The following is a 57,671-nucleotide window of genomic DNA, read 5'->3' on the forward strand; positions in this document are numbered from 1 at the left end:
GGGATGGGTGATGAGATTCAATGCATAAAGCAGAGAAGAGGAAGGAGTAGAGGTCTATGGCGTGGACGTTGTTGGTGGTAGCAGGAATTTTTGAGATTATCTGGGCCACGGGATTGAAATATACGGATGGGTTTACCCGGTTATGGCCGAGTATTGGCACCGTGGTGGCCATGGCCGTGAGTATGATGTGCCTGTCGTTGGCTTTCCGGGTAATTCCGATGGGAACCGCTTACACGGTGTGGACGGGTATTGGTGCCGTGGGCACGGTTCTCCTGGGTATTCTCCTATTTGATGAGCCGAAAAATGCGGTCAGATTATTCTGTATTACTCTCATTATTGTGGGCATTGCGGGATTAAAGTTGTCTGATCCTTCCTGATGGAAACGGGTTTGTTTTGAAATTTGAGGTTCTCTAGAAGGATCGCTGTTTAAAAGGAGACTTGTAGATGTTCATCGACAAACTCACAAAGTGAGCTATCACCAATACGAGAGAGTATGGAATGACATCAAATACGGCACCATCTGCTGAAACTTGATGAACCTCGAAAGGATTGACGCTGACCGTACCACCATCAAGTTTGCGCCCTCACGCCTACCGTCCTTTTTCAAGCTCCTTGCAGGCATCTATTCGTGACGAATAATGTCCAAAATTGATTGATTCTGTTTGTTTTTTTCGTTATTTTTTGCCGGGGTACGTGTTCGATCAAGTGTTCGAAAATTGCGTCAATCAGTTTTTGATGCCCACGTGCGCGAAAAAAATATACCGATTCACGAGTTCTGTTAGGTAGCGGAGGATAATGTGAAAAATCGTCGGGTGTCCCTTTACGTCATGTGTTTCTGCCTTCTGCTGCAGGCATGTACCAGAAGCTCAATTTCGCTGGCGGAATCCAGTACCGATACATCGCAGAGAAATTTTATCATGATCATGTCCCCAATGAATGCCTCGGCGCATACCACGACACCCATTACCATCCAGGTACGCGTGGCACCTCATGCGGTAAAGGCCATGCAGGTATTGCTGGATGGCGTTGACATTACTTCGCGGTTTGGTGAGACCGACCGCGAAGGTGTTCGCCGGGCCGAGGTCGACCGGCCCTTGGTCAATTGGGGCAAAAATCAGATTGTCGTAAAATCAGGAGCGCACCGGGAAAGCAGTCATTTTTTTCTTGATGAGCATCAGAGTGACAGTTCCGCTGCGGCCAATCTGCCGCTGCTGGTCCCCATTAAGACCCGTGTGGTCACCGGCTCAGGCGACAAGGGTACGGATTACCGTATCGCGCTCTACAAGGATCCGGACGATCCCACTGCAGCTACGCTGATACCGGCGTCCGTCCCTAGCGACGGTTCGAATGCCGGTTTCCAGGTCGTCTTTATGAGGCGCTGGGATTTGTCGGTAATATCCAATGTTTCGGTAGTTAATCAGCGGCCTTCCAGTGATGGCCGGTGGCACGATTCACCGCTGTATAAATCAGTAGTCTATACGCCTGAACACTGTCTTTCTGCCGGGTGCATTCTCCTTATCCAAAGTCTTGGAACCATTGGCTTTACTCCGTGCTCTAAGGCTTATCGTCATGATTTTCCAAAGGATTGCGAATCCTTTAAAAATATGCTGAATGGGCTAGGTCTTTCCGCGAGACTTGCCTACGCCAACGGGAGTTCAGCGCAAATCGCGTTCTCTTCCGTATCAAATAAAGTACCCTTCGGACCCACGTCCTCGCCACCGTCACCACCCCCAGGTACTTTTTTTGAAAGCTTAACGTGCAGTGGCACCAACTATGGCGGCGGTAGTCCGGCATGTGACAGTCTCGGCTTTCCCAATACGTCCTTCACCGCACCGAAGGGAGCGAGGCCGTCACAACTCGGCAACATCGCCGGCGCTCTGATTGCTGACAACCACCATAATTATACCTTCACACGAAATGACCGACTGATCAGCTTTTCTACCGCAACGGACGCCGATGGGCCCAATGGGCAGACTCATACCATCATCGTGGACGGTATTCCGTATGCCTCGCGTTCATTATACGGGGCCAAGGGCGGTTTCCATCTCCTGATTTTGAATAGCAAGGATTTAAGCGAGGTCCAAAACCAGACCTATCCCAGCACGAGTGACGCGAGTGAAGTCAATATGCTGTATGACACGATCACCGGTTACAAATCCTATGGCTATCTCTTCTTCGTCGCCGCGTTTGGCGATACGAGTTATTTTTGCCAGCCCGTTACCCACGAGCCCTGTGCGGCGCGTGCCAATTGGTACAAAGCTTCGCAGTTGATCAGAAATCTGGGGGGAACACAGCAGGTCTTCTATCTCGCCAACAACCCCCAGGTCCAGCCATTCCAGTATGACGACTACACCCTGGTCGGGTCGTTTGTTGACGGTGTCGGAGGAGAAAGCACGGACACGGGTCTAGCTCAGGTGGGCGCCGAGATGAGCTCCATCATCGCGCGTGAAACGGAGGCATTTCCGCCTCCAACCGGTGCGGGCCATGGCGCAGATATGGAAGGGTTCCTGCGTATGAACAATCAGGGGTTCTACAGTCCGGCATCGTTCGGACACCGCCTCAACCTGAGCAAGACGACGATCTCGGATATCTTGTCGGCGTCGTTGCTGAATCCTACGCCCTGGCCGTTCCCCGGACCCGATCCGGCGGGATCGAAGGCCGCCTACGATTGGATCAGCCGTCAGCTGTGTTGCGCCGATATTCGCGCAGTCTATGTCAACCTTAACATCTCGCCCGATATCTGGCTGGCGAAACTGCCACAACTGACCTACGACCCCTCGAAAATCCCCAATTCCAGTCCCGCAGATTTCGGGGCTATGGTGCAGCAGCTCACAACCGAGTTTCAATACGTCACGCTGGCGCGCCTCTTCCAAAGCAATATTGTTGGCCTGTACCAAGATCAGCAGGCCAACGTGTCGCTGCTATTGCAAGACGATGGCGACAAGGTTTTAGAGAATCTGCAAGTCGGTCTCACCACCCCGGCGCATGCCGCCTCATGGACAGGCATATTGAGTGATGTCTTCGGTATTGGGTCCAGCTTGCTCAATGCGATTCCCGGAGGCGGGATTGTGGCGGCCGGCACCGAGGTCGCGCTGACCGTCGGCACCGCAATTGCCAATCAAGCCGCGTCTCATACCAATTCGCCGGCCGGCACGCCCCTGCAGGCACAGGAGAACCAGGAAATAGCGGCTGGGGATTTGGCGAATCAATTGGCGGATCAATTCTCGGCCACCCTGGTCTCTCTTGGAGGTGAATTCGATCGCCTCGTGACCGACTGGGGACGGCTCAAGACCCTGGCCGCGCCACTGCTTGCCGGCCAGATTCCATGGGACGACAATGTCACCGGGTTGCTTTTGGAAGGCTATGATCGGGCGGTCCAGCGCGAACTGTACGCGAAGCTCCTCCCCACCAACTTCGTCGTTCAACACCTTCCGTACACGGGCCATGACAGGGTGGTGAAAAATACGGCCTATGATCATGGTGACGAGATCTGCGAGTGGGAAACTTACGCCAAAAATAACGCGGTGCTCTACTACCCGAACGGCCGCATCAACGATGACCGCCATGATAGTGATGCCGGTAAATACCCCTGGAACTACCAATGGGGCATCTGGGCGTTAACGCTTGCCAAGTATCAAAGTGATCCATGTCCCGGCCACGATCAGAATTATAAAACCACCTATCACTATCCTGGCACGTTTGGCATCTTCCATCCGCTGGATCCCAGCAATCCTGATGCCTTGGGTGCCTATCGCTACTGGTTCTACACGCGCGGCAGCTTCCAAATTATTGAACAGAATGATAATAGGCCGTGCTATGATACAGGTTGCTGATTCGCACTTGTCATCATGACTTGAAGCCTTCACAATCCGTTGCACACTTGCATGTGCTCATTGGGCCGAAATAATAATGGCAATTCCTCGTCTTTCACACTCGTGATATCTGAGTTTTCAGTCAGACGGTGCCTACAAAGGAAGAAAACGGATGGATTCTTGTCTTACCAAAAGGATACGTCTGGATACACGGGCGAGTTTCGCCCCTGAGCAACCGTGGGTCCCACAAGTGGAAATGATTTTTTCAGTCAGATCCTTATGCGAACTGACTGATTGACTTAAATGGAGTACTGGAAGTCGGCACGGCCCCTGGGAGGTTCAGTGAGGATCTCCCTGGATTTGAGCAAGTCAATGATTTGGTGGGTGCAGTCGTCGAAATTTTCCGGCCCAGCGAAAATCAGATCGGTATCTGGTTGAGGCCCTTGTAAATCTTTGGCCATGTGGATGGTGATGACCGGGATCGGGTTCACCAACGTTTGCACGGTTTGCACGATGTGTTTCATCGGTTCTTTGAGGGCATTGGTTGTGGAAATCACCAGTGAGCCTGTATCGGTCAGCAAACGCACAACCTCGCCAAACCGTCGGATGATTTCATCTGGTTTTGTGTCAACGAGATCAGCATCAAGTCCGCGTTGCAGATTCTCCGGCGCGAGAAGGTAGGCATGCCGGCCTTCCGCGACGAGCACGGTTTCAAGTTTCCGAGCCAGAAATCCTTTCGCGGTCACATCGGGCCCGGTAAGTAAGACTACAGCCGCTCGATGTCCATAGTATTGGGCCCGGTCTTCGGCTCCCACATCTCCCTTGACCCATGCGGAATCCCGTTCGCGTGCCTCCGTTCGAAAATCTTCCTGGTCATCCTGGACCAGTTCGGTGATGATTCCCCCTCCTGCCACATCGTACTCATCCACCAACACAAAGCGGCCGGTCGTCTCGAACTGCGCATAGAGATCAAAAGCGATGGGAGATTTGGTCCGAAGCGTGATATCGGCCACTTCATTCCGTTTCACGGTGGTTTGCGTCTGTCGGTCGTCTAAATTGGTGGCGTCCACAATGCGATGAATGGTGGCCACTTCGCAGGGGACTTCTCTGGTGGCCAGTCGTAAGACATAGGGACGGCGGGTTTCTAAAGGTCGCCCTCCTAACCAGAACAAGTTTGCACGAATGCGGGTGGAGACAAGCGGCCTGGCATTATCGTGTGTCGCAATTTCCCCCCGTTCTACAAAAATTTGTTCATCCAGGGTAATGCCGACGGATTGGCCGGCTTCGGCTTGAGTTGGCGGTGGATCAATATTAAACGCTTCAATCGTTTCGATATTGGCTGACTTGTTGGAGGGGGAAAAGACCAGCCGGTCCCCAATCTTAAGTTTTCCTGCCGTGATCCGGCCGACTAAAATCCGGCGGGCGTCGAACTTATACACGTCCTGGATGGGAAGGCGAAGCGTTTGTTCGGCACGTTTGGATTCCAGATGGAAATGCGCCAGAGAATCCAATACGGATGGTCCGGTATACCACGGGGTTTCCGGGCTTGATTTGATGATGTTGATACCCTGTTTGGCGCTCGCGGGGATGACGTATTGGGGAATGACGTTCAATTGGGTGAGAAATTCCCGGTATTCTTTTTCGATGGCGTGGAAGGTGTCTTCCCGATAATTGACCAGGTCCATTTTATTAACCACCACGGTCACCTGTTTAACCCCTAACATGGAGAGCAGCAGCCCATGGCGTTTTGATTGGTCGCGTACGCCTTCCAGGGCATCAATGACCAAAAGAGCCGCTTCGGCACGAGCGGCACCTGACACCATGTTTTTCAAGAATTCCTTATGTCCTGGTGCGTCAATAATGATGTATTGTCGCCCGCCCCAGGAGAAAAAGGTACGGGCTGTGTCGATGGTAATGCCCTGTTGTTGCTCTTCTAAAAACGCATCAAAAAGAAAGGCGTATTCAAATTCTTTGCCCTGTTGCTTACAAATGGCCTGAATTTTTTCGATCTTGCCGGTTGGTAAGGTTCCGGTGTCGGCATACAGACGACCCAATAATGTGGATTTGCCATGGTCGACGTGACCCACGATCACGATATTCATTCTCTCCCGGATGGAATTGTCCTGGGGTGTGTCGTGAGATTGGCCTTTGGCTGGTGTGACCGTCATATTCACATGTACCCATCTTTACGTAATTGTTCCATCCCTCGTCCTTCGTCTTGTGCGCGTCCTGCCCGTTCCGCCACCTTGGTGTTGCGTAATTCAATGATAACTTCATCCACATTTTTCGAGGTGGAATCAATTGGTGTAGTACAGGGGGCGCATCCCAGACTGCGATAGCGTTTGCCGGTGCCTTGATCCAGGTAGAGATTATCCAGAAAGGGAATATTTTCTAATTTGATGTACTCCCAAATATTGATCTCTGTCCAATCCAAAAGTGGATGGATCCGGATATGGGTGCCCGGAGGAAACGAAAGTTTATATTGATCCCAAAGTTCGGGGGGCTGATCGCGGAAATCCCATTCATTGTTTTTGTCCCGCGGGGAGAAATACCGTTCCTTCGCCCTGGTACTATCCTCGTCCGATCGCACACCCAAAATGACCCCTGTGTAGCCCTTTTCTTCCAGCAGTTGTTTTAACCCTAGGGTTTTTAAGGCGGTGCAACATTCCACTCGTCCCTTTGTGTGGTTCATCCCTTCGGCCAGGGCTTTTTTGTTTTGGCCCACGATCAGATTTAATCGCCATTCGCGTGCGAGGCGATCCCGATATTCAATCATTTCAGGAATTTTATAGCTGGTGTCGACATGGAGTAACGGAAAGGGAACATGGCCAAAAAAGGCTTTTCTGGCCAGCCACAACAACACCGTAGAATCTTTGCCCATGGACCACAGCATGGCCAGGTTGTCAAAGTTTTTGTAGGCCTCACGCAGGATATAGACGCTTTGATCTTCTAACTGGCGGATATGCTTCATGCGGGCACCACCGCCGGTGAAGGGGGGACAACGAATTTGGACTGTGGAGGGCGCCCTTGGGCCAAGGCGGAAAGAAACGCTCCGGCCTTTCCGGAATCCAGTGTATCCTGGGCAAGCGGTGTGGCTTGTGCGAGAGAGGAGGCCAACCCTGCGGCATACATCAGTAAGGCTGCATTCATGATCACCCAGTTCCGTCGGTCGCCTTTCTGGCGATCGACGAGTAATTGCGTGATCAATTGGGCTTCATGTTGGGGGTTCCCGGATCCCGGCCCATTGATGGTGGAACTCATGGCTTGAAATGGTCCGGATCGGAACCCGGCATCATCGGGACGAAAGACCAACGATGAAATATGCCCGCTTCGTAATTCGCGCGCTAAGGAGGGAGCGGAAAGGGACAGTTCGGGAAATCCTTCGACTCCTTGAATTATCAATGCCCGTTTTGCGCCCAGCATGTCCAAAGCTTCCACCATTTTATCGAGATATGGAGGATGGGAAATTCCGATGATTTGTGAGCCGACCCTGGCAGGGTTCAGGAGTCTGGACACCTGATGGGACAGGTTTTGCAATCCGAAGGACTGACGCAGGTCCAGTAATTTGGTTAATGGTGCATGATATCCGGCTAAATCCATGTACACCCAGGGCGATTGAGCGCCATGTTCAATTGCTTCAGTCGCAGTCCGGGCGATAGGAAGCTGTAAGTGACGAAGGACCTGAGGGAAATCGTAGGGGAGGTCGGGGTTTTCTACGCCATGCATGAAGAGCCCTGCGCCGGCTGAAGCCGCGACAAGACTTGCGGCGAGGACCACATGGATGGTGTTGTGTTTTTCTCCATAGAGTGGAAGGTCCACCATGTTTTCGGCATGCGGGAGTGGAATCGGTGGCGCCCACCTGCGGACCGTGGTGGTGAAGGCGGCGAGTTCGCTGATGGATTCGGTTTTGATACGCATGGCCATCAAAAACGCTCCCACCTGAACGTCAGTGGCTTGCCCTTCAATAATGGCGTTCAGAGCAAGCTTGGCCTCATCCCAGGTCAAATCCTTGGCTCCCTTTAGCCCTTTTCCAATTTTTGCAATCAGATGATCCACGCCATGATTCCGGGTTAAAAGGTCAAAACCTGGTCAGCGGGAAGAACAGCTTCTTTCCAGAAGGCCTCGGCAGTTTGCACTTCATCTAATTCCGGAATGAGCTCTTCGACTTTCACCCCAAAATATTTCAGAGAATCCGTACACACCGAAAATTTGACATTTCCTTTTTCTTTAGAGGTTTGCATGAGTTTCGAGAGGTCCGCTTTATCTTCTTTTTTCAAGAGTTCACGAACAAAGCCTTCTCGCCCTTTAAACTCCGGAGACATGGTCAGTTCTTTGATCTTGGTTTTGGTCATTCGACCTGCGGCTTCGTCACGGAAATAGCCACTCACCTCGATGCCACTGGCCGCTGCCAAGGCGATCCACTCACAGGCTTGGAACAGGTTGTTCCATCCCCCTCTGCTAATAATGACGGCAATTTTTTTCACTGGCGGTCTCCAATAGCTACTTGATTGAGAAACAAGAATCTCAAATCATGAATGACGGTATGTGTCTGTGGTTCGTTTATCATCGATGAAGCCCACATTCGGTTTTCCCCGAAGCTTTCCATCGTCCCGAGCGTGGGTCTTCTCCTGGCATAACCGGTGCGGTGCAATGGGTACATCCAATGCTGGGATAGTGTTGATCATGCAATGCGTTATAGGGAACGGCATTCGTGCGAATGTATTCCCAGACCTGTTCCCATGACCAGGCGGCTAAGGGGTTAAATTTCACAAGGCCAAACTTTGTGTCCCAATCCACAATACCGGCATTGGCACGCGTGGGTGATTGATCACGCCGAATACCCGTCATCCACGCTGCATACTTTGCCAGGATCCGCGTGAGAGGCTCAACCTTTCGCAGTGAGCAACATTGATCGGGATCCCGCAGCCATAAGGCTTCCCCAAACTCCGCGGCTTGTTCGGAAGGACTGAGCGTAGATTTGACCTGAATGATCTGATCATCCTTTAACTGATAGTGTTGAATCATCCGATCCCGAACGGCATGGGTTTCAGGAAATAAAAAATCGGTATCTAAATAAAAGAGTGTGCTGCCTGGATTTGAGCGGAACATCATATCAGCTAGAACAACATCCTCGGCCCCAAAACTACAGGCCAGAATAATCCTTTCCCCATATTCCGCAATCGCGGTCTCGACAATCTTCGGAGGAGTTTGGCCCTCCATGAATTGATTGACCGCAATGAGTTCTTCCGGAGTTGGTTTGGTATTGAGAAAAAGAGCCATGGTGTTTTTACGATTCCACTTTCTCCACTAACACTCGGAAATGCTGCTCTTCGGGATCTATGGGCTCCTGTTTAAGCACATTGTGTCCATCGTTTCGAAGACTCACTGGGACATTGCGAATCGGATCGCCGCCGTCCAACCATACTTCCAACTGTTCACCGTGGTCCATCATTTCTAATTTTAACTTGGTTTTCACGTAATTCATGGGACAGGCCACGCCCCGCAGGTCGTAGACGGGCACGCCTGATGGGGAGGATTCCTTGTCAGGTGACGTCGGTACCGTCCTGGTTGATTCAGTAGATTTTTGTCCCAGTTCAGCAGGAGCCAACTTGAGGTCCTGGCCGATTTGGTCCGAAACGGTCCGGCAGAGATCCACGAAACCTTTTGTGAATGCGATTTTTCCTTGCGTCAGATCAATCGAGGCGTCTTTGTTCCCCAGATCTCCCACTGTCAGGGCCAGATTGTGGTATTCCGCCGGCATGAGCCCTTTGGCCACAATCAACTTGTCAAATTCCGCTAAGGTATCGGCATCCGTATTTGGATCAATCCCTTCTGTAACCAGGATGGCTTTTGCTCCTGCTACCACGGCTCGATAGGCTTTATTTATGGCAAAGGCGTATTGGTGCTTATCAGCCAACAGGCGTGCTTGATACAGTTCCTGTTCGGCTTCAAGGATCCGATTATCGATCATCTCCAATGCGCCCCCGGCGCATTCGCCGGGTCCGAGGTCCTCAACCGAAAATTCCTCATCGCCTTCCCAGTCCACATAGAATTGTGGATCCTCCTGATATGTGGGGAGAATGGTGTAGGGGATCAGTTCATCTTTTAGTTGGAGTTTCCCAGTGCGATCAATGAACGACAGGAGGGACTCCCCATTTTTTCTATCCCGGCGATAGAGATCGAGCAGATGCTGGACGGCAGCGGGGACATTTTTCGCAGGGACCTTCACAATGAGTTGGGCAATTTTGGCCGTGCCGTTGACCCGTCCCCCAAGGTGCAATTCATACACCGGCGCCACATGGTCTCCAATGCGTTTGCCGACTCCATGCAATCCGATTGTGGCGATATGATGTTGAGCGCAGGAATTGTGGCAGCCACTGATTTTCACGTTCACCCCTTCCAGGTCCTCTGCGATTTTTCCGGCAGGGAACACTTCTGCCAGCGCTCGGGCCAGTCCCTTAGAAGAGGTGATTCCCAGTCCGCAAGTGTCGGTCCCTGGGCAGGAGACGATATCTGCTACGCCTTCAGCTCCAGGGTCGCCCAACCCATGAGCGACTAATTCGTCATAGAAGTGCCGGAGACGCAGTTCTGGAAGCCATCGCACCATGATGTTCTGATTGATGGTGGTACGAAGGTTTCCGTTGGCATACCGTTCGGCGAGATCGGCCAGTCCAAACATTTGCTCAGACGTGATATCACCGGAGGGGAGTCTCACCACCGCTGTTCTATAGCCGGATTGGCGTTGCGTAATCACATTGGTTGCACACCAATGATCGAACGCCTCTTGAGATGAGGGCTCTTCATGTTGTGATGAGCCATGAGGGTGGCTGTTCCCATTGCCTGGGGTGGAAGTGCCGTTCCCGGATTTTGTCGGCATCACCAAGGGAGGATCATCAGGGTACTGGGTCGTTTTCAATCCAAGTTTGGTAGCGCCGGATTGCAACATGGCATCGTAGGTCTCTTTCCATCGTTGAGAAAATTCATCAAACCCTAATTTGTCAATGACAAATTTCATCCGGGCTTTGCTTCGATTTTTTCGGTTGCCCAAATTATCAAACACCTTGAGCATGGCTTCGATGGCGGGAATCAATTCTTCCATGGGAACGAATTCATGAAGCACTTTGGCGAGACGTGGAGTGGACCCCAATCCGCCTCCAACGACCATTTTGAACCCCGGAACCCCTTCAGTATTACGGGCAGCCAGAAGTCCGACATCGTGGATGGGGGTGAGGGCGCAGTCCTGCTTACAGCCCGAAAACGCAATCTTAAATTTGCGAGGGAGACTTTGGTTGAGAGGATTCCGTAATAAATGATATGCCACGGTTTTCGCGTAGGGTGTCACGTCAAACACTTCTCCGGGGCAAACCCCAGCCAACGCACAGGCTGTGACATTCCGGACGGTATTGGCGCAGGCTTCCCGCGTGGTGAGTTCAACTTCCGCCAGTTTTCGCATGATGGTGCCAACGTGGCGGAGGGGAACAAAGTGCAATTGAATATCCTGCCGCGTCGTGACATGTCCCACGCCGGTCGCAAAGGTATCCGCAATGTCTGCTACTTGGCGTAGTTGATTGGCGTTCAGACCACCAAAGGGAATCTTGATCCGGACCATTTGGACATCGGCCTGGCGTTGACCATAAATACCGTATTGGAGTCGAAACGGTTTGAACACGTCGGCTGGAGTGTCCCCGGATTGCAGGCGATTGACCTCATCTTCGAAAGTTTCTATTTCTTCAAGAATCTCCTGGGGTATCGGAACCGTGTGAATAGGAGGGTGGCTGGTGACTGGTGGGGTGCTCATGATAATCCTCCAAATCCTGTATACGAATTGAAATTTTCTGTCATTGGCTTAAGAGTCACGGATTTCTTTACCACCTCGAAATGGCCAATCCTTCGCGAAAGCTAAATATGATACATTACGCAGCGCTGGGTTTCGAGCGTTTGATATTGTTCGACTAATTTTTCTAAGGAAATGGCCCGAAGGACTGTCTGCTCCGCCTCTTGAACTTGTTGCCAAATACTTGAAAGTAAGGCGTTGGGAATCTCTCGTTTATCCGTATGACCATTCGAGTACCCATTTTGACTTAATGTTTCTGTTGCCCATCCATTCATCGAATTTACCAAATCTGCCAGGGAAATCTGACTGGGGTGTTGTGCCAGAGTGTACCCTCCTTGTGCTCCTCGAAGACTCCTTATGATCCCGGCCTGTTTCAAGTGCTGAAGAATTTGCTCAATAAAGCGAGAGGGTATGCCCTGTCGCTGAGCGATGATTTTGGCTTGAAGCGGAATGGACCTGTCCTGCTTTGCTAGCTCGATTGTGGCCATGATCCCATAGGTGACTTTAATCGGAAACTTGTTCATATTTTAATTCATACTAAAACGATAGGAATGATGTGTAATATAAATTTTACAGGAAACACTTGTCAAGAAATGATGAGTCGTACTTCAAAAAAAAGACATGCCGGGGCGAAAATGGGTGACTGAACCATGCCTCCTGAGAAGATCTATCAGTAGGGAGCGATCGATTCAAACAAAAAAATTGAACAACAATCGTAGGGCTACTAAATATTGGGGAAAAATAGGCCGATACCATGACTGGAGAAAGCCCCAGATAAAGTCACCGGTTGCAATGTTTGTGAGCTGTGAGGATCAATGAAATGAAAGACCTTGCTGATCTGCTTGAAGATGTCCATACCCTCGTTCAGTCTATCCGGGAAGAGAAGATGATGCTTGAAGATCGGCTGAAAATGTTGGAGAACGACTTATCGACCATGGAGAGAACGAAAAAGTCCATTGCTTGTGATCTACAGGAAACGAAGGAAAGACTCGGACGGGAATTACAAGCTACCAAGGAAAAATTGGATCAGGTGCATCCGGCAATACAAAGTTTGCAAAATGAGCTGCAGAATGTCGAAGTACAGAATAATCTTCTGGTTATGGATCTCAAACAGAAAGACGAAGAAATACAAGCATTAGAATTGCGACTTCGTGAATACACTTCCTTGACTTCTTCATCCTTCCGAGCTGACAAGCCTATCGGCTAAGCTCCGGGAATGCCTTTCAACTCAAATCCTCCGACTCTGGAGAAATGTCTTATAACCCCGATCTAGCGTTGGTTCCTTCCTGAGTCGAATTGATAACCCCAGTCAGCATTTTCCTTCCTGGTATGATGGCGCCTTTAAAGGACCAAGAAGGGGGGATCCCTCCACTTTGCCAATGCCAGATATGGGCAGGTGAACGATAAATAGGAACATACGTAGGGTTGAAATCCCAAGTCTGAGCATTCGTTTGGGCATTTAAGGTGGGAGCCGGATAAGGAATGCATGTGCTGGTTAGGCCACTCAGAATGTGTTCTGGCGTTGCTCATCAGAATTAATCGTCTGGAGAGATCAAATGAGGTGGCGGTACAAAGGATAGTCTGCCCAGAGGATTCGAGGGCATCAACGCTATACGCGATCCGTTTCTTCCCGAGGATGGAGGCCATGTGGCTCGCTTCCTTGAAAAAAGGGAGGAATGAAGCCTCTTCTTCGTTGTACAATGGTCCGTCTTTACCAGGGAGATGAGGAGATTTTCCTATATTGAGTCAGGGTACTTTCATTCACAAAACGAGTTATCACGGCATGTTTTACCCACTTGTCATGAGAGGAGGATTCTATGGCATCCAAAGTAAAAAAGGCCCAGCCTAAGAAGAAGGGACCCTTACAATCAAAACCAAAGGAAGCTGCAAAAAAGAAGGCAGCTCCCAAGCGTTCCTCATCAAAGAGTCAGGGTCTGGCTTCAGGGTCTCGAAATCCCTCAACAAAAATCAAAACGGCATCTACCACTAAAACGAAAAAATCTCCTCAACAGAGTCCACGCACAGCGGCGACGTCTGAGTTGCAGGTTGGGGATCCTGCTCCTGCTTTTTCCCTTCCCGATGATACTGGACGCATTGTGAATTCATCTGAGCTTCGAGGGAAAAAAGTGGTTGTGTACTTTTACCCGAAAGATGACACGCCAGGCTGCACGACAGAAGCCTGTTCGTTTCGGGATGGTATTCAGGAATTGAGAAAGAGCGGTGCCATCGTGTTCGGAGTGAGTGCGGATCCAGTCTCATCTCACCGGAAGTTTTCCGATAAATTTCAACTCAATTTTCCCTTGTTAAGTGATGAGTCTAAGGCCATGATTCAGGCCTATGGGGTCTGGAAAGAAAAGTCCATGTATGGCCGAAAATATATGGGGATTGAACGAACAACAGTGGTGATTAATGAGGACGGGACCATAAGAAACATATTTCCCAAGGTCAAAGTGAACGGGCATTTTACTGAAGTGCTTCAAGCCCTCAGATAGTGTGGCCCTGAAAAACAATCATAGGTGAGGAAAAAACTCTTACCCATGCTGTTCATGGGCGTCCCCGATTTGGGAAAAAGTCTCCTCCCCGAAGATGGCATTGGCATTGAAGTAATATTTGAATTCAAGCAGATTATGCGACGGATCCTCCAGGAAAAACGTTAAGTGTTCGAGAGGAGTCCCAGGAAAACGTCGACTGGGCTCACGAAAAAATATGAAGCTATTCGTTTGGGCCCGATGCCGAAGTTCATTCCATTCCTCTTCTGTCCGGCAGATTAACCCGAAATGTCGCGGGTAAATGCTTGTTTGTTGGGGGCCAAGGTCCTTGGTCACATGGGCCACAATTTGGTGGCCATGGAAATTTAATGTGATGGCGACGGAAGACTGGCGGCCCGAGCCGCATCCCAGTCCTTGAACATAAAATTCTTTCGTGGATTCGATATCCTTAACCGGAATGGAGAGATGAAAGGTGGAAGAGGACATATAAAGACTCCTTCAGGAATTATCGCATGTTTCGGATGATCAATGAAAATATGGTGCGATTCGTCAATGAACAGGATGAACGGCTAAGATTGAGCGTTTCAATAAAAAATGCGCATTAATCTCCCTTTCAGGGAAAGCGGTTTTTGACGACAGGCTTACCACGGCCGTTCCAATAGCCGGCGCTCATCCATGGGGTGGTATGCCGAATCGCAAACTTGCCAGTGCGATCAAGGATGAGGCATCCGGCCTCCCCCTGTATTCGGCTGACGAGTGCCTTGAGTGCATAGTTGGCAGCTCTTGCGGGTGTCCAGCCTAGCTCCAGCAGGATAGCCAGATGTTTGGCCATGCCGGTTCGTATGATGGATTCTCCTAAGCCCGTCATGGAAATGGCACCGGCGGTATCATCGGCATACACTCCCGCGCCGATTAAGGGGGTATCTCCGACACGGCCAGGTAACATGACCGCAACTCCCCCTGTTGAGGCCCCTGCGGCAAGATGGCCGGCACAGTCCAAGGCGACGGCACCGACGGTGTCATACAATCCTAACTGACGGTAAAGAGCTTGGGATTTAGGATTAATCGTGTTTCGTGAACTTCCTTTGTTCCTCAATGGAGTCGAACCCTTCAAATGGACCAATCGGGCTAAACCAAAATGTCCGGCCAATCGATTGGCATGTGAGCCGACTATCAATACATGGTCGGTGTCGGTCATGATCCGTCGCGCGGCGCAGATTGGATGAAGATATCCTTCCAGCCCTGCTACACCGCCAGCCGATATGGTCTGGCCCTCCATGATTGATGCGTCCATCCGTTGAATCCCGTCGAGTTGTCGAAGCGATCCTCGCCCGGCATTAAACAGTCCCGATTCCTCCAGGTAACGGATCATGGTTTCTACCGCATCTAATGATGAATGCCCTGTCTTGAGGCATTCATATCCCTTCATGAGTGCCTCTGTCAGACAAACTGACTGATTGTGGGTTGGTTGTCGGGAGCCTGCGCCCCCATGAATCAGGACTCTGGGTGTGGGGATAGGTGTTGACTTAGACAAAGGGCGAAGGGATTTACACAATCTCGGTGGCGAATCGTGCTTTCTTCTCGATTCATTCAAATTGATTGTTCAGTTTGTATTTTGTCATAGGAGGTGTGTCTGTTGCCACCATGTATTTTAGAATAATAGACGGCTTCATCTGCATCATGGAGTAAATCGGTGACAGTCGGATAGGGTTGATCCGGCGTGTGGGTTGCGATTCCAAGAGAAATGGTGACGTTGATGCGTCTGTCTTCGGCTATTTCATGAGTGGTGTCCCGAAACGCTGAGAGGATTCTCTCGCACACCATGATGGCGGTGGTTGATGAGGCTTTTGGAAGAATGAGCACGAACTCTTCTCCTCCGTAGCGTCCGACCGAATCGGTCGTGCGAAGGTTCGATCGTAAGAGATGGGCGGTAGATTGAAGAACCATATCCCCTGCCTGGTGACCATAGGAATCATTGACGGATTTAAATTTATCCAAGTCCCCAAATACCAGCGTCAAACATTCTTTTTTGGCGAGAGCTTGTTCAAAAGAGCCTTCTAAGTATTTATCCAGGGAGGCTCTTGCCAATGCCCCGGTGAGGGGGTCGTGACGGTGGATTTCTTCCAAATTGTGGAACTTGGCTTCCATGGCGGCGTTATTCTGTTGAAGCTCCTGAACTTCCTTGAGAGTTTGAAGGCTTCTGAGAAGAAGTGTCTCTCTGGCTTTCTCCAAAATGGCTTGAGGTTCGGTCCATGTTTCCAAGTCAGTCCGGAATATTTTCTCTGTTTCCGGAAGAAGCCCTTGCGTTGTTTCCAAAACTTCCATGAGCCCTGCTGAAGTGAGATTCAGCCACGTATGGGCATCCTCTCTGACCGCTTGGAGGTAGGTGCCGTGAGAGTCGCGTAAAAAGATTTCCGCAATTTTCCCTGCCAGCGACACACAGTAAACAAATTTTGCGCGTTCATCTCCTTGTGGAATGCGAGAGGGGTCATCGCTTCCAGCCACGGCTAATCGGAGGCGATCCGGAAAATTCCATTGCGTCAAGAGCCAACCCCCCACGGCAGCATGATTGACTCCTAGGAGCTGGGATTCATGAGAGATGATACTGGCATGGGATGTTTGATCCAGGTCAGGGGGATTGTAGAGGTCAGGGAACACCTGATCGAGGGCGAGCATTCCCAAATCTTGCATCAGACTCGAAAGATATAACTCTTCAATTTCAGCCAACCCACAGGCCGTTCCAAGGGCACGGCTAGCCGTTCCCGCCAAAAGTGCACGTTTCCAATACAACCCATAGTCCAAGCCGGTTCCCCGACTGGTTTGTAGGGATTCCATTAATGAAAAGGACAGGGCCAGAGAAATAGTCGCGTTGAGACCAAGGACCAACACTGCTTGTTGAAGACTTTCAACCTTTTTGCAATATGGGTATAAAGGAGAATTGGCGATTCGTAGGATTTTACTAGCCAGTGCCGGGTCACAATTGAGAATTCTGGTGAAACTGTAGAGGTCGATTTCCGGTTCATTGGCTAAGTTGATGATTTGTATGGCGACGTTAGTCGGGCTTGGAAGACTTGGGCAGGCTTGTAATTTCTTTTCAAGTTCTGGTGTCATAACGCACTCTTGGTCAGAAGACCTTCGCGAGTGTCTCGAAAGACTCTGCATCCGAAGATCGGCAAATCTTCATACTAACGGGATCTATGCACACGAGGATATATCCGGGATGTTTTCTGATTATAGGCATTTCGGCATATTTGTATGTCATCTGAATAGGCGTGAGAGGAAAATTGGGTTTTCTTCTTTTGATTCGAAAGCGGTCCTCCTGATTGACCGGCTCGAAGCGAGAAAGCGGAATAAGGGAAAATGCCAGTGGAAAACATAGGGCCTCAAGATAATAGTGATGTTCTGTCACATTGCTGTTGACTTGGCTGGTTTTGTCGGGTTTGCAAATTCTGTGGATGATGGGACGAGCCATACCGGAAATCCAGCGAGCCAGCGAATAGGGTTCGCCAGGTGGGGCATCATATTGAGGGACGAGCTGAGGAGACGGCCGGGAAGAATAGCGCTTAGTGGAAAAGGTGGCTTTGCGCTTGGTTCAGGTTAGGATCCTGAAAACGATCCAGGTCTAATCGGACAAAACCAAGGCCCGCGACACAGAGTTCAAAATTCGTTGAAAGCGTTTGAAAGAGTGCGGGTGGGTTTTTGCCCTGAGGATCTTGATGGGTAGCGACAATACTGTAGGAGCGTTTGCCGGCTTTAACGTAATCCACCAAAAAATCCTTGTGGTGAATAAGTCCGGAGCATTTTATCCGTTTGCAATATTCGGGGAAGAGTCCGGCGAGAAACAAGGTCAGGTCCCCAATATGACGATGAATATCCCGTTCTTTTTCAGCAGAAGACTGTTGGCTATGGGATTCGGCCGCGTACAGGAGTTCCACCACTGTTTCGACAGGTTCTCCCTCATGGTCTTTAATACGGGAGAGTTGATCGATATGGATAAATTCGAGAAGCAGATTTGAAACATATTCCGTCACTTGAAAATCTGGCCATCCCAATGCTTCGGAAAAGTTTCGTTCTGTCAACCGGCCAAATAACTGCCTTAGAGGATGTTGTTCAGGGATTTGTGTCATCAATGCCCTTCCCTCTCTTTCCACCGAATGTCCCTTCGCCAGGGTATGTCGGTTTCTATGTATGTCTATCGGTCTGATGTAAGAGGTTCTTAACCTTATTTACTCCTTTGCCTGCCCTGCTGTCCAGGATAAGGGTCATTGGACCGTCATTGTCCAATGACACGACCATTGTTTTGCCAAATATTCCTGCTTGGACAGATAGATCGAGGGCTCGGAATTGTTCCAGTAATTCCTGGTATCGCACACGTGCTTCTTCCGGAGGCGCTGCCAATTCAAAGCTTGGGCGTCGTCCTTTTTCGGTATTAGCCAGTAAGGTAAATTGAGAGATCAGGAGGAGTTCGCCATTGATGTTTTTGAGGGCATCGGTCATTTTTCCTTGTAGGTCCGGGAAAATTCGTAGGCGAGGAATTTTTTGGACCATGAAGGACACGTCTTGTTCGGTATCGCCTTGGGCCACACCTAGCAGAATGACGAGCCCCCGGTTGATGTGGGCGATGACTTGGCTTTCCACCGTGACTGAAGCCTGTGTGACGCGTTGAATAACGGCAATCATAAGACCTTTCGTGATATCGCCTATCTCAAAAACAGCCGGGCATGATGACGGTAAGCCTGTCCGTCCGCATGCTTACGTTGTAGAAGATGGTTTGCGGATCTTTCGTCGCAACATGAGCGTCAGGTGTGTGAGCTCCTCTGATTTGAATACATGGTGAACGGAAAAATATCCAATCGTGCTTGCAACAAGCGCCACAATCAACCAGGCAACTTTTTCGAGGCTCTGTCCTGTTGTCTGCCATAGCGGGAATCCTGCAATCCAGAGAGAAACGGCAATGAGAGGGAGAAGGGCAATTCCTGTGCGGACCAGAGATAGGCCGAGTGTCTTCCACAGTAACCCCTGAAGGCGGTTCCCCAAAATGGTCAGTAAGATAAGGGTGTTCCCCATTGCGGCACATGCGGTCGCCAGAGCTAACCCGGTGTATTGAAGCCATTGCATAAGCCATAATGACAGCCCAATGTTGAGGCCAACCGAGGCCACAGCCACGATGGCGGGGGTTCTCGTATCTTGAAGGGAATAAAACGCGGTTGCCAGAATTCGATAACTGGCGAATGCCCACAATCCGATTGAAAATCCGAGAAGGGCCGAAGCGGTTCCAACTGTGTCCATGGACGAAAAGGCGCCATGCTCGAAAAACACATGAATAATGGGTATGCGTAATAGGATCAGCCCAACCATTGATGGAAGGATGATAAAGAGCACCATGCGTAACCCGAAATTTACCGTTTCCCGTAGTTCATGAATGGCTCCACGGGCTGCTTGGCCGGATAAGGTTGGCAAAATGGCTGTGGCCATTGCCACACCAAATATCCCTAACGGGAATTGAATGAGGCGCATTCCATAAAACAGATACGTGGGGCCCCCTTGAAAATACGAAGCTAAAATCGTGCTGATGGTGAGATTGATTTGGGTCACAGCTAAGCCTAACAAGGAAGGAATGAGCAGAAAACCCATTCGTTTCACTCCGGGATGGCGCGGATGAAAATTCCAGGACAATGGGAAATCATGCTTGTGTAAACTGGGTAATTGCATTAGGAATTGAGCGAGCCCTCCCACCACAATGCCAATGGCTACAGCCAGAATCGCCTGATCAAATAAGGGGGAAACGGCTACTGCAAAGAAAATGACACACAGATTAAAAAAGACAGGAGCCAAGGCAGGAACGGCAAATGAATGGAGGGAATTAAGTATTCCCATGGCCAGGGCCGCAAGGCTCACGAAGAGTAAGTAGGGAAACATGATTTGCGTGAGGAGCGTGGTCGTGGCGAGTTGATTCGCTTGACCATGGAGGCCTGGCGCAAGAAGCCAGACGAGACTCGGAGCGGCAACGATGCCCATTAAGGTGACAAGGGTCACGAGCGTCAGGAGCGTGGTGAATGCTGCGCTGGCTAATTCCCAGGTTTCCTGCTTGGAGCGGGTCGAATGATATTCGGTGAACACCGGGATAAAGGCGGAAGACATGGATCCTTCCGCAAAAAGTTCTCGCAACAGATTAGGAATTCGATAGGCGATGTAAAAGGCGTCTGCTGAAGCGTTGGCGCCAAACAAATTGGCGAGAGTGACATCTCGAATAAATCCAAGAATCCGACTGCAGAAAGTGGCTCCGCCGATCAGTCCGGCAGCCCGGCTAATACGATGGGCCTCTCCTTGTGGAGATGGCGGGGCTGGTGGAGGTTGAGCTGATTGGGACATCCGAATCGGAATGTTACCGGAAAGGGTTGAGTTGTTTCACCTGTCAGTTGTCAGAGGGCGATTGTCTTGCTCAAGGGTTATAAAAAGCCCGGGTCCGCACGCAGAGCCTGGATACGGATTTTTTCGCTTGTTTCTGAATTGACACCCTCTAAATCATGCTTTAGCATCAATTCCCTTTTGTCCATCCAATTCTCCATCTTATGACAAGATCCTCGTTGACTCAATCCAGTCTGCCACGATGGTGGTGCTTTGCGACCGCGTTCTCGACGGGTGCGGTGGTGATGGCGCTGGAAATTTTAGGAAGCCGACTTCTCGCGCCGGTTTTTGGCAGTTCGCTATTTGTCTGGGGCGCGCTGATCGGGGTGGTCCTGGCTGCCATGAGCAGTGGATATGCCGCTGGAGGCTGGCTGGCTGATCGATATGCTCCCCATAGAGTGTTGGCCGGGCTGTTGTTGCTATCGGGCTCTTGGACCCTGTTATTGGCATGGGTAGGGCAGCCCGTAGTTTTTGGAGTGGCTCAATGGATTCAGGATCCTCGCTGGGGGCCATGTTTTGCAGCCAGTGTGCTATTGGCGGTTCCGGCATTTGGATTAAGTGGCGTTCTCCCGGCCCTCTTGCGTTTGGCTATCGGGGATATGGGGCATCTGGGACGTCATACCGGTGGCATGATTGCGGTTTCAACCATCGGAAGCCTCATCGGAACGTGGGGGACGTCCTTTTATCTTTTAACCTGGCTGGGTAGTGCTACATTAGTCGCTATCCTTGGCGTGGTTCAGATATGCCTTGGTCTTTGGTGGACATTCAGAGTTGGAATACTCCAGCCGGGTCTACAGGCCCTGCTTCTTGCGGGAGTAGCCGGAATGACCTGGATGGGTTTTCATCCGGTCAGCATTTTGCCACCGGCCATCTATCAGGAGGACAGCCCGTATCAACAGGTTAGAGTGAGTGAAAATGATTTATTCCGTTATCTCATTCTGGACAATACCTTCCATGCGGTGATGTGGAAAGCGACGCCGGAATCTCTTGCCTTGCCCTATAGCCAAGTCATGATGGGTGTGTTGCCAGTTGTCGAAAATCCTAAGCGAGGGTTGATTTTAGGCCATGGCGGAGGATCATTGGCAAAGTGGCTAGGGAAGAACTGGCCGGATTTGGAATTAGATGTGGTCGAAATGGATCCGTCTGTTGTTCGGGCCGCTGAACGGTATTTTGGTTATACGCCACCCCTCAACCATCATGTTTATGTGGAAGATGCCCGCACGTTTTTACGAAACAATCCTTTCCAGTATGATGTGGTGTGGGTCGATGTGTTTGCCAGGCATCTCATTCCGTTCCATGTGACGACTCAGGAATTCTTTGAGGAATTACGAAAGCATGTGCACCCAGAAGGCGCGGTTGCTGTTAATCTGGCCTCTTCCGATTCGCCCGCGAATGTTCGTCGTGCACAAGCGGTGTTGACCACGATGCAACTGGCATTTCCTGATGTGGTGTCCTACGGTGTCGCGGGTCCTGAATGGTTAGATACAAAAAAAGGTTCCGTGAACCTGATTTTTTTTGGTGGGAAACCTGTCTCCGTCATGCGTGATTCGCAGTTTTTGGATGTTCTGGCTCGTCAGATGAATCGTGATCGATTTCCGCCAGAAGGGTTTGCATTTTTCATGTCACAGGAGCCGGTCCTTCTGGCTCCTGGTCAGATTCTGACCGATGATTTCTCTCCGCTAGATTTACTTCAAGGAGAAGGGTAAGCACCCCTTTTGCTTTGAGTCAGCAGGGTTTTTTCCCTCATTCCTCAAAACGACGTAGGATACCTCACAACTTGCTGAGTGGAGTTTACTGGAAAGATGGCATGTTCCTGGTTGGTATGGTGGAATAATCCGCGAGTTGAAACTGTAAAAGGCCACTCTAACCAAATGAGGAATCCACACATGTGGGGTCTGAAGAGGACTGCTTTGGCGGTTTTCACTCCCCACGTTTCCCAGGTGTCTCTAATCCCAATGTACAGGTGTATACCAGAATTGCTGGTTTGAGCCGTCCATCCCTAGCTTGATTTTGGCCGCCGGGAAGCGTTATTGCGCCCATTCTAGGCCTGAAGACAAGGATTGTCTGGAGGAGACAGGCGATCGAAGGAGATAACAATATGTTCAGGAGGTATGGGGCCTGATGTCATCCTATTGTGAACAGACAGCCTCTGGCCAAAACTTGTATCGAATTTGTGGTAGCTGAGCGCCGTCAAAATTCGGGAGATCATAAAGACATCGATCAACCACGGCTACCTCATCTCTGGTAAATTCAAAGACTTTCCGTGTTTTCCAAAATTGATCCAGCGTAAAATAATCGCCTGTGGTTGGCTTCTCCGCCAGTGCAGCCTGAAGTGCTTTGAAGGCGGCGGTATCAGTTCCTGGAATACGTCCGTTGTTGCGGGTAATGCACCATTTTATGATCTCGGCTACCCCATACATGCTTAGATCAATTTTCTGCTTTTCTTCGGCCATGATTTCCTCCTTACAAACAGACAAAACGACAAGGAACCTCTATACCATAAAGAGAGGCGAGTCATCCAGTGTGCGAAGGTCATACCTCTACAAAATTGCCTCTGGCAGGGTCTGTAGCCCGGTAGAAAAAGAGGATTTCTCTGGCTAATAGCGGGTTTTACATCATTTGGAAAAATCCGTATACTCGAGGCACTGGGCATGGTTTATCCTGCATTTATAATTGCACTCTCTCAACCCACACATTCTGGAGAAAGGCAAGAAGAATTGAATTCCAGTCAATCTTTGTGGGCTCGACTTGTCATTCCTCTGGGCCTTTTGGGCCTGCTGTCTTTGGTCGGTTGTCCTACCCGTGAAGAGTACAATCCTCCTGATCTGATTTATCATTATTTAGATATTCCGGTCGGTAAAAACCCTACGTCAATCCGGGCCAGTGATTTTAACGGTGATGGGTTTACGGATTTGATTACCAGCAATATTCAGGGAAATTCCCTGTCACTGCTCTTGGGAAAGGGGGACGGGAGTTTTCAGGACCAAAAAACGATTTCTGCCTGCCAGGAGCCGAGGAATGTGGCTGTGGATGATTTTAATCTGGACCACGTGCCGGATTTCGTTGTGGCGTGCTCCGGGGATAATCATGCTCTTGTGTTTTTGGGACAAGGCGATGGCACTTTTTTGCGTGGGTCCCAATACCTGGTTCATCGTACGCCAGTGAGTATTGCCACAGGAGATTTTAATGAAGATTTTCTTCCTGATTTAGCGGTGGCCCTCCGCAACGACAAAATCCAAATCCTGTTGGGGATGGGGAACGGCAAATTTCGATTGGGACCGTTATATGAATATGGAGATACACCTACCTCTGTGGCTACCGAAGATTTGAATGGGGATAAACATTTGGATTTGGCCGTGACCAATGGAGGGCCGATGAGTCATGCGGTGTCGATCTGGCTGGGTTTGGGGGATGGCACCTTCCAAGCTCCAACCGACTATCGAACTGGCAAGCGGCCATTGGCGGTCTCCTTTGGAGACTTCAATACTGATCGAGCCATCGATCTTCTCGTGATTAACGGTGAAATGAACACGATTACCGTGTTTTTAGGAAACGGGGATGGGACTTTTCAGGAGGGAAGAGAGTCGGGCGGTGATGCCGGTCCAAATTTTGGAGTGGCTCAGGATTTTGACGGCGACAAAGTTCCGGATGTGGCCGTTGCCAATATTCAATCCGGAAGTATTTCATTGCTATTTGGGAAGGGCGATGGGACCTTTCATTATCCTCCAAGAGATTATCCCACTCCGCATGCCCCCTTTGCATTAACCACCCTCTCGATTGCCACAGATCGGGGGGAAGAACCGGGATTGGCGGTCGTGAATAATGCCTCAAGTAATGTCTCTATTTTTTTACATCACGGGTTGAATATCCGGAAGGGCCAATTGCCGGCCACTCCATCTTGAATCCTTCTTCAAATGTGATGTTCTTGACACTCGATTTCTGCAATGTTTACAGTACCTTTGCCTTTCATGAAGAGGCGTAACGCCGGTCCAAAGCGTGATTCAGCCTTGTGAGGAGAATGTGCGAACTTTTGGCTGGTGGTTTGGAATGGGGTCTCTTTTGACCTTAGCTGTTTTGCTTGTTCAGGGAGGCATGAGAGATCTGATTTATGGTTCGTCGTATTCCGGGACCTGGGAAGGAATACTTTCCATGGGACTGACGGTTTTTGGAGGTGGCGTTCTTGCGGGCTGTGTCGCAGTCATTTTAAATCGACTTCGCTAGGCAACTTGTAACCTCCATTCGCCCACGGAGGGCTCTTAATCAAGAGTAGGTCTGTATCGTTATGACGTGCCTCAGATGCCAAGGAACCATGTTAGTTGAACGTCAGTACACCCGAGTGTCACGCCGGTTCAATGCGAAATGTATCAATTGCGGTTTTTGGTTTGACTTAGCTGATGTATTGCGCTTTTTTAAGCGCGTCCTCGAAAGCGGCTACAACGGTCAAAAAATCCGTGAAACCCTCTAGCCTGTCCTGAAATCAACCAACTGCGTTCCTCACCCAAAAGCCTGGTATATTTCATTCGGCGTACATTCAGAAATCCCCCAGACGTCATTAAACTTTACTCCCTTTGATTCGTACCCTACACCAGAAACACCTTGCCGAGTCTGCTCTGCTATACCTAGGAAAAAATTTATTCCATGTCCTTTTGCCATGCTCCCATTCGGCTCTTGGCCGCTGCTCATGGGCTCTGCTCTGTCTCTACCTTAAGGAGCGAGTTCAACTGAGGAAGCGAACTTTCCATTACGTGGGTGTGGGCATAGAGAAAAAATCTGACACCACAACATATATTCTTTAAGTGTTGTCTGAAAATATCTATGTCGTGCCATCACAAAACATAGGTTGACATAAATTTTTTATAAGGGTAAGTTCGCAAAAGAGTCTTTCGTGAATTAATTCCCGAAAGGCTCTTTTTTTTGGGGCAGACTGAGATAAATCTTCAATAACGCAAGTCGGGAGATACGATAGACACGCATTTGGAAACCTAATACGACAGATCAAGGAAAGGTGAAATGGACCAGGGGCGGGCCGGACCCCAAATCATCGTATCTCTATCAGTGCTCGGCACAAGTTCGTCATGCCTTCTTGGACCACTATGGTCTGGGAAGGCATTTTTTTATTCATCACAGGCTCGGGCAAACAAAACCTCAGATTGTTTTGTTATCTACCCATTAATCCTAAACCTTATACAAAAGGGGGGATTTTATGACTGTTTCCCAGTTCTGTTCAAGAACCACAATTAATTTTATCAGCCTGCTCGCATTGGCCATGCTGATCGACTGGACTTCATTAGCCTTAGCTGTCAAACCTGACCCTAGCGCCCCAGGGAATCACCTGCTTATCAAGGAAGTGGTCGTGGTTGTGGATGAAGGCCCTCCCGGATTAACCACGTTTACCATTACCGGCCAAGACTTTGATTTTGTGAACCTTTCGGACTTATTGGTCACACTCGGTGAATTTGGCGTGTTGACCATTCAAGGGGCGCCATCAAATGTAAACATCGTTGCTTCATATCCTGAGGCAATTGCTCCTGGGGACTACCTCCTCACCGTCACGACCGGAAGCGGTCAGAGCAAGCATGATGAATATGATTTGACGATTGGCGCAGGGGATCAAGTCGGGGGCGGGGGCGTGGAAAGTGTCACAGCGGGGGATACCTCTATTACCGTGGATGACACCGATCCCGCCAATCCGACCGTCGCGGTCAGATCTGGCGGTATCAGCACCGCAAAATTGGCCAACGCGTCGGTCGATGCCACGAAACTGGCATTAAATTCTGTTGATTCAAATACGATTGTTGATGATTCCATCACTTCGACGGATATCGGCGTCAGTGCCGTGAATACCGGGGAATTGGCCAATGATTCGGTCATTGGGGCGAAGGTCTTGGATGAAAGTCTGACCGATGAAGATGTTGCACATCTCATCACGGATGATAACGCAGGGGGCAACAACACCGGCTTAGGAGTGAATGCCTTGCTCAATAACATCGGGTTGTCGAACACCGCCGTGGGCGCGGGGGCCCTTCGTGACAATACCTCCGGTAATCTCAACACAGCTACGGGAATTAGTGCACTTCAAAACAATACGGCTGATAGAAATACTGCCAACGGTGCGGTGGCGCTTCAAAACACTACTACTGGAACATTCAACACCGCCATGGGAGCCGAGGCGATGCGCCAGAACACGACAGGAAGCTTTAACACGGCCATTGGAACCTTGGCCTTAGACGGAAATTCTACGGGCGCAGGTAACACCGCTGTTGGTGAGGGTGCCCTCGGTGGCAATACAACTGCAAGTAACAATACGGCCATAGGGCGGCGGTCTCTTTGGTTAACCACTACGGGGCAATTCAATACAGCCATTGGGTCATTCGCACTCACGGACAACCTCACTGGCAGCGCAAATACTGCTATTGGTTCAGACGCACTTAGTGACAACACGGCTAGTTTCAACACGGCTGTTGGGCAGGGTGCTCTAAAAACTAACACTACTGGCAATATCAATACTGCTGTTGGGACTGGTGCTCTTGACGGTAATTCCACAGGGTCGGCAAACACGGCTCTCGGAGCTGGCGCACTTGGAGTGAATTCGAGCGGTGCGGAATTGACAGCTGTCGGAGCAGAAGCGCTTGCTGCCAGCACTGGGAACTTCAATACTGGCTTAGGAAGAAGTGCTCTCCAATTTAACACCAGCGGGGCTTCGAACACTGCGGTGGGGCTGAAGGCGCTCCGCAATAATACAACAAGTAGCACTAACACTGCTGTTGGGGCATTTGCGCTTGAGAACTCTACAGGAACTGGTAACACTGCCTTAGGGTATAGTGCGGGATTTAACGCAACTGGTAGTAACAATATTTATGTGAACAATCTCGGAGTTGCGGGCGAATCCGGTACCACTCGCATTGGTGCTAACTCACAAACGAGCGCATTTATTGCGGGCATCAGTGGGGTGACGACAGGAGGGGCAGCCGTTACCGTAGTGATCGACTCTAATGGACAACTGGGGACGGTGTCCTCTTCTCGTCGGTTTAAGGAGGACATTCAGGATATGGATGCGGCAAGCCTTGGTTTGTTGCAGTTACGGGCCGTCACCTTCCGCTACAAAAAGGAATACGCTAATGGGGCGAAGCCGCTGCAGTATGGGTTGATTGCCGAGGAAGTGGCGGAGATCTATCCGGATTTGGTGGTCTATGGCAAAGATGGCCAAGTCCAAACGGTACAGTACCAGAAATTGACCACAATGCTGCTCAATGAACTGCAAAAGCAGCATCAGAAGGCGCTCATTCAAACACAGCAGATCGCCGAGCTTCGGGAGCAGGTGACGCTGGTGCAAACCCAGTCTCAACAACTTCAAGCGCTTCAGGCTCGTCTGGCAAAGTTGGAAGCCCAATCCAGCGCTTTGCCAGTCAGCTTGCATTGAGAATGTAAGTTGTGAATCGGCGAGAGTCCCATGCCGCTGGGTGTGGGGCTCTCGCCGAAGGTCTCAGGATAAGCGGTAACTTCTGCCCGACACGAACCCTCAAGGCATGTAATTTCGCTATTCCTTCTTTAAGAACCCGCCCACGAAACTGGCGCAAGTCCATAATTTATAGTTATTCCAAATAATTACCAAAGGCTTTTCGTTTTTGATCATGATAGTAGACGCTGCCATTCCCATAGAATACCCTTGGGCCCCTCTCTCTCCCTTTGTCCGACGGCCTGCCGTCCGTTTCCCTGGTCGGACGCTCACATCACTCGGCGGGGCCTGTTTGAGTGCAGCGAGTTGGTCCGCCCTCCTGTGGCTTGCGTCCGTCCACTCTGATGTGACTGGGCGGGGCGCCAATGGTTTTGGGTCCTTTTGCCGAACCAAAAGGACCTCGGCTGCCGGGCCGAAACCCGGCATCTCGAATACAGGTTAAGAATTCTCCGTTTCTGTCATTGAGCCATACACAGGTAATTTCCCCCGAACAATATGGAAGTTTATAGGAATGACTATATTTCAAATCTATTAAGGACTCCGTATCTAGGAACTTGGCCTTTGGATCAATGCTGGTGGGTAATCAACAATTTTTTAAGTGTGAGAAGAAACGCCTGCTCTTAGCCTTTGGCTAATTCTTTGAGGGTTGTGCGGATGAGGTCTTCGAGTTCGTAGGCTTCGTCCAATTTAGCCGTCGCGAGACTCATGGCTTTGTTGACTTCTGTGGCGCGATATCCCAAATTGATGAGGGCGGAGGCGGCTTCCTCCTGGAGAATGTTGGTCGGTTCGGTCGGAGTTGGCGAGGGTTTGTGGGAATCCGGAAGCATGATGCGATTGGTTTTGTCTTTTAACTCCAGCACGATTCGACTCGCCGATTTTTTCCCAACTCCGGGAATGGAAGCTAAGGTTTCAAGATCACCGGTTTCAATTGCTGTACACAAATCTGGGATGGAAAGGGTCGATAACGCACTCAGGGCGAGTTTGGGTCCGACACCGCTAATGGTGGTAAGCAGTGAAAAAGCTTGTTTCTCTTCAGTGGTGGAAAATCCAAAAAGCTGAATGGTGTCATTCCGCAAGTGGGTGGAGACAAAAACTTGCACGGTGGAATTGATTTCAGGAAGGCTGAAATAGGTGGAAAGGGCAATAAACACGTGATAGCCCACGCCCTGCACAGAAATTACGGCGTCTTGTGGCGTTTTGGAAATGAGAGTTCCTGACAGTGAGGCGATCATGATTGTGCGAAACTCACACTTTCTGCAATTGGTGAAGCGATTGTGAAGGAGCAGAGTAGGAATTATGAAGGATAATGCCAAGCAAGAGCAGAGTGGAACCCAGAAGGCAGAGAGCCTGTCCGAGATTAGCGATCATAACGAGGCTCTGCTTGTTTGAGTCAGGCGTTTGGAACGTTTGAAGCGAATCGCTGGATAATTGGACGAAACGGATCTGAAAATCTGGAGTAGTCCACTGCTTCCGCGGTAGATCAGTCTAATATCGGGCAGCCTCCTAGGCACTTTCTGCAGCCATTTTCTCCATCAATTCGTCAGATATTTCAAAGTTGGCATGGACCTTGGACACGTCTTCGTTCTCCTCCAGAAGATCCATGAGTTTTAGGGCTTGCTCTGCATCTCTGCCTTCCAGTTGAATGTGGTTTTGTGCGATGAAGGTCAGCTCGGACAGACTGGTTTCAATCTGAGCCTTCTGTATTGCTTCTTTGACGGCTTCAAAATTTGCTGGTTCAGAAATGATCTCAAAACCGGTGGGAGTTTGTTTTACGTCTTCAGCTCCGGCTTCCAGTGCCAGCTCGAATAGTTGTTCTTCAGTCACCGCCTGGTTTTCGATAACCAGTAACCCTTTTTTTTGGAATTGCCAGGCGACTGCGCCGGCTTCGGCCATTGTCCCGTTATTTTTGGTGAGAATATTTCGAACTTCGGCTACCGTCCGATTACGTTTGTCGGTCGAAATTTCTAGAAGAAGTGCCGTGCCTCCTGGTCCATAGCCCTCCAACATAAACTCTTCGAATTGCATTCCCGGAAGTTCTCCGGTCCCTCGCTGAATAGCCCGTTTGACCGTATCGGCAGGCATATTCACTTCTTTGGATTTTGCAATAGCTTGGCGTAAGGCAGGATTGCCGTCCGGGTCGCCGCCACTACGAGCGGCAATGGAAATCTCACGGATCACGCGGGTAAAAATTTTCCCCCGCTTGGCATCTTGTGCGCCTTTGTGGCGCTTAATTGTTGACCAATGACTATGTCCACCCATGCTCGCGATCCATTCCTATATATTTAAAGGCATCGAAAATACCAGAATGTGCCCCCGCGTGGGCTTCTATCACAGTAATTGAAAGGGAGTCAATGCACGTGGTCATGGCAGTATGAGAGGCTTTGAATCGCAAGCGGGGTGGGTAGTTGTTGTCCTGAAGAGTCAGCAAGCTATATCCTGTTCAATTGATTTACTTCGTTATCCGGTGTTAAGGAAATTAGTCATGCGCATCGTGTTTATGGGCACACCAGACTTTGCGGTTCCCACCCTTCAGCAGTTATTGAAGTCAGAATTTTCTGTCGTCGGGGTCGTGTGTCAGCCTGACCGACCGAGTGGGCGTGGGAAGAAAGTTCAAGTGGGGCCGGTAAAGGCGCTTGCATTGTCACAAAATATCCCGGTGGTGCAGCCTGAAAGAATGAAGGATCCCAAATTACTGGAAACTCTTCGAGCATGGGAGCCTGAAGTAGTGGTGGTTGCTGCGTTTGGCCGAATTTTACCCAAACCCATTCTTGATCTTCCCCCGAAAGGATGTCTGAATGTGCATGGGTCCCTTCTCCCGAAGTATCGGGGTGCTGCACCCATTCAATGGGCTGTGATCCAGGGAGAGGTGAAGACCGGAGTTACCATTATGCTTATGGATGAAGGGATGGACACGGGAGCTATTCTTCAACAGGAAGAAATTTCTATTGGGCAGGACGAAACCTCAGGAGAGTTAGCTCCACGAATGGCTCAGGTTGGCGGAGCCCTTCTGGTCGGGACTCTACGTGGATGGATCGCGGGCACAATGCCCCCTCTCTCCCAAGATGATTCGGCGGCGACTATGGCGCCTATCTTAACCAAAGAAGATGGATTGATGAATTGGGAGCTCCCGGCGCGAACCCTCGCCAACCGCATTCGCGGACTGTCGCCCTGGCCTGGTGTGTATACGTTCCTGGAGGGTGAACGGTGGGGGATTTGGAAAGTCCAAGTTGAAGAACAAGAACCAGGTATCCGGCACACTGCCCATGACATTTCTCAGGCTCCAGGTACAATTACTGCCGTCACGAAACAGACGATCCGTGTTCAAACTGGTCAGGGAAGTTTGAACCTTTTGGAGATTCAACCGGAAAATAAAAAACTCATGCACGTTTCTGACTATCTAGCCGGGCATCGAGTTACCATCGGCATGACCTTTTCAATGGGGAAGCATGACGATTTGGCGGTGTAATCATGTGGTAAATATTTGTGGCACCGGCAGGGTTCTAGTGCCAGGCGTTTTCGTATGACCCGTTTTGGTGGAAAAGGATCCAATGATGACCGATCAAACCTCAGAGTTATTGGCCTATATTCAGAGTCAAATAGAGGAAATCACCACTATTCACGCACAGGCGGAAAAGGCCCTCAATGCGGTGCAGGGAAAAGACCATGTCACCAAGTGGAAGAGAAAAGTGGTTAATGGTTTGGAACCTTATGTGAGTCAGGCATATCTTCAGCACATTACCAAGGAATGGCTGGAAACCACCTATTTTGTGGGCGATGTGTTTGATGAATTAGCCGATGAAGTGGACATGTGCCGTCGGCACCTTAAGAAGTTGGTTAAGGACATTCAGACCACCGGTATCCCCTGATGCCTCCTTCCCATATGAAGCCCCAGGTTGAACCTTCTCATTTTTCTCACCGTCTATAATGGCACCCCTTCCTCCTTATCCGCGCAAACGGCTCGGTCAGCATTTCCTTATTGACCCAAATTTACTTCGAAAAATTATCAATCTGGCGGACCTCCAGCCCGATGAATATGTCTGTGAAATTGGACCGGGTGGCGGCGCATTGACCAGATTGTTATGCCAATCGGCGAAGCGGGTGTTAGCCTTGGAAGTTGATCCCCGTATGGTGGATTTCTTGAAAGAGGAATTTGCGGAATGTTCGAACCTTGATATTCAAGAACACGATGCACTCCGCTTTCCCTTCAATCAACTACCAGAGCCTGCTGTGGTAGTGGCTAATTTGCCCTATAACATTTCAACGCCCATTATGTTCCGGTTGTTAGAAGCCCGGCCAAAGATCCGTCGAATGGTCTTAACTGTTCAACTGGAAGTCGCCAAGCGGTTAACTGCCAAACCCAATACTAAAGACTATGGTGTGCTATCCGTTATGGCCCAACGTTTGGCCGATGTCCGTTTCGGTTTCCCCGTGTCTCGAAAATGCTTCCGCCCCGTTCCTGATGTAGATTCGGGAGTGGTGCGGTTGGATATTCGTGTTCATCAGCCTTATTCTGCTCAGGAAGCTGACGTGTTTGCTTTGGTGGTGCGGGCGGCATTTGGTCAACGCCGAAAAACCCTCCTCAATGCATTACGCGGAGCGGGTTTTTCTTTGACCTGTTTAGAAAGTGCTCAAGTTCGTACAGGTATCACCTTAACCAGGCGAGCGGAAACGCTGTCGGTGGAGGAGTTTCAGCATTTAAGTGAAGCGCTCAATGGCCCAATGCTGCCCTTCGTTTCTTAATATCTCCAGAATTTTGTAACCTTGTCATATGCGTAAGGGTTGTTTGCTCGATAGAAACACTTATGGTAGGATTTTTTGATGAGTATCTTCCCTAGTTCAAAGACCAAGCCAACAAAAGACCAAACCAAGGGATTTTCTGTCTTAACCACACAAGTTGTGGGAATTTTAGTCGCGACTTTGGGCATTCTTGGGCTGCTCAGCCTGGCAACTTTTTCTCCTTCAGACCCGATTCTTTTTTCCGAGGAACCTTCCTCAAATTCCATTCCCGAAAACGCTGTAGGTCTGATTGGGGCTACCCTCTCGTTTTCCCTCCTCACTGTGGCGGGAGGGGGGGCTTATGTAGTGCCATGCTTGCTCATCGTGTTGGGTTTAAGCGTCCTATGGGGCGAAAAACTTCGTATTACGTCTGGCAGTTTTCTGGGATCGCTGCTTGGTGTTCTCTCTTTCAGCGCACTGCTACATCTTCGATTTTCAGACCAGCCTCAAGTATCCGACATGGATGTCTTAGGGGTAAGCCAGGGTGGAGTCGTGGGACAATGGGTAGCGGCTGGGCTCGGATCGTACTTGGCGGTCACGGGTGCCACGATCATGCTAGGGGCACTGTTACTCATTGCCTTCCTTTTGCTTGTGCCGGTATCGATTGGGCAAATTGCTCGAACTCTCCTGAATTTTTTGGGACGCCTCAAAAATACTGTGGTGGAATCGGTGAGAGAACGAGACTGGTGGGTAGCAGAGTCCCAACCAAAAATGAATAAATCGATTCGAATAAATCGTCAATTGGCTGCTCGTGGTGGTATCGGCGCGATGGTTTTAGAAACTTTGGAACCCAAGTCCAAATTATCCAAGATAAAAAGAGATGATCTGCCAGCTACCATCGAGATAACGCCTACTCTTCCACACATTGAGGAAGTCGACGACACCTTTATTTCTCGCAAGAAAATTTCAAAGTCATATCAAATGCCTTCCCCAACCGATCTGCTGGATACTCATGCTGCGCGGGCGGCTCATCAGACCGATGCGGTGTTAAAATCTCAGTCCGAAGTTCTTGTGAACACGTTGGCAAGTTTTGGGATCGAGGGAGGCGTCACGGATGTGCACCCTGGACCAGTGATTACCATGTATGAGTTTGCTCCCGGTCCCGGCATCAAAGTCGCCCGAATTGTGAATTTGGCTGATGACCTGGCCATGGCCTTAAAAGCCTTAAAAGTTCGAGTAGTGGCTCCTCTCCCAGGAAAATCCACCGTAGGTATTGAAGTGCCGAATCCCCAGCGGGAAACGGTTGGATTGAAAGAGATGTTGACATCAGAGGCTTTCACCCGGGCCCGCTCCAAGCTGGCCTTGGCCTTGGGGAAAGATATTTTTGGGCGACCGGTGGTGACGGATCTCCGTACCATGCCCCATTTATTGGTGGCGGGTGCGACAGGGTCAGGAAAAAGTGTGGGGCTGAACTGCCTGTTATTGAATATCCTATTTACCGCCCATCCCGACGAAGTGAAACTCCTGTTAATTGATCCCAAAGTGTTGGAATTGCAGGTGTACGATGGGATTCCCCATCTCATTCGCCCGGTTATCACAAATCCCAAAGAAGCGGCTCGTGGGTTAGGGTGGGTCGTACAAGAAATGGAGCGTCGTTACCAGGTGTTAGCGGAATTGGGGGTTCGAAATATTGATGCCTATAATAAAAAAGTTACCGATTCTCAGGAGTCGGGTTCACCACTTCAGACCGTGAAGAAGCTGAGCAAAGGCCAATCGATGGATGTGGAGGAAGGGGCCCCCCTGCTGGAATCTTCGCAAGAAGAGCGGGTTTTGTTGCCCTACATTGTAGTGGTCATTGATGAATTTGCCGATCTGATTATGGTGGCGCCTAAGGATATTGAAGATCGCATAGCGCGACTCGCTCAGATGGCCCGTGCGTCAGGCATTCATCTTGTCTTGGCCACTCAAAGACCATCAGTTGATGTCGTGACTGGATTGATCAAGGCTAATTTTCCTGCACGTATCGCTTATCAGGTTTCTTCCAAAATTGATTCCCGGACCATTTTAGATGCGAATGGAGCAGAAAGTCTTTTGGGAAAAGGTGATATGCTGTTTTTATCCTCTGGGACCGGTGGAATTAACAGACTGCACGGTCCTTATGTCTCGGATGAGGAAGTGCGTGGGGTAGTGGAATGGGTTAAATCCCAAGCCACTCCCGTCTATGACCCGGTGGCCCTAGAGTCCGTTCAGGAACCCTCGGTGGATGAACAGGATCGCGATGAGACCTATGAGCGGGCAAGAGAATTGGTGATGACCACAGGACAGGCCTCAGCCTCGTTTATTCAGCGTCGCTTGCGTGTGGGGTACCCCCGAGCAGCCCGGATGATTGAGCAAATGGAGGAGGAAGGTCTGGTGAGTGCTCCAGGGCGTGATGGGAGACGAGAGGTCCTCGCTCGAAGTACGGTTATTGCGGAGATAGGATGATGTCACTGCCGTTCCTGCGATGGGCCATCTATCTAGGCATTATTTGCTTTATGATGCCTGTATCCGATACCTCGGCTGCATCTGTTTCCGTCATGGAAGATATTGTTGCGAAGGTTGATGCTCGTTATGCTCAGACCAAAGATTTGCAAGCTGACTTCGTCCAGGAAACCATTCTTGAGGGATTTACGACGGGGTTTACCTCTTCAGGGCGGCTCTATTTAAAAAAGCCTGGATTGCTTCGATGGGATTATCTTCATCCATCGGAAGAGCAGATTTATGTGAATGGTGATCAGGTCATGATGTATGTCCCTGAGCATCAGCAGGTGGTCAAAGGGGCGCTTACGCAAATGGCCGCGTCTAAGGGTCCCCTAGCTCTTCTGCAGGGGGCAGGAAATCTATCTCAGCAATTTACGATTCTGGAATCCGCAGATGGCTCGAAAGATAATGAAAAGTTCCCGAGTCTCACCTTAGTCCCCAAGCCTGTTGACCAAACCCCTCCAACTATCAAGAAAATTGTGCTCAAACTCTTTCCTGATACGTATTTTATTCAGGGTATTACCTTGTTTGAGGTGAGCGGGAATATCTCTCATGTAATGTTTGACCACATTCAGGCGAATACGGGTCTTTCGTCCAGTCAGCTCACTTTCGATGTTCCGCCGGATGTTGTGGTGGTCGAATTACCCTGATTTCGACATTCAGGTCTGTCGTTTTAGATGGAATTCTCTGATAAGGAAAAGGTGGAAAGAAATGGCTGAACGCATCTTGGTTGTGGATGACGACAAGGGGGTTCGGGAAGCCCTGTCAGAGTTCTTGCTATCATTGGGTTATACCGTCGTCATGGCCGAAAATGGTGAAGAGGCCCTGAAACAATATCGTAAGGGTGACTTTGACGTGATAATGGCGGACTTGATTATGCCCAATATGGATGGCATGGAATTGTTGAGGCGTATCCGGGAGGTCAAAAATGATGAGGTGATTTTTCTGATGATTACTGGACATCCCTCCATTGGCACAGCGGTGGAGGCTATTAATCGTGGGGCCGATGATTATATTACCAAACCCTTCCATCTCGAGGACGTCAGGTTGCGGGTAACGAAAGCGTTGGAAAAACAAACCCTTAAAGGCCGCTTAAAAACAGCTCAAGGCTTGGCATGGGGTTTAATGTTGTCCATTCCTCTTTGGCTCTTATTGGGGATAATTCTGGTTATCCTGTTTAAAGGATAAGTCGCTGTTTCCTCCAGTGGTTTTTGTGTGGTCATGGCTCAATCGCCAATCCCAAATTCATTGTGAGCCTGTTGTCGTGGTTCATGCGGGTCTTACTGTGTGTTTTGGGTATTGTGGTGTTCAGTGCAAGCTCTCTTCAGGCCATTGGCGGCCACATCACTGAAGATCCCACTAAAATTTTACAGAAATATCTTTCCCTGGATAAAAAAGGCGTTCGGTTGGAGGCGCATTCCTGGGAAGTGGTGAGACCCTTTGTGGCCTGGCTGGAAGAACCGGTCTGGGGACATGTAGTCGTGATTTCTCAATATGAGGTGGTGGACGATGTGTCTCAATGGGAAGTTATTAATGGGCTAGAGGCCAAAATTCCGGTAATTTTCGAGGTGTTAGGAACGATGCACTGGGAACGCGCAACGTTTGTGACCAATCCACATCGTGAAATACAATATTTTCATCTGAAGGCGGTTGGGGACCGGTGGCAAATTGTAGGGCCTCAATTGCCTCCACATGTGGGACGTCAACGTCTGGTCGATTTTGTTCGTTGGGCGGAGTTAAATGAATCTGGGCCGGAAAGAAAAAATCTGCTCAATTCTTTGAAACAACAATTAGAGCTTACAAATGAGAAAGATGTTCAACAATGACTACATGGCGTGCGGAAGTGTTGTTCTTTGACTTTGACGGAACTTTGATCGATTCGAAAATAGATATTGCCACCTCGGTAAACCTGACGCTGAGGGATTTGGGATTGGCCTTACGATCACGGGAAGAAATATTTAGTTTTGTGGGTGACGGGGTAAAGCGGCTATTGCGGTTATCGGTGGGGGAAGAAAATTTTGATCAATATGAAAAAGCCTTGGAGATTTTTCGAAAACATTATCTAGAGCATTGCGTGGAAACCACACGGTTTTACCCTGGCATTTGGGAGGTGCTTCATCATTATCAGGACCGAAGAAAAGCTATAGTGACCAACAAGTCCTTAGAGTATACCCTTTCAATTGTGGATGGGTTACATGCCCAGGATCTCTTTCATCATGTCGAAGCTCCTCGGGATACGATGGAATTGAAGCCAGAACCTGTAATGTTGTTGCGGGCACTTGAGGGATTGGGCGTCGATCCTTCTGATACGGTGATGATTGGGGATAGTACGAATGATGTTCGAGCAGCTCAGGCGGCGGGAATTCGAGCTTGTGCCGTAGGGTATGGGTATGGGAATCGAGAAAAAGTTGCAGCATTACGTCCTGACTTTTATTGTGAAAATCCGAAAGATCTTCTTGGGTTGTTTTAATTCCTCCCACCTCCTAACCATTTCTGCGAGTGACCGCATACAGTAAAAGTGGCTTGGTCCCCCTTTGATTTTTCTAGTTGTGGCTAACCCAGGAATTCTTTTATGATCCACTGAGATTTTTGATGGCTAGGATCATTTTTGATTATTAATCAAGAAAAGAGGTCTTGATGGCGCAGCCGGTTATTACCTGTTTGGACATGGAAGGAGTGTTATTTCCTGAGATCTGGCTAGCCTTGGCGGATAAAGTTGGTATACAGGAGCTACGTCTGACCACCAGGGATGTTGCGGATTATGATGTCTTAATGAAAAAACGACTGGAAGTCCTGAAAGCGCATCGCATTACTCTTCGGGATATTCAGGAAGTTGCCAATACGATTTCTCCCCTCCCGGGCGTTCCTGATTTTATTGCTTGGCTGCGGGAACGATGTCAAATTATTATATTGTCGGACACGTATTATGAGTTTGTCGGATCACTTATGAAGAAGCTCGAATTCCCTACTATTTTTTGCCATACATTGGGAGTTGATTCCCATGGGTTTATCACGGATTATTTCTTACGCCAACATGATCAAAAGCGACATGCTGTCAGTGCGATGAAAGGTATCGGGTTCAGAGTCTTGGCGGGAGGAGACTCCTATAATGATGTTTCAATGTTAAAGGAAGCCGACGCCGGATTTTTTTTCTGTCCTCCTGATTCAATTATCCAGGAATTTCCCCAATTCCCAGTAGCTCGTTCGTATGCAGAATTTCAGGAGCACCTGGGTCGGGCAGGCGGCTTCCCTTCCTGACCTGGTCATGCTGAGGTAGGTTTGAATTCCCTTCCCCCATGTTTTCGTTCAAGAGGCCTTTGGCCAATGCCAAGATATATGGAGGGTCTTCTGAGGGGAAGCATTGTTGCGTTTCCAAATTGTACTTGCTAGATGTATGGCGCTTTATAAGTGGTTGAAGAAGAGTACTGATGATAAAGGAGAAAGAGGTTCAAAGAATCATTTCTTGAAGAAAAAAGAGATGTCATCCTCAAAAAATTGCCAGAAATTTTTTCTGGATCCTCTAGGGCTGTTGGCTGCAAAGTTTTTATGCCAAGAGCACTGACAAACTTGAAAGGAGCATTTACATGAGGGTCTCTCGCATTCGTCTGTCTCTATTGGTAATGGTATTTCTCTGTCTCTCTACTGTACCTGGCTGTCTTGGGAAGCGGGAATGGCAATACCCCCCGGCCTCGACGGGCTCATTCCTGAACGAAAAAGCCGCCGCGCCAATCCCCGCTAAAGCCATTGTTCTTCCCTTAGAAGATTTGAGGGGAAATGAGGTTAAAGAGGAATATTGGAAGGCCGCCATCCCTCTGGTTCCCTATGGAGACACACGATATCAACGTCCTGAGGCCGCACCCAACCCTGAAGAGGTGGATGTCGTCAAATTTGATCCGGCTAATGATCTTGCTCAATCCATCGTTGCGGAATTAAAGCACGCAGAAATTTTTTCCTCGGTTGATTTTGCCAAAGATGAAGGACAACAACAGGCGGATGTGGCCTTTCGAGGTCGTCTCCGTTCTACTGACTGGAACCGTCGATTGTACTCGTATCTATTAGCTCCCGTGGGAGTGGTTTTTTGGATGTTAGGCCTTCCCATGAGTGAAACCACTACCGCTCTGGAGCTTGATCTTCGATTAACCCCCCTGAATGATCCGTCGAAAGTGTTATGGAATATGACAATGGAATTCGAAGGGACGCAGCTTGATGGACCGTATTATGGTCTTGAAAATGCTGTCGAAAGTTATCCTGAGGCTATGCAAGAGGCCTTAAAACCCGCCATTGCAGATTTGATTGGCTTGGCCAACGAAGACCCAACCCGGCTAATGCCACGCTAAGTGATTGAATTTATTGCCATGTGAAGTATCCAGAAAAAATATGAAATATCTGGTTGATATTTGGTAAGCAGAAGATTATTTTAAGCTTCAGGAATTGAAAAAACGGCCGATAATGATTAGGAAACACTGACATCTTACAAGGACGTTCGTTGTCGTCTCTCATGAATTCATGAGATCTTATTCTTTCATTCAAGATTTCAGGCACTTGGTAGCATTTTTATATGGAAGAAATGGTCGTAATGGTGACGGTAGGTTCTGAGGGAGAGGCTATAAGCCTGTCAAGGATTTTGGTGAAGAACGGATTAGCCGCTTGCGTCAATATTATTCCAGGCGTGCGATCAATTTTTCATTGGGATGGGAAAATTGCTGAGGAACAGGAATTTTTGCTATTGGCAAAAACTGTGAGACGGTCATTTGACCAATTCGTTTCCATGGTGAAAGCCAATCACAGTTATAAGGTTCCTGAAATCATTGCTCTCCCTATTCAGCTTGGGAGTGAAGAATATTTAGCCTGGATTCGAGACACAACCAAGGGTCGGGTCGGCATGACTGAGGAGTAAGGGAAAGTGTTTCTGGGCTCAATGTCTGCATGCATGAATGAAAACCTTAATGCTCTTAATTTTATAATTTGGGTGAATTATGAAAGAGTCTGAAGATACGTTGACGGTTATAATCTTTCGTGGGGCCCGCTCAAATCCCTGGCGCCTAAAACTCCGAAAATCTCTTGTGAAGTATGGAATGATTGTGGGGTTAGTGTTGCTGCTCGTTCAGGGTGGGGTTATTACGCATTATGTTTACCAGTGGAGCCAACTGAGTGAATTAGGAGAAATAAAACAAGAATTAACGACCTCGCGTGCTCGAACCAGTAATTTTTCAACCGAAGTAGATGGAATGAAAAAGCGGATGTTAGCGCTTGAGACCCTTAATCGGAAGCTCCAAACCATGTTTGGTCTTGAGGCGGATGAGATTCAGGGGCTTCCTTCGGGTCTCCCTGGCCAGGGGGGAGAGGAATTGCCATATGAGGAGATGCCATACGATGGGGTCCAGGAAGAGGCGTCCTGGGAGTTAAAGACTTCAATTGAAAAAACAGGTACGTCCTCTGAGGTCTCTGGTTTAAATTCGACCATGGACCGAAAAATAACCGAGATTAAGGCTGGACTAGAGTGGCTAAATCAACAAACTGAATTGGAAAGTCAAATTTTGGAAGAGCTATCTGCCGCAGCCCAGCAAAAAGCTGATCAATGGGCCTCCATCCCTTCCATCTGGCCAGTTAAAGGAGCCTTAACCTCAAAGTTTGGTCCACGGGTCTCCCCCTTTACGGGTAAAAAAGCCTTGCATGCAGGTATTGATATCGGTGCTCCTACTGGTACCGAAGTTCGTTCTCCTGCAGCGGGGAAAGTCGTCGTGGCCGCCTATGATGGGCGTATGGGGAAATTTGTTCGTATTGACCATGGTTACGGCATAGAAACGACCTATGGTCATATGTCCAAAATTAATGTGAAATATGGTGATAAAGTTCAAAGAGGCGATCTTGTCGGTCTAGTCGGGAGCACGGGAAAGTTTTCTACGGGACCCCATCTTCACTATCAAGTGGCTGTAAATGATAGAGTCGTAGATCCCATTCATTACATTTTGGATTAGCCTAGCCTGCCCATTCAGGCCTTGGAGATTTCTTAATTATCTACCAGGTCTGCTTGTGATTTTTTCTTGCTACACTTCCACTTACACCTTCTTTTGAAAAGTTCGGGACAAAAGACCTAAGCCGTTTCGTTCGAGACTGGGTCTTCTTTTATAGAGGGTGGGCCTTCTTTTGTGTTGAATTATCTATAGCAATTGCATAGATTAACCTTAGAAGATGTTGATGCATTTTTGGTTTGTGAAGGAAATTTAGAAAATGCTCAGGACATTCAAGGAAATATTATTTGAAATTTAAGTCTACCCGTTAAATTGACAATAATTTGTTTTCTTTGTTAATTTCTTGTCTTATTGGGGTATTTTACCTATCCCAGAGTTGTTTCTAAAAATTGATGGTGATGGTTACTTTTGCTTTTAACCAAGGAGGAGGCCCGATATGAGTCTCGATTACGTAAAATTCACGCCCGGTTTCGGAAAATTCATGCCAAAAGAATATAGGGATATGGTCGAACATGGTCCTTTTGGGAAAAAAACCTCTGTTTCGCAAGTGGGAACGTTTAAGGAAATCTTAGAGGAACATCCTATGTGTGCGGGATGCGCGATGACCTTGTTTATCCGATTGGCTATTATTGCATTCCCAAATCCAGAAGATACGATTACAGTTGGTACTGCAGGATGCGGGCGATTAGCCATCTCTCAGGCAGCTATTCCTTTTGTCTATGGAAATTACGGCGATCAAAATGGGGTGGCCAGTGGATTGTCACGCGGACTTCGCTTGAGATTTGGAGATCGCCCTAAAGATGTTGTCGTGATGGCGGGGGATGGGGGAATGGCAGACATTGGCTTTGCTCAAACTTTGCATTCCTGGTTTCGAAAGGAAAAATTTACGACCATCATGTTGGATAACGAAGTATATGGGAATACCGGTGGTCAAGAAAGTGGCATGACCAACAAGGGCCAAGTTTTGAAGATGGCACCTTTAGGGAAAAAATTTGAAAAGATGGATATGTTAGGAATGGCCAAGGTTGCGGGGTGTGCCTATGTGGCGACAGTGGTTCCCAATAATCCAAGAAGAGTGGAAAGTGTCATTAAAAAAGCGGTCCTGATTGCGCGAGAAGTTGGCCCAACGTATATCCAAGCCTATACCTCATGTAATATTGAATACGCGATTCCAACAGATAAAGTGATGGAAGATGCCAAAGATGTCGAGAATGATCGTTATGCATTTTCTGAATATCTTACAGACGAAGCCAAGCAGTATTTAGGGGAATTATATGGGTACAAAGAATATCTACCCAAGCCTGCAGCTGCAGTAACAAAAGCGTAGTCGTCTCCCCGATAGTTTGCGTGCTTGGTTGAGATGCTCTTATGAAAATTGAGGAGGTTGAAAATGGCTATTCGTTATAACATTCGTATGGCAGGCGTTGGTGGTCAGGGTGTGGTGACTGCATCCCACATTTTTAGCACAGCGGTCATTAATGCTGGGGGAGAGAGCACCATCGTTCCGTTTTATGGGTCTGAAAAGCGAATGGCTCCCGTAGAAAGTTATGTTCGTGTTTCAAATGAACCGATTTATGAAATTGGAGAAATTACCTTTCCCCATATCCTCATGGTCTTTCATCCACAGTGCATTACCCATGGTAAGAGCTACACGAATCCATTTTATTATGGGTTAAAAAAAGAGGGAGTCGTTCTTATTAATAGCAATACACCCATGAATCTTGAGCCGGATCAAGCTGCCGAATTGAAAGAACTGGGTGCAAAAATTTATTACCTTCCAGCCACCCAAATGTCTTTAGATGTGGCGGGAATTGATTTGGCCACCAATATGGCGATGGTAGGAGCCATCGGCGCAATTACGGGACTTTCGACTATAGAGGCCACCGGAGAGGCTGTGAAAGATAGATTTCTCGGAAAAGGTTTTGTGGTGTCAGGTGGAACTGCTGCATTGGATAGTGTGGTGGAAAGAAAGTTCAAGAAGAAGGCGGAATTGATTGAGAAAAATTTAGCGGTGGTAAAGGCTGGTTGGGATTATGCTGTCGATAATGGATGGACATTGGGAGCCTCCTCAATGGCTGACCAAACAACTAGTGCGGCAAATAAAGCAGCGGCAAAGGCTTCGGTCTAAAAACGAAAATAGAAGGAATTGAAAGGGGAGAGCGATGTATCTTGTTGCAAATATAGATATAGATATTTGTGCTGCAACCAGCTGTAAGTTGTGCACACAATACTGTCCGGAAGCCAATACGATTCAGTATGATACGGAGGCGGGAAAGGACAGGGGTTTAAAGTATGGGTCGGCTTATGTCGCCGTTGATCGTTGCAAGGGTTGCGCACAATGCGTATGGGTGTGTGACAATATGGCCAAGCATCATGCCATTAAAATGGAAATGATTGATCAAATTGGGGATGCGGCACTTACTGAAAATATTTCCTACTTGGAAAAAAATACTAAACCGGTTCTCGCTAGTCCGCTGAGGGGATAATCTAAGAAAAGTTTTTCATTCTCCAGTCATTTCATACTCATTAATCGGAGTCCAACGTGGAATTAACGAAAGAGTTAGAAGAAGCAATCGTGGCCCCAGGGCCACAAGGTTTTCATCCACCATCTGCTGCGGAACTTGGTGTCCTGACGCCCGAACAAGGCTATGGTTTGAAGTTTGGCCATGTTGTTGCGGAAGAGCTGGCAATGGAAGCTATGGCGCGTACAATGTTGACTCGAAAGAATGCAACCATTTTCCCTGGTCCGATGGTTTTGTGGAATTGGAATGATCATGCGGCCGATAAGGCTAGAGCTGTATTAGAGCTAGCAGCCCAATTGCCCGATGTGCTCGTCATTCCCATGCCGGATTATCGCCCCAAGTACCCAAAGGTTGAACCGGAGGAAGTGATCAATCCGAATCATCCCAATCTGACAATATGGGGAAATAAGATTGAAGCCTGTATTTTTATCGGGGTCCATTGTCACTATGCTAACCTAACTCTCAAAATGATTCGAGCTGGAACCAATTGCTGGACATCTGCTATTTGTGCGGAACAAGGGCATGAGGATGCCATGTTCACGGTTCGAGATTCTGATGCCACAAAGATCCGAAGGGTTGCAGCAGTTTTTAAGCGGGTACGAGAAGAAATGGGGATAAAATTACCAGAAAGTGGCAATAATGTTCGTTTTACTGGACTACAGTCCAAGGTCCATGGTGGAAAAACACACACCAATCCTCTGGATTTTAGTATTGAAAGCCCGGTTGATGGAGACGCAGCAGCGTTTGGCCATAAACCTGAACATATGCAAAGAGAAGCATGAGTATATCTGTAAATTTTCATTTAAGTAATAAGGGGGTCAAACCATGAGCGAAGCCCTTGAATCAGAAGTTAAAACCAATCCCCAAGGTGATCCAATCACGAGTGCGCCGGCTGCACCATCGGTTGATAGCGAAAAGGGAAGAAAGGACCCTCATGGAGAGGCGAAGCGCCAGAGGGTTGTCTCTCCAGAATATATGTTTTTTGAGGCTCCACGTGAACGGGAATTCATTACCGGGAGTGAATGTGCAAAAGAGGCGGTGAGGCGCTCAAATGTAGATATGTCCGTGGCCTATCCCATTACCCCACAAAGCGAAACCTTGCAATTAATCGGAGTCTTGTATGGTGAAGGGTATGTGAAGGAATTCTATCGAGGTGAGGAAGAATATGGGGTCATGTCGGCAATTGCTGGCGCTTCCCGTGCAGGGGTTCGAGCTTTTACGGCTACAGCTGGTCCCGGAACATTGCGAGGTCTTGAGCCCATTGTCTCATGGGCCGGTCACCGCCTTCCCGCTGTTTGCATGTTTACGTGCAGGGTCGTGAATGCTCCATTGGCTATCCAACCTGATAATATTGAAATTGCTTACCTTTTAAACAGCGGAATGTTGGTCTTTCATGCGGAAAATCAACAGGATCTGTTCGACTTTATTATGAAGGGTTTTATCATCAGCGAAAAAAATGATGTGACCCTTCCAGTGGGTGTCTGTTGTGATGGTTTTTTTGTGACTCATGCTCGAGGGTATTGTTCGATGCAGGATCGTGGGCTCAAGCTCCCGCCTCGAGACCCCTACCGAGGGTCGGTCCCGGTTTTAGATGCGGAGAACCCTCCAGCTCGATTGTCCCGTGATGCTCCAGTGCAAAAATCTAATTTTATGGCCTACAACATTCATGCGGTGTGGCAGCAGGAAGTGTGGGCTGGCGTAGAACGGTCACGGAAATATATTAATCAATATATGGATGGATTGTTAGAAGCTCAGGATGTGGAAGACGCAGATGTTCTCCTTATTGCTTCGGGGAGTGCTGCGGCACAATCCCGCGAAGCGGTTCGCCAATGTAAAGAGAAAGGCATTAAGGCAGGATTAATCAAAATTCGTTCCTTGCGCCCTTTCCCAACAAATGAACTAAGAGAGCTGTGTGGCAAAGCCAAGCTTATTGTTATCCCGGAATTTAATTATGTCGGATGGTTGGCCAAAGATGTGGCTACGGCAATTTATGGTTTCTCAAACGCAAAAATTGTGGCCGGCCCACATGTCTACGGTGGGATGTCCATGCCAGTTGAGATGATTACGGATGAAGTGGAATGTGGTTTAACCGGTAAGAAGTCGAACACGGTTCCAGAGTCTCATATCATGGGAACGGTGGATCCAGCAGCGGTTGCTCATTTTATGAAGAGCATTTAGAATCAGTAAAGTAGCAAAAATAGCAAAACCAAAAGCCCGTCCCAAGAATAATTGGGGCGGGCTTTTCTTTGCCATCAGGAAAAATTAAGGATTCATAAAGGGATAGGCTGTCGGTTAGTACAAGCTACTGATAAAGTAAAAGGCTTAGATGATCTTTTCTTCTCCCCGACCAAACATCTTGGTTACCAATGACGATGGAATAAATGCTCCTGGCATCAAGGTGTTGGCTGAGGCTCTGAGGCCGTTAGGGGAAGTTTGGGTTGTGGCCCCAGAGAAAACCCAAAATGCCGTTGGGCGGTCGATGACATTGCATAAACCATTGAGGCTGCGTCCTCTGAAAAAACGATGGTATGCCGTTAATGGGACCCCAGCGGATTGCGTGACACTAGCCGTGTGTCATCTTCTGTCGGCGTGCCTGCCAAAATTGGTGGTATCAGGTATTAATAATGGATGGAATTTGGGTGATGACGTTACCAATTCCGGAACGGTTGCCGGTGCCATTGAAGGTATGCTTCATGGGATTCCTTCTATTGCTATTTCCCTGGAAGACTTACCAAAATGCCAATATGCCGTCGCAGGCCATTTTGCCTTTTTGGTTGCCAAACGGGTTTTAGATGGTGGGCTTCCTGAAGAAACCATATTGAACGTGAATGTTCCGAGTCGTCGATTGGAGAACATTGCCGGTGTTCAAATAACTTGTTTGAGCCAGCGACGTTATCTCAATCCCGTAGTCGAAAAGACAGATCCGAGAGGTAATCGATATTTTTGGATTGCCGGACAACGAGAATCATGGGCTAGAGGAAAGCATTCTGATCATGACGCCGTTTCCAATCAAATGGTTTCAATTTCTCCACTTCATTTGGATTTGACCGATTATTCTGCGATGCAGGCGCTGAAGGGGTGGGAGAAGGCTCTGTTCCCCTTAAAACAATCCTTGCGAAAACCAATCAAGGTTTCTGGGAAAGGTAAGCGATCTCCAGTATAACCAAAATGTCTACGAGGGACTGAGAACCAGCAATTTCTACTGAACAAATATGGAATTGGGCAAACAATTATACGAGTGGATGTTATCGTGGTCTGACTCTCCCTATGGAGTTCCGGTCTTATTCTGTCTCGCTTTCGCCGAATCTTCATTTTTCCCATTGCCTCCTGATGTGTTAGTCATTGCGCTTACTCTTGGCAATCCAAGCCTGGGTTGGTGGTACGCAACGGTTGCGACAGTGGGGTCTGTACTTGGAGGAGCTTTTGGATATGGAATCGGATGGTTTGGGGGACGGCCTCTTCTGCTTAAATTTATGGGGCAAGCCAGAATGGATTTGGTGCATCAGTATTTTCAACGGTATGAAGCCTGGGCTATTCTCATTGCAGGCTTCACCCCCATTCCGTACAAAATTTTTACCATTGGGGCAGGAGCGTTTTATGTGAACTTTCGAACTTTTATGGTGGCCTCACTTATCAGTCGGGGCGGTCGGTTTTTTCTCGTTGCAGGTGCTATCCAATTCATGGGCCCATGGGTCAAAGAACTCATCGAAAAGTACTTCAACTTATTTTCCATTGTCTTTGTGGTGATGTTGGTGCTTGGATTTTGGCTGGTCCAACATCATGGAAAAAAACTCACACATCCCGCGCCAACTCGAGAACAGTAAGTCATGTCTCTCACCCTGTATAACTCCCGAACAAAAAAGAAAGAACTGTTTCTCCCGCTGACGCCGAATCAGGTTAAGATGTATGTTTGCGGGGTCACGGTATATGATGATTGTCATCTTGGACATGCCAGGAGTGCGTTAGTTTTCGATACCATCAGGCGGTATTTGGAGTACAGCGGTTACCAGGTAACCTATGTCAGAAATTTTACAGATGTGGACGATAAGATTCTCCAACGAGCTCACAAAGAAGGTATTCCCTGGACTCAGGTGACGGAAAAATATATCGAAGCCTTTTATCGCGACATGGGGCGATTGGGAATTATTTCCCCCACAATAGAGCCTCGGGCGACTCACCATATCCAGGATATCGTGGACATGATTGCGGGATTAGTTGAGAAGGACGTTGCCTATGAGGTGGAAGGTGACGTGTATTTTGAAGTCAGAAAGTTCAGTCAGTATGGCCAATTATCCGGTAGGAATCTGGAAGAATTATTGGCCGGTGCTCGCGTTGAAGTCGACCATCGGAAAAAAGATCCCATGGATTTTGCTCTCTGGAAATCAGCAAAGCCGGATGAGCCAGGGTGGGAGAGCCCTTGGGGTAAAGGTCGACCGGGTTGGCATATCGAATGTTCGGCCATGTCGATCAAGCACTTGGGTCCAACATTCGATATCCATGGAGGGGGGAAGGATCTCATTTTCCCGCATCACGAAAATGAAGTGGCTCAGTCCTGTGCCTACACGGGAAAGGAGTTTGCCCGGTATTGGATTCACAACGGGTTTGTAACGATTGATCAAGAGAAAATGTCCAAGTCATTGGGGAATTTTTTTACGATTCGAGAGATTTTCGAGAAATCACCATATTCAGAAATCGTAACCGGGGAATGTCTTCGCTATTACCTCCTCTCCACGCATTACCGGAGCGATATCAATTTTTCTGACCAATCCATTTCCGAAACCAAATCGGCTATGGATTCCATCTATGGACTCATTCGGCGACTGGAGGAATTCGATACTCAAGCGGATAATCAAGGTAACGAAGAGTGGGGGCGCGTCTCGGATCATTTTGCCAAAAAATTTCAGGAAAGTATGGATGATGATTTCAATACACCCAAGGTGCTCGGAGCTTTTCACGAACTTCGAGGAGAGATCAATAAATTATTGGGAAAGGGGTTATCCAGCCAGGCTAAACAAAAAGTCAAAGAGGCACTGAAAAAGTTTGGCGAACCGCTCGGGTTATTCCAGTTGAATCCTAAAGAATGGCCGTTTGTTGCATACGGTTCTGCAACGATAAAGGGTGGCGGTTCTTTGAAGGCAGAAGGAAAGAAAACCGCTTACGGTTCTACAATAATTAGTGGTGGTGGTTCTGTGGAGGCTTCTCGTTTCGTAAGTTCGGATTGGATCGAGGAAAAAATTCGCCTTCGCAATGAAGCTCGGGCTCAAAAAGATTTTTCTACCGCTGATACCATCAGAAATGAATTAGCCGAACAAGGCATCATCCTGGAAGACCGACCCGATGGCACCACACGATGGAAGCGATGAACCCCCGGCAACGGTTTACGGGTTTCATGCGGTTCTAGAATCTCTCCACTCGCAGTCTCGGCCCGTCCAACGAATTTGGACTCTTCGGGCTGATGGCCGATTTCTTCCCATTGTAAAATTGGCGAGGGAACGTGGTATTTCCCTGGCTGTCGAATCAAGGGAGCGATTAGATCGCTTAGCTGGCGATCGACATCATCAGGGCGTGGTGGCTCAGGTTTCCGCCAAGGAGTATCTGGAGGGAGAGGAGTTGCTGGACCTACTTTCTCTTAACCATACCCCTGCTTTATTAGTGGTGTTAGACCAAATCCAGGATCCACATAACTTAGGCGCGATTGTGCGTTCGGTAGAGGCGGCAGGCGGAAATGGGATTGTCATCCCCAAGCACCGTGCCGTGGGTCTGACGGGTGGAGTGGCCAAAGCATCGGCTGGGGCTTTAGAGCATGTCTCCATTGCCCGTGTAACCAATACGGGAAAGTTTCTTGAAACATGTCAGAAGCGGGACATCAGGACTGTCGCATTAGTCCCGGAAGGAGTTGAATTCTATTCAGAGGCAGACCTCACAGTACCCGTTGCGCTGGTGTTTGGAAGTGAAGGAGAAGGGATCCGGCCGATTGTGCTAAAAAAATGCGATCAACACGTTAGAATTCCAATGTTTGGAAGGATGAACTCGCTGAATTTGTCAGTTGCCGTAGCAGTGACACTCTTCGAAGCAGTTCGGCAACGGACTCAAAAACCATAAGAGCCATGCGGAAATTATTTTATCTGAATCAGGCCTTCCTGAATTGCGGCGTTGAGCAGTTGGGCGGCATTAGAAACCCGAACCTTCTTCATCATATTGGCCCGGTGGGCTTCAACCGTTTTGACGCTAATTTTTAATTGCTGTGCAATCTCTTTATTCTTCAACCCTGACCAGATGAGTTGCAGGATTTCTTGCTCGCGTTGAGTCAGGGCCTCTGGGCGTTTTCGCTTAATAGGTGGCATGTCCAATTTATCCGGTTTTAGTTGGTTGGTCATGGGTACCTCAGGCATTTCCTCTAGGCGAATTATCTAAGGGAGAATATCAGGTCATTTTAGGATTGTAAACCGAAAGAATACGTAAACTCACCCTAGTCGAATTAACTACGGAATATGTGACTTTTATGTCTCACTGGATTGTTTGGCCGAGCGTCTTTATTCTGGGAACGATCATTGGGAGTTTCTTGACAGTATGTGTGCACAGAGTGCCAAAGAGACAATCAGTAGTGGCTCCTCGGTCGGCATGCCCCCATTGCGGCAGCCAGATTTGCTGGTATGACAATGTTCCTCTTTTGAGTTTTATCTGGCTACTGGGAAAGTGTCGAGCTTGCCATGCGGGTATTCCGCGAAGATACCCCATTATTGAGTTGGCAAATGGCTTAGGCTATCTCCTGGTGGTCTGGCGGTTTGGGCTCACGTGGCCCACGATCGTATATGCGGGGTTGGTGTCGGTGTTCCTTGTGGTGGCTTGGATTGATTGGGACCACAAAATTATTCCGGATGTGATTACATTACCTGGAATTGTGATTGGCTTTTTGTGCGCATCCTTTCTCCTACCGACGGGCTGGGTCAATTCGTTTATCGGTCTGTTGGTGGGAGGGGGGATTTTACTAGCTCTCGCGTGGGTCAGTCCCTTCTTGTTCGGAAAAGAAGGCATTGGAGGTGGTGATATCAAATTCTTGGCCATGGTGGGAGCCTTTTTGGGGTGGCAGCAGGCCATACTAACCCTGATGGTGGGATCAGTGGTTGGCGCGGTTGTCGGGATAATATTGCTGGCCACGAAGGTCCTTGAAAGAGGCCAATACATTCCTTTCGGACCATATCTAGCGCTTGGCGGTCTGATCGCGGTGGTGTGGGGAACGGAATTATGGCACTGGTATTTTCATGGGTTGTTATAAGTACCCAACGAATTCAGCAAGGCAGATGCGACCACACGGAGTCGGTTCAAGACGTTACTCTAACAGGGACAAGACGATTGAAGAGATCTCTTTTGTGTACCAGAGGTTTTACCCTCACTGAATTAATCATCGTGCTTGGCATTATCGGGGTAGTCTTGATGTTAGCTCAGGCCTGGTTGGTATCCCAGTTACCTCATTGGCGCTTGAATGGAGCAGCCAGACAGGTGTCCTCTGACCTTTTAGGGGCAAAAATGAAGGCTGTGATTGAGCGGAATAGGCAACGAGTTTTCTTTCAGGATCATCATCGGTATGTGTTATTGGATGATGATAATAATAATGGAAAGTCCGACCCGGGCGAACATCTTGTCGCTCGCGATATTCAGGAGAGTTTTCGAGATGTCATGATGACGGCCACCAACAATCCCTCCTTTCTGCCAAGAGGAACGGCGTCCAGCTTAGCTTCTATTACCCTGTCCAATTCAGCCGGAAAACGGATTATTACGGTTAGCATAACCGGACGGGTAAAAGTGAAGTCTTAATGAATATCATGATGCATGAGGGATATCGCGTGACGAGTTGCCTGCGAGATCAACGAGGGTTCTCTTTGTTAGAAGTGCTCATGGCCCTGGTGGTGGTTTTCCTGGCGCTCCTTGGATTTGCAGGCTATTCCGTTGTCGCTCATACGGGCATGACCGCGAGTGAAAAAATGACCAGAGCCGTCACCCTCGCCCAGGAAAAATTGGAAGACGTGCGCCGGGATGGAGTGCCCAGTTCGTTTACCGGTACATGGACTAATAAGGAACCCTATGGCTCAATTGCCGGTGCGAGTCATCATCAACGAACGCTCACGATTCAACCCCATTTTCCAATATCCGGGTTACACACTGTCACGGTCGAAGTGCGGTGGGATCACGATGCGCATACCACCACCCTTACCACTTATCTCACAAAGTAAAAGTGAATACGCAGATGCCACATGTTTCGATAGGGGCCCCTCAGGGGTATACCCTCGTTGAGGTCGTGGTGGCCCTGAGCTTGAGTCTCCTGACAGTGAGTGTGGTCTATACTCTGTATATTCAAGAACTCAAAGCCCAGGGTGTGCGAGAGCAAATCCTGGACATGCAGCAACAGGCTCGCGTGGTGGTGGATTTGGTGACCAGGGAAATCCTGATGGCCGGTTATGATCCTCGCGGAGTGAATCGTGATTCCGATCTTGCTAATGATTTTGAGGGGATTACGTATGATCCCCAAAAGCTCTCTATCAAGGCTGACATAAATGGTAATGGCATCACCAGTGATGCCAATGAATCGATTGTCTTTGTCTATGATGCCTCGACCCACATGCTCCGGCGAAATACCGGTGGAGGAAATCAACCATTTGGTGAGGACATTGAAGCGTTTGTCATAGACTATCTTGATCAGGCTGGGAACCCGACCACAAATTCCAAAGCTATTCGACAAGTGAGAATTTCGGTGACAGCCCGAACGTCACAGCCTGATCCACAGTATGCCAAAAACGGTGGATATCGAACGGTGACTCTCCATTCCCGAATCACGATGAGAAATGGCCAATCATGATCGGATTCACTAGCAGGGAAGGAATGAGGCCTTGTCACAATTCCATGGGTGGAGCGCTCATTGCAGCCTTGTTGTTGGTCGCTATTTCCACAATTATGGGTGCGACGATTCTGTTTGCCACGTCCACCGATCTCCAAATCAGTGGAAATTTCCGAAGGGCAATGGCTACGTTCTATGCCGCAGAGGCGGGCATCGCAGAAACCGTCGTTCGTTTGGGTGGATCTTCCTTTTCCAATCCAGGATATCTCGGCGATCCTTCTCCCATCCTGCAAGCAAACTGGTCCGCCTATGTGTTGTCCTCCCCTGAGTGGAAACCACAGTATGATCCTGAATATTCAGGGGTTTTCACCAACTATTTTCCTTTGAGTGGAAATCTTACCAATACGGCAGTTCTTCCCAATAGTGTGCAAACTGATCTCCCTTACTGGACTAAAATTCGTCATAAAACCGAGTATGATGCGGAACGCGCGGGACACACTTCTCTGACCCCTCACTATCAAGATGGGGATGGAATAAGCGCGACGCATTCAATAAATAACCGAGGCAGCCTGGTCTTCTTTGGATTTGCATCAGAAAGTGAACTCATTCCCACGTCATTTACGTCAGCAAATCCCACTCCATATTCCCCAGTCGAAATCATCATCAGCCAGGGTCAGGTAGAAGGTGCCACGTCCCTGATTCAAGTGGAGGTTGCACACCCGTCTGGGCCGCCATTGTTGGCCGCCGTATATGCAAATAGTCAGGTCGTATTTGCTGGCGGAACCACAGCCATAGAAGGATTTGATAATTGTGGGCTCCTGGCAGGAGGTCGACCCCCGGTGCACTTGGGGCCTGCAGGTGCGTTGGCAGGAACCGCCACTTTCACAGGAAATCCCCCGACGCCACAAGCGGGCTCGGAATTCCTGGATTTAGTCAAGGTTTTAGATAACCTCAAGGGAGGCGCTCAGGTCATTTCAGGAGATCTTGTCGGTGGGAGTCTTGGGGCGCCTGGGAATCCTGCCCTGTTGTATGCCGAATCGCTTGCAGGGGGATTTTCGAGCCGACTTGCCGCTCTGAATTTCAATGGATATGGCATACTTTTGGTAAAGGGAAATCTAAACATTTCCGCGCCTTTTCATTGGGAAGGGCTCATCATTGTCGCTGGGCAAGTGACGTTTGATGGTGGAATTGGGAGTTCAGTCATTCAGGGTGCCCTCTTGGCAGACCAGATGCAGATACTGAATGGCGAGGTGAAGATAGCTCTGGATACCTGTCCGATCGCCGCGTCCCTTCGAGTGCTTCCGGTTGCAACCCTCAGTTGGCAACAACTTCTCTAGCATCTCTCTAAGACTTTTTCTATTACTCGACTGATAAATCTCAAAAAATTCGCCTGCAAGGCGAACTCTCAATAATTCCTCTAACTTCCAGTTTCTAGGTGAGTTTACTTTTTCGGGTAAAATTTTTCCGCAAACTTCCCCTTTTTCCGCATCTTTCCTGAGACTTTTGATTCGTGGCGACATGGGTCCTTTGATTGATTGCAGAAGGGTGACACCATTCTTACAATAGTTTTCTTGCCACGGCGTGGGGATTGGTTTAAAGATTTCATCTTAACCGCTTGTTGAGTTCCCCAATTGCGTGTTTGAGGCGAGTTCTTTCCAGGAAAAACGTGTTCTTAGTTAACTTTTAACGGGGTAAATGCCATGAGTGTACAACCAGACATTATTTACACGAAAGTTGATGAAGCGCCTGAGCTGGCCAGTGGATCATTTCTTCCAATCATTCAGTCATTTGCTAAAGCGGCAGGTGTAACCGTTGGCACCAAAGATATCTCCCTCGCGGGAAGAATTCTTGCCCAATTTCCTGACAAGCTCAAGCCTGAGCAACGACAGCCGGATGATCTGGCTCAATTAGGCGAGGTCGTTGAGAAGCCGGATGCCAATGTCATTAAATTACCAAACATCAGTGCATCGCTCCCACAAATTAAGGGTGCGATTGCTGAATTACAATCTCAGGGCTATGCGATCCCTGACTATCCTGAAGATCCTAAAAACGAAGAAGAAAAAGACATTAAGGCCAAATATGACAAAGTGAAGGGAAGCGCGGTCAATCCGGTGCTGCGGCAGGGGAATTCCGATCGTCGGGCTTCAGCCTCGGTCAAACAATACGCCAAAAAGAACCCGCATAAAATGGGTAAATGGACAAAAGATTCCAAAACACACGTGGCGCACATGACGACCGGAGATTTTTTCGGCAATGAAAAGTCCGTAACCATCAACGAGAAAGCTGCCGGAAAGGGAAAAATTGAATTTGTGGCAGACGATGGTAACGTTACCGTCGTGAAAGATAAATTAACCCTCAACAAGGGTGATGTACTGGATGCCAGCAAGATGAGTTGCCAGGCATTGCGTCAGTTCTTTAAAGAGCAGGTAGCAGATGCCAAACAGAAGGACATTTTGTGGTCGTTACACCTGAAGGCCACCATGATGAAAGTTTCGGATCCCATCATGTTTGGTCATGCGGTGAGGGCATTCTTCGACGATGTCTTTAAAAAGCATGAAAAAACGTTCGCTGAATTGGGCGCCAACCCGAATAACGGATTAGGTGACATCCTGGCCAAAATTAAAAATTTACCGGAGGCCAAAAAGAAGGAAATCGAGTCAGATATCCAGGACTGCCTCAAAAATGGACCGGCACTGGCGATGGTGGATTCCGACAAGGGCATTACCAACCTTCATGTGCCGAGTGACATCATCATTGATGCATCCATGGCGGCTGCACTGCGAACCTCGGGGAAAATGTGGGGACCTGATGGCAAAGAACATGACATGAAAGCCATCATTCCTGACCGGAGTTATGCCGGTATCTATCAGGCAGTGGTCGATTTTTGTCGCGAAAATGGCGAATTCAATCCGTCTACCATGGGTAGCGTCCCCAATGTGGGTTTAATGGCACAAAAAGCCGAAGAATACGGGTCACATGACAAGACATTTGAATCCACCGGGAAAGGCGTAGTCAGAGTGCTGGATGGAGCAGGGAATGTCTTGCTGCAACACGATGTTGAAAAAGGCGATATCTGGCGCAGTTGTTATACGACGGATGTTGCCGTTAAGGATTGGGTTAAGTTGGCTGTGAACCGGGCCAGGGCTTCTTCGACCCCGGTGGTATTCTGGCTCAATAAAAATCGGGCTCATGACGCCCAAGTCATTGAAAAAGTGAATCTCTACCTTAAGGATCACGATACCAAAGGGCTGGACATCCAAATTATGGCACCGGTGGATGCCATGAAGCACTCCCTCAAACGTGCAAAGGACGGCCTCGATACCATTTCGGCTACTGGAAATGTGCTTCGGGATTATCTCACTGACTTATTCCCCATTTTGGAGTTAGGAACAAGCGCCAAAATGCTGTCCATCGTTCCACTCATCAATGGTGGAGGTCTGTTTGAAACCGGAGCCGGAGGATCGGCCCCGAAGCATGTACAGCAGTTTGTCAAAGAAGGACATTTACGCTGGGATTCCCTCGGAGAGTTTCTCGCCTTAGCCGAGTCGTTTGCCCATTTGAGTCAAGTCAAAAACAACAAAAAAGCAAAAATTCTGGCGGACACTTTGGACAAGGCCACCGGAAAGCTTATGGACAACCGGAAGGCCCCAGGGCGTGAATTGGGGCAATTGGACAATGCGGGAAGTCATGTGTACGAGGCCATGTACTGGGCGCAAGAACTCGCCGCACAGAATGATGATCAGGACTTAAAAAAGCAATTTGCCCCGATCGCAAAAGAGTTGGAGTCCAAAGTCGATACAATTCTTGAAGAGATTAAAGCGGCAAAGGGACGGGCTCAGGATATTGGCGGGTATTATCGTCCCGATCCAACCAAGGTGATGACCGCCATGCGTCCCAGCGCGACTTTCAATGCCATCTTAAGTCGCTTAGCCTAGGTTCTCAACGTAGGCTGGTCTTCCGGTATTGTTCTTATACTGGGGATGTGTGCAACGAGCCGGGTTCCAAACGGAGCCCGGCTCGCCTTTTTTGGGGAGATAATTTCTGTGAGTCATGTGAAAATTGTGACACTTCCCAAAATCGGGGTTGTTCCCATTGTCTGTAAGACCAAGCGAGACATCTCTAGTGAAACCCCACTAGATGCACGGGATGACGAATCCCTCGGATGGGGGTACTGGGATCGAATTTGGCCTTCTGAAGTGGCCTTATCAGAATGCCTCATTCATCGGTTTTTCCCATCAAAACTGCAAGGCGTCAAGGTTCTGGAAATTGGCTGCGGAACAGGGTTGGCCGGAGTGGTTGCTACTCGGCTCGGGGCATTCACCATGTTTTCTGATATGGTGCCTATTACACTTGAAGCAACAAAGGAGTCCTGTCGTCTAAATCATATCAGCAATTTTGACACATGCCTGTTGGATTGGACGGAAAAGATTGGACCAAAAAAGTGTTTTTATGATTTGGTAATAGGCAGTGAAGTTTTTTATGACGAAGGAATATTAGCCGGCATTTCTCATATCCTTGGACAAGTGCTTACCCCAAAGGGGAAAGCCCTGTTTTGTGATCCAAATAGACTGGGATTTGATACCGTCGAACATGGGTTTAAAGAGAAATTTATTGTGGCAATAGAAGAAGTCCCGCTCAACTGGCCTCCCCGAAAAGATGCCGGAGTAGAAAAGAAGGGGTTTCTTTACCAATTAAGTCGCAGGAGTCAGGAGGCATTCTGACCAGATCATTTCCCACTCCTGAAGGAGTTATGAATGATGACGAGCCCCCAAACACAAGGTTGTCACGAAAAACAAAAATTTAGTGAGTAAAGTTAATGGGTTGTTAAAGCAACAAGACGGATGGCTAAATCCAGGGCAGGGTTTGTTCTCATACCAGGAGAGAGCGTAGGCCATTGCGAGGTTGGTTAAAAGAAGTCTGGGACTAAGTGTAGGGATGGGGGCTTCTCACCTCAAATAACTAATTTTAAACAAGTTTCTCTTTAAGGGTGTAGTGGTGTTCTTATGGGCATTCCACGTGGGAGCACTGGGACTTTTGAAAGGGGTTCATGGGTCTTTTGATTGATTGCAGCGGGAGGAGGGCATTCGTACAATGCACCGTTCCGCGAGG

53 protein-coding genes are annotated in these 57,671 nt (G+C 48.8%); 36 read left to right on the forward strand and 17 right to left on the reverse strand.

Translation table 11 applies throughout. The features are described from left to right. The first annotated feature begins 56 nt into the window (after positions 1–56). Positions 57–377 (forward strand): quaternary ammonium compound efflux SMR transporter SugE, encoded by a 321-nt coding sequence (gene sugE / locus LX98_RS00530; RefSeq protein ID WP_312644900.1) that lies wholly within the window; start codon positions 57–59, stop codon positions 375–377. A gap of 420 nt (positions 378–797) precedes the next feature. Then, positions 798–3,833 carry a hypothetical protein gene (locus LX98_RS00535; RefSeq protein ID WP_496427053.1) on the forward strand — a complete coding sequence of 1,012 codons (3,036 nt, stop codon included), beginning with the start codon at positions 798–800 and terminating at the stop codon, positions 3,831–3,833. A 278-nt stretch (positions 3,834–4,111) separates the two neighbouring features. On the opposite strand, the gene LX98_RS00540 is transcribed toward LX98_RS00535, so the two are convergent. The 7 genes from LX98_RS00540 to LX98_RS00570 all read right to left on the reverse strand — a co-directional run bounded on the left by LX98_RS00540 (position 4,112) and on the right by LX98_RS00570 (position 12,170). Beyond that, the gene (locus LX98_RS00540; protein WP_496427054.1) at positions 4,112–5,980 is read right to left on the reverse strand and encodes a GTP-binding protein; all 1,869 of its coding nucleotides are present in this window, start codon (positions 5,978–5,980) and stop codon (positions 4,112–4,114) included. Between the two features lie 2 nt (positions 5,981–5,982). Next, on the reverse strand, positions 5,983–6,783 hold the full coding sequence (gene cysD, locus LX98_RS00545) for a sulfate adenylyltransferase subunit CysD (protein ID WP_496427055.1): 801 nt from the start codon (positions 6,781–6,783) through the stop codon (positions 5,983–5,985). Continuing rightward, on the reverse strand, positions 6,780–7,868 hold the full coding sequence (locus LX98_RS00550; protein ID WP_496427056.1) for an anthranilate phosphoribosyltransferase: 1,089 nt from the start codon (positions 7,866–7,868) through the stop codon (positions 6,780–6,782). The genes cysD and LX98_RS00550 overlap by 4 nt, the downstream gene beginning before the upstream one ends. A gap of 14 nt (positions 7,869–7,882) precedes the next feature. Then, the gene (locus LX98_RS00555; protein ID WP_496427057.1) at positions 7,883–8,296 is read right to left on the reverse strand and encodes a DsrE/DsrF/DrsH-like family protein; all 414 of its coding nucleotides are present in this window, start codon (positions 8,294–8,296) and stop codon (positions 7,883–7,885) included. Between the two features lie 79 nt (positions 8,297–8,375). Next, positions 8,376–9,092 (reverse strand): phosphoadenylyl-sulfate reductase, encoded by a 717-nt coding sequence (locus tag LX98_RS00560; RefSeq protein WP_496427058.1) that lies wholly within the window; start codon positions 9,090–9,092, stop codon positions 8,376–8,378. Between the two features lie 7 nt (positions 9,093–9,099). Then, positions 9,100–11,610, reverse strand: a complete 2,511-nt coding sequence (locus LX98_RS00565; protein ID WP_496427059.1) for a ferredoxin-like domain-containing protein — start codon at positions 11,608–11,610, stop codon at positions 9,100–9,102. A gap of 101 nt (positions 11,611–11,711) precedes the next feature. Further along, complete coding sequence (locus LX98_RS00570; RefSeq protein WP_496427060.1) at positions 11,712–12,170, reverse strand: Rrf2 family transcriptional regulator; 459 nt, start codon at positions 12,168–12,170, stop codon at positions 11,712–11,714. Between the two features lie 296 nt (positions 12,171–12,466). Here LX98_RS00570 and LX98_RS00575 point away from each other — a divergent pair, with 296 nt between their 5' ends. Next, entirely contained in the window at positions 12,467–12,853 is a 387-nt protein-coding gene (locus LX98_RS00575; RefSeq protein WP_496427061.1) for a hypothetical protein, read from the forward strand. Positions 12,854–13,463: 610 nt separating this feature from the next. Further along, positions 13,464–14,138 carry a thioredoxin-dependent thiol peroxidase gene (gene bcp / locus LX98_RS00580; RefSeq protein WP_496427062.1) on the forward strand — a complete coding sequence of 225 codons (675 nt, stop codon included), beginning with the start codon at positions 13,464–13,466 and terminating at the stop codon, positions 14,136–14,138. A gap of 39 nt (positions 14,139–14,177) precedes the next feature. On the opposite strand, the gene LX98_RS00585 is transcribed toward bcp, so the two are convergent. The 6 genes from LX98_RS00585 to murJ form a co-directional block, all read right to left on the reverse strand. Then, on the reverse strand, positions 14,178–14,621 hold the full coding sequence (locus tag LX98_RS00585; RefSeq protein ID WP_496427063.1) for a VOC family protein: 444 nt from the start codon (positions 14,619–14,621) through the stop codon (positions 14,178–14,180). A gap of 127 nt (positions 14,622–14,748) precedes the next feature. Beyond that, positions 14,749–15,729, reverse strand: coding sequence for an isoaspartyl peptidase/L-asparaginase (locus tag LX98_RS00590; protein ID WP_496427064.1), 981 nt, complete (start codon positions 15,727–15,729; stop codon positions 14,749–14,751). Further along, positions 15,726–17,246: an HDOD domain-containing protein gene (locus LX98_RS00595; RefSeq protein ID WP_496427065.1), complete on the reverse strand. Its 1,521-nt coding sequence runs from the start codon at positions 17,244–17,246 to the stop codon at positions 15,726–15,728. The genes LX98_RS00590 and LX98_RS00595 overlap by 4 nt, the downstream gene beginning before the upstream one ends. Positions 17,247–17,698: 452 nt before the next feature. Next, on the reverse strand, positions 17,699–18,262 hold the full coding sequence (locus LX98_RS00600) for a hypothetical protein (RefSeq protein ID WP_496427066.1): 564 nt from the start codon (positions 18,260–18,262) through the stop codon (positions 17,699–17,701). A 55-nt stretch (positions 18,263–18,317) separates the two neighbouring features. After that, positions 18,318–18,815 carry a D-aminoacyl-tRNA deacylase gene (dtd, locus tag LX98_RS00605; protein ID WP_496427067.1) on the reverse strand — a complete coding sequence of 166 codons (498 nt, stop codon included), beginning with the start codon at positions 18,813–18,815 and terminating at the stop codon, positions 18,318–18,320. Between the two features lie 72 nt (positions 18,816–18,887). Beyond that, positions 18,888–20,507: a murein biosynthesis integral membrane protein MurJ gene (gene murJ, locus LX98_RS00610; protein WP_496427068.1), complete on the reverse strand. Its 1,620-nt coding sequence runs from the start codon at positions 20,505–20,507 to the stop codon at positions 18,888–18,890. Positions 20,508–20,722: 215 nt separating this feature from the next. On the opposite strand from murJ, the gene LX98_RS00615 reads away from it, so the two are divergent. Beyond that, on the forward strand, positions 20,723–22,249 hold the full coding sequence (locus LX98_RS00615; protein WP_496427069.1) for a fused MFS/spermidine synthase: 1,527 nt from the start codon (positions 20,723–20,725) through the stop codon (positions 22,247–22,249). A 423-nt stretch (positions 22,250–22,672) separates the two neighbouring features. On the opposite strand, the gene LX98_RS00620 is transcribed toward LX98_RS00615, so the two are convergent. Continuing rightward, the gene (locus LX98_RS00620) at positions 22,673–22,996 is read right to left on the reverse strand and encodes a hypothetical protein (RefSeq protein ID WP_496427070.1); all 324 of its coding nucleotides are present in this window, start codon (positions 22,994–22,996) and stop codon (positions 22,673–22,675) included. 264 nt (positions 22,997–23,260) lie between these two features. Here LX98_RS00620 and LX98_RS00625 point away from each other — a divergent pair, with 264 nt between their 5' ends. From LX98_RS00625 to LX98_RS00635, 3 genes are all read left to right on the forward strand, one after another. Beyond that, a complete protein-coding gene (locus LX98_RS00625) occupies positions 23,261–24,445 on the forward strand; it encodes an FG-GAP-like repeat-containing protein (protein ID WP_496427071.1) in 1,185 nt (394 codons plus the stop codon). A gap of 190 nt (positions 24,446–24,635) precedes the next feature. Next, positions 24,636–24,764 (forward strand): hypothetical protein, encoded by a 129-nt coding sequence (locus LX98_RS00630; RefSeq protein ID WP_496427072.1) that lies wholly within the window; start codon positions 24,636–24,638, stop codon positions 24,762–24,764. 982 nt (positions 24,765–25,746) lie between these two features. Then, positions 25,747–27,963, forward strand: coding sequence for a tail fiber domain-containing protein (locus LX98_RS00635; RefSeq protein WP_496427073.1), 2,217 nt, complete (start codon positions 25,747–25,749; stop codon positions 27,961–27,963). A gap of 656 nt (positions 27,964–28,619) precedes the next feature. Here LX98_RS00635 and ruvA read toward each other — a convergent pair. Further along, a complete protein-coding gene (gene ruvA, locus LX98_RS00640; protein ID WP_496427074.1) occupies positions 28,620–29,231 on the reverse strand; it encodes a Holliday junction branch migration protein RuvA in 612 nt (203 codons plus the stop codon). A 271-nt stretch (positions 29,232–29,502) separates the two neighbouring features. Then, a complete protein-coding gene (locus tag LX98_RS00645; protein ID WP_496427075.1) occupies positions 29,503–30,258 on the reverse strand; it encodes a YebC/PmpR family DNA-binding transcriptional regulator in 756 nt (251 codons plus the stop codon). Between the two features lie 223 nt (positions 30,259–30,481). On the opposite strand from LX98_RS00645, the gene fmt reads away from it, so the two are divergent. From fmt to rlmB, 21 genes are all read left to right on the forward strand, one after another. Then, positions 30,482–31,465 carry a methionyl-tRNA formyltransferase gene (fmt, locus tag LX98_RS00650; RefSeq protein ID WP_496427076.1) on the forward strand — a complete coding sequence of 328 codons (984 nt, stop codon included), beginning with the start codon at positions 30,482–30,484 and terminating at the stop codon, positions 31,463–31,465. Positions 31,466–31,547: 82 nt separating this feature from the next. Beyond that, complete coding sequence (locus LX98_RS00655; protein ID WP_312742161.1) at positions 31,548–31,865, forward strand: hypothetical protein; 318 nt, start codon at positions 31,548–31,550, stop codon at positions 31,863–31,865. Positions 31,866–31,923: 58 nt separating this feature from the next. Further along, a complete protein-coding gene (rsmA, locus tag LX98_RS00660; RefSeq protein ID WP_496427077.1) occupies positions 31,924–32,739 on the forward strand; it encodes a 16S rRNA (adenine(1518)-N(6)/adenine(1519)-N(6))-dimethyltransferase RsmA in 816 nt (271 codons plus the stop codon). 78 nt (positions 32,740–32,817) lie between these two features. Beyond that, positions 32,818–35,199, forward strand: a complete 2,382-nt coding sequence (locus LX98_RS00665; RefSeq protein WP_496427078.1) for a DNA translocase FtsK 4TM domain-containing protein — start codon at positions 32,818–32,820, stop codon at positions 35,197–35,199. Further along, complete coding sequence (locus LX98_RS00670; RefSeq protein ID WP_312644841.1) at positions 35,196–35,885, forward strand: LolA family protein; 690 nt, start codon at positions 35,196–35,198, stop codon at positions 35,883–35,885. Before LX98_RS00665 ends, LX98_RS00670 begins: the two co-directional genes overlap by 4 nt. A gap of 61 nt (positions 35,886–35,946) precedes the next feature. Further along, positions 35,947–36,423, forward strand: coding sequence for a response regulator (locus tag LX98_RS00675; protein WP_496427079.1), 477 nt, complete (start codon positions 35,947–35,949; stop codon positions 36,421–36,423). Between the two features lie 83 nt (positions 36,424–36,506). Then, positions 36,507–37,061, forward strand: a complete 555-nt coding sequence (locus LX98_RS00680; protein ID WP_496427080.1) for a hypothetical protein — start codon at positions 36,507–36,509, stop codon at positions 37,059–37,061. After that, on the forward strand, positions 37,058–37,705 hold the full coding sequence (locus LX98_RS00685; RefSeq protein WP_312742148.1) for an HAD family hydrolase: 648 nt from the start codon (positions 37,058–37,060) through the stop codon (positions 37,703–37,705). The genes LX98_RS00680 and LX98_RS00685 overlap by 4 nt, the downstream gene beginning before the upstream one ends. A 167-nt stretch (positions 37,706–37,872) precedes the next feature. Further along, complete coding sequence (gene thrH, locus LX98_RS00690) at positions 37,873–38,493, forward strand: bifunctional phosphoserine phosphatase/homoserine phosphotransferase ThrH (protein ID WP_496427081.1); 621 nt, start codon at positions 37,873–37,875, stop codon at positions 38,491–38,493. A 326-nt stretch (positions 38,494–38,819) separates the two neighbouring features. Then, positions 38,820–39,572 (forward strand): hypothetical protein, encoded by a 753-nt coding sequence (locus LX98_RS00695; RefSeq protein WP_496427082.1) that lies wholly within the window; start codon positions 38,820–38,822, stop codon positions 39,570–39,572. 221 nt (positions 39,573–39,793) lie between these two features. Beyond that, a complete protein-coding gene (cutA, locus tag LX98_RS00700) occupies positions 39,794–40,132 on the forward strand; it encodes a divalent cation tolerance protein CutA (protein WP_496427083.1) in 339 nt (112 codons plus the stop codon). A 79-nt stretch (positions 40,133–40,211) separates the two neighbouring features. Further along, positions 40,212–41,213 carry a peptidoglycan DD-metalloendopeptidase family protein gene (locus LX98_RS00705; RefSeq protein WP_496427084.1) on the forward strand — a complete coding sequence of 334 codons (1,002 nt, stop codon included), beginning with the start codon at positions 40,212–40,214 and terminating at the stop codon, positions 41,211–41,213. Positions 41,214–41,643: 430 nt separating this feature from the next. After that, the gene (locus LX98_RS00710; protein WP_496427085.1) at positions 41,644–42,534 is read left to right on the forward strand and encodes a thiamine pyrophosphate-dependent enzyme; all 891 of its coding nucleotides are present in this window, start codon (positions 41,644–41,646) and stop codon (positions 42,532–42,534) included. A gap of 63 nt (positions 42,535–42,597) precedes the next feature. Next, positions 42,598–43,335, forward strand: coding sequence for a 2-oxoacid:ferredoxin oxidoreductase subunit gamma family protein (locus LX98_RS00715; RefSeq protein WP_312647025.1), 738 nt, complete (start codon positions 42,598–42,600; stop codon positions 43,333–43,335). Between the two features lie 34 nt (positions 43,336–43,369). Next, positions 43,370–43,693 (forward strand): pyruvate ferredoxin oxidoreductase, encoded by a 324-nt coding sequence (locus LX98_RS00720; protein WP_312644824.1) that lies wholly within the window; start codon positions 43,370–43,372, stop codon positions 43,691–43,693. Positions 43,694–43,749: 56 nt separating this feature from the next. Next, on the forward strand, positions 43,750–44,511 hold the full coding sequence (locus tag LX98_RS00725; protein ID WP_496427086.1) for a carbon monoxide dehydrogenase beta subunit family protein: 762 nt from the start codon (positions 43,750–43,752) through the stop codon (positions 44,509–44,511). 43 nt (positions 44,512–44,554) lie between these two features. Next, positions 44,555–45,907: a transketolase C-terminal domain-containing protein gene (locus LX98_RS00730; protein WP_496427087.1), complete on the forward strand. Its 1,353-nt coding sequence runs from the start codon at positions 44,555–44,557 to the stop codon at positions 45,905–45,907. A 148-nt stretch (positions 45,908–46,055) separates the two neighbouring features. After that, positions 46,056–46,892 (forward strand): 5'/3'-nucleotidase SurE, encoded by an 837-nt coding sequence (gene surE / locus LX98_RS00735; protein WP_496427088.1) that lies wholly within the window; start codon positions 46,056–46,058, stop codon positions 46,890–46,892. A gap of 49 nt (positions 46,893–46,941) precedes the next feature. Next, positions 46,942–47,553, forward strand: coding sequence for a VTT domain-containing protein (locus tag LX98_RS00740; RefSeq protein ID WP_496427089.1), 612 nt, complete (start codon positions 46,942–46,944; stop codon positions 47,551–47,553). 3 nt (positions 47,554–47,556) lie between these two features. Continuing rightward, on the forward strand, positions 47,557–49,092 hold the full coding sequence (gene cysS / locus LX98_RS00745; RefSeq protein ID WP_496427090.1) for a cysteine--tRNA ligase: 1,536 nt from the start codon (positions 47,557–47,559) through the stop codon (positions 49,090–49,092). Further along, on the forward strand, positions 49,067–49,831 hold the full coding sequence (gene rlmB, locus LX98_RS00750) for a 23S rRNA (guanosine(2251)-2'-O)-methyltransferase RlmB (protein WP_496427091.1): 765 nt from the start codon (positions 49,067–49,069) through the stop codon (positions 49,829–49,831). The genes cysS and rlmB overlap by 26 nt, the downstream gene beginning before the upstream one ends. Before the next feature lie 14 nt (positions 49,832–49,845). Here the strand turns inward: rlmB and LX98_RS00755 are convergent, their stop codons facing one another. Continuing rightward, positions 49,846–50,106, reverse strand: coding sequence for a response regulator transcription factor (locus LX98_RS00755; protein WP_312644810.1), 261 nt, complete (start codon positions 50,104–50,106; stop codon positions 49,846–49,848). Between the two features lie 125 nt (positions 50,107–50,231). On the opposite strand from LX98_RS00755, the gene LX98_RS00760 reads away from it, so the two are divergent. The 7 genes from LX98_RS00760 (at position 50,232) to LX98_RS00790 (ending at position 57,283) form a co-directional block, all read left to right on the forward strand. Then, on the forward strand, positions 50,232–51,005 hold the full coding sequence (locus LX98_RS00760) for a prepilin peptidase (RefSeq protein ID WP_496427092.1): 774 nt from the start codon (positions 50,232–50,234) through the stop codon (positions 51,003–51,005). Between the two features lie 92 nt (positions 51,006–51,097). Continuing rightward, positions 51,098–51,544, forward strand: a complete 447-nt coding sequence (locus LX98_RS00765; RefSeq protein WP_496427093.1) for a GspH/FimT family pseudopilin — start codon at positions 51,098–51,100, stop codon at positions 51,542–51,544. Next, on the forward strand, positions 51,544–51,960 hold the full coding sequence (locus LX98_RS00770; RefSeq protein ID WP_496427094.1) for a prepilin-type N-terminal cleavage/methylation domain-containing protein: 417 nt from the start codon (positions 51,544–51,546) through the stop codon (positions 51,958–51,960). Before LX98_RS00765 ends, LX98_RS00770 begins: the two co-directional genes overlap by 1 nt. Before the next feature lie 14 nt (positions 51,961–51,974). Further along, on the forward strand, positions 51,975–52,583 hold the full coding sequence (locus tag LX98_RS00775; RefSeq protein ID WP_496427095.1) for a PilW family protein: 609 nt from the start codon (positions 51,975–51,977) through the stop codon (positions 52,581–52,583). Positions 52,584–52,606: 23 nt separating this feature from the next. Further along, the gene (locus tag LX98_RS00780; protein WP_496427096.1) at positions 52,607–53,899 is read left to right on the forward strand and encodes a PilX N-terminal domain-containing pilus assembly protein; all 1,293 of its coding nucleotides are present in this window, start codon (positions 52,607–52,609) and stop codon (positions 53,897–53,899) included. Positions 53,900–54,262: 363 nt separating this feature from the next. Beyond that, complete coding sequence (locus tag LX98_RS00785) at positions 54,263–56,497, forward strand: NADP-dependent isocitrate dehydrogenase (protein ID WP_496427097.1); 2,235 nt, start codon at positions 54,263–54,265, stop codon at positions 56,495–56,497. Positions 56,498–56,605: 108 nt separating this feature from the next. Beyond that, positions 56,606–57,283 (forward strand): methyltransferase domain-containing protein, encoded by a 678-nt coding sequence (locus tag LX98_RS00790; protein ID WP_496427098.1) that lies wholly within the window; start codon positions 56,606–56,608, stop codon positions 57,281–57,283. Positions 57,284–57,671 lie beyond the last annotated feature (388 nt).

Source organism: Nitrospira marina (assembly GCF_059568365.1).

Excerpts from the sequence above, each read along its gene's own strand:
- LX98_RS00710 (WP_496427085.1), top strand. The coding sequence starts at position 41,644 with ATGAGTCTCGATTACGTAAAATTCACGCCCGGTTTCGGAAAATTCATG.
- LX98_RS00715 (WP_312647025.1), top strand. The coding sequence starts at position 42,598 with ATGGCTATTCGTTATAACATTCGTATGGCAGGCGTTGGTGGTCAGGGT.
- LX98_RS00685 (WP_312742148.1), top strand. The coding sequence starts at position 37,058 with ATGACTACATGGCGTGCGGAAGTGTTGTTCTTTGACTTTGACGGAACT.
- LX98_RS00595 (WP_496427065.1), bottom strand. The coding sequence starts at position 17,246 with ATGACACCAGAACTTGAAAAGAAATTACAAGCCTGCCCAAGTCTTCCA.
- LX98_RS00705 (WP_496427084.1), top strand. The coding sequence starts at position 40,212 with ATGAAAGAGTCTGAAGATACGTTGACGGTTATAATCTTTCGTGGGGCC.
- sugE (WP_312644900.1), top strand. The coding sequence starts at position 57 with ATGGCGTGGACGTTGTTGGTGGTAGCAGGAATTTTTGAGATTATCTGG.
- LX98_RS00720 (WP_312644824.1), top strand. The coding sequence starts at position 43,370 with ATGTATCTTGTTGCAAATATAGATATAGATATTTGTGCTGCAACCAGC.
- LX98_RS00695 (WP_496427082.1), top strand. The coding sequence starts at position 38,820 with ATGAGGGTCTCTCGCATTCGTCTGTCTCTATTGGTAATGGTATTTCTC.
- dtd (WP_496427067.1), bottom strand. The coding sequence starts at position 18,815 with ATGATTGCCGTTATTCAACGCGTCACACAGGCTTCAGTCACGGTGGAA.
- LX98_RS00560 (WP_496427058.1), bottom strand. The coding sequence starts at position 9,092 with ATGGCTCTTTTTCTCAATACCAAACCAACTCCGGAAGAACTCATTGCG.
- LX98_RS00780 (WP_496427096.1), top strand. The coding sequence starts at position 52,607 with ATGAGGCCTTGTCACAATTCCATGGGTGGAGCGCTCATTGCAGCCTTG.
- LX98_RS00585 (WP_496427063.1), bottom strand. The coding sequence starts at position 14,621 with ATGTCCTCTTCCACCTTTCATCTCTCCATTCCGGTTAAGGATATCGAA.
- cysD (WP_496427055.1), bottom strand. The coding sequence starts at position 6,783 with ATGAAGCATATCCGCCAGTTAGAAGATCAAAGCGTCTATATCCTGCGT.
- LX98_RS00730 (WP_496427087.1), top strand. The coding sequence starts at position 44,555 with ATGAGCGAAGCCCTTGAATCAGAAGTTAAAACCAATCCCCAAGGTGAT.
- LX98_RS00565 (WP_496427059.1), bottom strand. The coding sequence starts at position 11,610 with ATGAGCACCCCACCAGTCACCAGCCACCCTCCTATTCACACGGTTCCG.
- LX98_RS00775 (WP_496427095.1), top strand. The coding sequence starts at position 51,975 with ATGCCACATGTTTCGATAGGGGCCCCTCAGGGGTATACCCTCGTTGAG.
- LX98_RS00655 (WP_312742161.1), top strand. The coding sequence starts at position 31,548 with ATGATGACCGATCAAACCTCAGAGTTATTGGCCTATATTCAGAGTCAA.
- LX98_RS00670 (WP_312644841.1), top strand. The coding sequence starts at position 35,196 with ATGATGTCACTGCCGTTCCTGCGATGGGCCATCTATCTAGGCATTATT.
- LX98_RS00570 (WP_496427060.1), bottom strand. The coding sequence starts at position 12,170 with ATGAACAAGTTTCCGATTAAAGTCACCTATGGGATCATGGCCACAATC.
- fmt (WP_496427076.1), top strand. The coding sequence starts at position 30,482 with ATGCGCATCGTGTTTATGGGCACACCAGACTTTGCGGTTCCCACCCTT.
- murJ (WP_496427068.1), bottom strand. The coding sequence starts at position 20,507 with ATGTCCCAATCAGCTCAACCTCCACCAGCCCCGCCATCTCCACAAGGA.
- bcp (WP_496427062.1), top strand. The coding sequence starts at position 13,464 with ATGGCATCCAAAGTAAAAAAGGCCCAGCCTAAGAAGAAGGGACCCTTA.
- LX98_RS00760 (WP_496427092.1), top strand. The coding sequence starts at position 50,232 with ATGTCTCACTGGATTGTTTGGCCGAGCGTCTTTATTCTGGGAACGATC.
- cysS (WP_496427090.1), top strand. The coding sequence starts at position 47,557 with ATGTCTCTCACCCTGTATAACTCCCGAACAAAAAAGAAAGAACTGTTT.
- rsmA (WP_496427077.1), top strand. The coding sequence starts at position 31,924 with ATGGCACCCCTTCCTCCTTATCCGCGCAAACGGCTCGGTCAGCATTTC.
- cutA (WP_496427083.1), top strand. The coding sequence starts at position 39,794 with ATGGAAGAAATGGTCGTAATGGTGACGGTAGGTTCTGAGGGAGAGGCT.
- LX98_RS00620 (WP_496427070.1), bottom strand. The coding sequence starts at position 22,996 with ATGGCCGAAGAAAAGCAGAAAATTGATCTAAGCATGTATGGGGTAGCC.
- ruvA (WP_496427074.1), bottom strand. The coding sequence starts at position 29,231 with ATGATCGCCTCACTGTCAGGAACTCTCATTTCCAAAACGCCACAAGAC.
- LX98_RS00740 (WP_496427089.1), top strand. The coding sequence starts at position 46,942 with ATGGAATTGGGCAAACAATTATACGAGTGGATGTTATCGTGGTCTGAC.
- LX98_RS00635 (WP_496427073.1), top strand. The coding sequence starts at position 25,747 with ATGACTGTTTCCCAGTTCTGTTCAAGAACCACAATTAATTTTATCAGC.
- LX98_RS00680 (WP_496427080.1), top strand. The coding sequence starts at position 36,507 with ATGCGGGTCTTACTGTGTGTTTTGGGTATTGTGGTGTTCAGTGCAAGC.
- LX98_RS00755 (WP_312644810.1), bottom strand. The coding sequence starts at position 50,106 with ATGACCAACCAACTAAAACCGGATAAATTGGACATGCCACCTATTAAG.
- thrH (WP_496427081.1), top strand. The coding sequence starts at position 37,873 with ATGGCGCAGCCGGTTATTACCTGTTTGGACATGGAAGGAGTGTTATTT.
- LX98_RS00540 (WP_496427054.1), bottom strand. The coding sequence starts at position 5,980 with ATGACGGTCACACCAGCCAAAGGCCAATCTCACGACACACCCCAGGAC.
- surE (WP_496427088.1), top strand. The coding sequence starts at position 46,056 with ATGATCTTTTCTTCTCCCCGACCAAACATCTTGGTTACCAATGACGAT.
- rlmB (WP_496427091.1), top strand. The coding sequence starts at position 49,067 with ATGGCACCACACGATGGAAGCGATGAACCCCCGGCAACGGTTTACGGG.
- LX98_RS00630 (WP_496427072.1), top strand. The coding sequence starts at position 24,636 with ATGAGAGATCTGATTTATGGTTCGTCGTATTCCGGGACCTGGGAAGGA.
- LX98_RS00600 (WP_496427066.1), bottom strand. The coding sequence starts at position 18,262 with ATGACACAAATCCCTGAACAACATCCTCTAAGGCAGTTATTTGGCCGG.
- LX98_RS00785 (WP_496427097.1), top strand. The coding sequence starts at position 54,263 with ATGAGTGTACAACCAGACATTATTTACACGAAAGTTGATGAAGCGCCT.
- LX98_RS00575 (WP_496427061.1), top strand. The coding sequence starts at position 12,467 with ATGAAAGACCTTGCTGATCTGCTTGAAGATGTCCATACCCTCGTTCAG.
- LX98_RS00665 (WP_496427078.1), top strand. The coding sequence starts at position 32,818 with ATGAGTATCTTCCCTAGTTCAAAGACCAAGCCAACAAAAGACCAAACC.
- LX98_RS00675 (WP_496427079.1), top strand. The coding sequence starts at position 35,947 with ATGGCTGAACGCATCTTGGTTGTGGATGACGACAAGGGGGTTCGGGAA.
- LX98_RS00770 (WP_496427094.1), top strand. The coding sequence starts at position 51,544 with ATGAATATCATGATGCATGAGGGATATCGCGTGACGAGTTGCCTGCGA.
- LX98_RS00645 (WP_496427075.1), bottom strand. The coding sequence starts at position 30,258 with ATGGGTGGACATAGTCATTGGTCAACAATTAAGCGCCACAAAGGCGCA.